General features: G+C 43.2%; 32 protein-coding genes, 3 tRNA genes and 8 pseudogenes. 23 read left to right on the top strand and 20 right to left on the bottom strand.

What is annotated here, in order from left to right; genetic code table 11:
• Positions 1-124: 124 nt before the first annotated feature.
• The 6 genes from DXA15_RS10825 (at position 125) to DXA15_RS10845 (ending at position 7,185) form a co-directional block, all read left to right on the top strand.
• The gene (locus tag DXA15_RS10825) at positions 125-532 is read left to right on the top strand and encodes a FimB/Mfa2 family fimbrial subunit (protein WP_233567166.1); all 408 of its coding nucleotides are present in this window, start codon (positions 125-127) and stop codon (positions 530-532) included.
• A 12-nt stretch (positions 533-544) separates the two neighbouring features.
• Positions 545-1,990: a DUF4906 domain-containing protein gene (locus DXA15_RS10830; RefSeq protein ID WP_128134024.1), complete on the top strand. Its 1,446-nt coding sequence runs from the start codon at positions 545-547 to the stop codon at positions 1,988-1,990.
• Between the two features lie 15 nt (positions 1,991-2,005).
• Positions 2,006-3,814: a fimbrial protein gene (locus tag DXA15_RS10835; RefSeq protein WP_233567167.1), complete on the top strand. Its 1,809-nt coding sequence runs from the start codon at positions 2,006-2,008 to the stop codon at positions 3,812-3,814.
• Positions 3,787-3,990, top strand: coding sequence for a hypothetical protein (locus DXA15_RS26330; protein WP_233567169.1), 204 nt, complete (start codon positions 3,787-3,789; stop codon positions 3,988-3,990). Before DXA15_RS10835 ends, DXA15_RS26330 begins: the two co-directional genes overlap by 28 nt.
• A 12-nt stretch (positions 3,991-4,002) precedes the next feature.
• Positions 4,003-6,153: a hypothetical protein gene (locus tag DXA15_RS10840; protein ID WP_128134025.1), complete on the top strand. Its 2,151-nt coding sequence runs from the start codon at positions 4,003-4,005 to the stop codon at positions 6,151-6,153.
• A 183-nt stretch (positions 6,154-6,336) separates the two neighbouring features.
• Positions 6,337-7,185 carry a Bro-N domain-containing protein gene (locus tag DXA15_RS10845; RefSeq protein ID WP_128134026.1) on the top strand — a complete coding sequence of 283 codons (849 nt, stop codon included), beginning with the start codon at positions 6,337-6,339 and terminating at the stop codon, positions 7,183-7,185.
• A 15-nt stretch (positions 7,186-7,200) separates the two neighbouring features.
• Here the strand turns inward: DXA15_RS10845 and DXA15_RS10850 are convergent.
• Both DXA15_RS10850 and recO read right to left on the bottom strand, forming a co-directional pair.
• Positions 7,201-7,271: transfer RNA gene (locus DXA15_RS10850), tRNA-Arg, on the bottom strand.
• A gap of 70 nt (positions 7,272-7,341) precedes the next feature.
• Positions 7,342-8,067, bottom strand: coding sequence for a DNA repair protein RecO (gene recO, locus DXA15_RS10855; protein WP_007655187.1), 726 nt, complete (start codon positions 8,065-8,067; stop codon positions 7,342-7,344).
• Between the two features lie 89 nt (positions 8,068-8,156).
• On the opposite strand from recO, the gene DXA15_RS10860 reads away from it, so the two are divergent.
• The 8 genes and pseudogenes from DXA15_RS10860 (at position 8,157) to DXA15_RS10895 (ending at position 14,642) form a co-directional block, all read left to right on the top strand.
• A complete protein-coding gene (locus tag DXA15_RS10860) occupies positions 8,157-8,546 on the top strand; it encodes a DUF2721 domain-containing protein (RefSeq protein WP_007655188.1) in 390 nt (129 codons plus the stop codon).
• 132 nt (positions 8,547-8,678) lie between these two features.
• A tRNA-Glu gene (locus DXA15_RS10865) sits at positions 8,679-8,750 on the top strand.
• Between the two features lie 42 nt (positions 8,751-8,792).
• Positions 8,793-9,047, top strand: coding sequence for a 30S ribosomal protein S20 (rpsT, locus tag DXA15_RS10870; RefSeq protein WP_007655189.1), 255 nt, complete (start codon positions 8,793-8,795; stop codon positions 9,045-9,047).
• A 62-nt stretch (positions 9,048-9,109) separates the two neighbouring features.
• Positions 9,110-9,181, top strand: a tRNA-Glu gene (locus tag DXA15_RS10875).
• Positions 9,182-9,368: 187 nt separating this feature from the next.
• A pseudogene (gene gyrB, locus DXA15_RS10880) lies at positions 9,369-11,323 on the top strand (DNA topoisomerase (ATP-hydrolyzing) subunit B).
• Positions 11,324-11,416: 93 nt separating this feature from the next.
• Positions 11,417-13,189: a gamma-glutamyl-gamma-aminobutyrate hydrolase family protein gene (locus DXA15_RS10885; protein ID WP_128134027.1), complete on the top strand. Its 1,773-nt coding sequence runs from the start codon at positions 11,417-11,419 to the stop codon at positions 13,187-13,189.
• A 22-nt stretch (positions 13,190-13,211) separates the two neighbouring features.
• Positions 13,212-14,209: pseudogene (locus DXA15_RS10890) on the top strand (M28 family peptidase).
• Positions 14,210-14,217: 8 nt separating this feature from the next.
• Positions 14,218-14,642 (top strand): annotated as a pseudogene (locus tag DXA15_RS10895) (SufE family protein).
• 63 nt (positions 14,643-14,705) lie between these two features.
• Here the strand turns inward: DXA15_RS10895 and DXA15_RS26335 are convergent.
• The 18 genes and pseudogenes from DXA15_RS26335 to DXA15_RS10975 all read right to left on the bottom strand — a co-directional run bounded on the left by DXA15_RS26335 (position 14,706) and on the right by DXA15_RS10975 (position 39,005).
• Positions 14,706-15,680, bottom strand: coding sequence for a RagB/SusD family nutrient uptake outer membrane protein (locus DXA15_RS26335; protein ID WP_233567173.1), 975 nt, complete (start codon positions 15,678-15,680; stop codon positions 14,706-14,708).
• Entirely contained in the window at positions 15,602-16,594 is a 993-nt protein-coding gene (locus tag DXA15_RS26340) for a RagB/SusD family nutrient uptake outer membrane protein (RefSeq protein ID WP_233567174.1), read from the bottom strand. The genes DXA15_RS26335 and DXA15_RS26340 overlap by 79 nt, the downstream gene beginning before the upstream one ends.
• A gap of 19 nt (positions 16,595-16,613) precedes the next feature.
• Entirely contained in the window at positions 16,614-17,942 is a 1,329-nt protein-coding gene (locus DXA15_RS26345; RefSeq protein ID WP_233567175.1) for a TonB-dependent receptor, read from the bottom strand.
• A gap of 1,075 nt (positions 17,943-19,017) precedes the next feature.
• A complete protein-coding gene (locus DXA15_RS26350) occupies positions 19,018-19,914 on the bottom strand; it encodes a TonB-dependent receptor plug domain-containing protein (protein ID WP_233567176.1) in 897 nt (298 codons plus the stop codon).
• A gap of 839 nt (positions 19,915-20,753) precedes the next feature.
• Positions 20,754-21,353, bottom strand: coding sequence for a ribonuclease HII (locus tag DXA15_RS10910; RefSeq protein WP_128134028.1), 600 nt, complete (start codon positions 21,351-21,353; stop codon positions 20,754-20,756).
• Between the two features lie 19 nt (positions 21,354-21,372).
• Positions 21,373-21,773, bottom strand: a pseudogene (locus tag DXA15_RS10915) (VanZ family protein).
• A 10-nt stretch (positions 21,774-21,783) separates the two neighbouring features.
• A complete protein-coding gene (locus DXA15_RS10920; protein ID WP_128134030.1) occupies positions 21,784-22,998 on the bottom strand; it encodes an aminotransferase class V-fold PLP-dependent enzyme in 1,215 nt (404 codons plus the stop codon).
• 146 nt (positions 22,999-23,144) lie between these two features.
• Positions 23,145-23,480, bottom strand: a complete 336-nt coding sequence (locus DXA15_RS10925; RefSeq protein WP_128134031.1) for a DUF5684 domain-containing protein — start codon at positions 23,478-23,480, stop codon at positions 23,145-23,147.
• A gap of 122 nt (positions 23,481-23,602) precedes the next feature.
• Positions 23,603-24,352 carry a glycoside hydrolase family 16 protein gene (locus tag DXA15_RS10930; RefSeq protein WP_233567178.1) on the bottom strand — a complete coding sequence of 250 codons (750 nt, stop codon included), beginning with the start codon at positions 24,350-24,352 and terminating at the stop codon, positions 23,603-23,605.
• A 63-nt stretch (positions 24,353-24,415) separates the two neighbouring features.
• Complete coding sequence (locus DXA15_RS10935; RefSeq protein ID WP_128134033.1) at positions 24,416-26,017, bottom strand: YfcC family protein; 1,602 nt, start codon at positions 26,015-26,017, stop codon at positions 24,416-24,418.
• Positions 26,018-26,285: 268 nt separating this feature from the next.
• Positions 26,286-26,396, bottom strand: a pseudogene (locus DXA15_RS10940) (helix-turn-helix domain-containing protein); the annotation flags it as partial.
• Between the two features lie 265 nt (positions 26,397-26,661).
• The gene (locus tag DXA15_RS10945) at positions 26,662-29,328 is read right to left on the bottom strand and encodes a glycoside hydrolase family 2 TIM barrel-domain containing protein (RefSeq protein ID WP_128134034.1); all 2,667 of its coding nucleotides are present in this window, start codon (positions 29,326-29,328) and stop codon (positions 26,662-26,664) included.
• 37 nt (positions 29,329-29,365) lie between these two features.
• On the bottom strand, positions 29,366-30,763 hold the full coding sequence (locus tag DXA15_RS10950) for an arylsulfatase (protein WP_128134035.1): 1,398 nt from the start codon (positions 30,761-30,763) through the stop codon (positions 29,366-29,368).
• A gap of 150 nt (positions 30,764-30,913) precedes the next feature.
• The gene (locus tag DXA15_RS10955; protein ID WP_199676285.1) at positions 30,914-31,066 is read right to left on the bottom strand and encodes a hypothetical protein; all 153 of its coding nucleotides are present in this window, start codon (positions 31,064-31,066) and stop codon (positions 30,914-30,916) included.
• A 50-nt stretch (positions 31,067-31,116) separates the two neighbouring features.
• Positions 31,117-32,934 (bottom strand): DUF4091 domain-containing protein, encoded by a 1,818-nt coding sequence (locus DXA15_RS10960; protein ID WP_128134037.1) that lies wholly within the window; start codon positions 32,932-32,934, stop codon positions 31,117-31,119.
• 86 nt (positions 32,935-33,020) lie between these two features.
• Complete coding sequence (locus DXA15_RS10965) at positions 33,021-34,529, bottom strand: RagB/SusD family nutrient uptake outer membrane protein (protein WP_128134038.1); 1,509 nt, start codon at positions 34,527-34,529, stop codon at positions 33,021-33,023.
• A gap of 14 nt (positions 34,530-34,543) precedes the next feature.
• Positions 34,544-37,902 (bottom strand): annotated as a pseudogene (locus DXA15_RS10970) (TonB-dependent receptor).
• A gap of 159 nt (positions 37,903-38,061) precedes the next feature.
• Positions 38,062-39,005: pseudogene (locus DXA15_RS10975) on the bottom strand (FecR family protein).
• Positions 39,006-39,374: 369 nt separating this feature from the next.
• Here DXA15_RS10975 and DXA15_RS10980 point away from each other — a divergent pair.
• From DXA15_RS10980 to DXA15_RS11020, 9 genes and pseudogenes are all read left to right on the top strand, one after another.
• Positions 39,375-39,704 (top strand): hypothetical protein, encoded by a 330-nt coding sequence (locus DXA15_RS10980; protein WP_128134039.1) that lies wholly within the window; start codon positions 39,375-39,377, stop codon positions 39,702-39,704.
• A gap of 180 nt (positions 39,705-39,884) precedes the next feature.
• Complete coding sequence (locus DXA15_RS10985; RefSeq protein WP_128134040.1) at positions 39,885-40,553, top strand: FecR family protein; 669 nt, start codon at positions 39,885-39,887, stop codon at positions 40,551-40,553.
• Positions 40,554-40,771: 218 nt separating this feature from the next.
• Positions 40,772-44,155: a TonB-dependent receptor gene (locus DXA15_RS10990; RefSeq protein ID WP_128134041.1), complete on the top strand. Its 3,384-nt coding sequence runs from the start codon at positions 40,772-40,774 to the stop codon at positions 44,153-44,155.
• 37 nt (positions 44,156-44,192) lie between these two features.
• Complete coding sequence (locus DXA15_RS10995) at positions 44,193-45,821, top strand: RagB/SusD family nutrient uptake outer membrane protein (RefSeq protein ID WP_128134042.1); 1,629 nt, start codon at positions 44,193-44,195, stop codon at positions 45,819-45,821.
• 83 nt (positions 45,822-45,904) lie between these two features.
• A complete protein-coding gene (locus DXA15_RS11000) occupies positions 45,905-47,269 on the top strand; it encodes an alpha-L-fucosidase (protein WP_128134043.1) in 1,365 nt (454 codons plus the stop codon).
• Positions 47,270-47,513: 244 nt separating this feature from the next.
• A complete protein-coding gene (locus tag DXA15_RS11005) occupies positions 47,514-48,098 on the top strand; it encodes an RNA polymerase sigma factor (RefSeq protein ID WP_128134044.1) in 585 nt (194 codons plus the stop codon).
• A gap of 93 nt (positions 48,099-48,191) precedes the next feature.
• The gene (locus tag DXA15_RS11010) at positions 48,192-49,406 is read left to right on the top strand and encodes a FecR family protein (RefSeq protein WP_128134045.1); all 1,215 of its coding nucleotides are present in this window, start codon (positions 48,192-48,194) and stop codon (positions 49,404-49,406) included.
• Positions 49,407-49,518: 112 nt separating this feature from the next.
• Positions 49,519-52,817: pseudogene (locus tag DXA15_RS11015) on the top strand (SusC/RagA family TonB-linked outer membrane protein).
• A gap of 22 nt (positions 52,818-52,839) precedes the next feature.
• Positions 52,840-54,426: a RagB/SusD family nutrient uptake outer membrane protein gene (locus tag DXA15_RS11020; RefSeq protein WP_128134046.1), complete on the top strand. Its 1,587-nt coding sequence runs from the start codon at positions 52,840-52,842 to the stop codon at positions 54,424-54,426.
• The last annotated feature ends 240 nt before the right edge of the window (positions 54,427-54,666 follow it).

Here is a 54,666-nt window from a genome sequence, read left to right on the forward strand (position 1 = left end):
TGACCTCAAAGGTATGATTTCAAATCGTCGCGCCTAAAAAGTAGTATCTAATAGACTATATTTCAATTATTTCAAAGAACTATTTATCCACTTTTACGGGACAGTAATGAGTTCACATATAAAAATGTATTTAGAACTGGACGGGCTGGAAGAAATGGCCATGGCTGACGGTACATCTCCGATCGAAATCGAGGTCAGTAACCTGAGTCCTACAGTCGACTTTGCGAAAACATTCTCATCGGAGAATGTTTCGTACAAGCCGGTTGTACAGAAAGAAGGAAACACCTCCGGTTTTAAATCTAGATTCAACGTATTGCGGTTCAACAACAATAACGGTATCTATATCAACTTAGTCAGTAAAGAGACAAATAAAACAATATACACATTGAATCTAAAGGATTTTATGCAGGACAACCGGATCACAGTAGACGGGATCAATGAAGTCACAGTCGGAATCCGTTTTCGTTTCAATGGAACCTCGGTCACAGTTCTACCCTGGGATGAAGAGGTGATAAAACCGGGCCTCGGATAGCCCACAAACAATATGAAAAGGTATAACAATTATATAGCGTCAATAGGATTCTTCATTGTCGCCCTGCTGGTTACATCCTGTAGCGACGAGCAAGAGGTCGAACAGACAAGCTTGGAAATGAATGCCCGGCTAAACCTGGCCATCTCTACCCGCGCTACAGCGGATGACCTGATAAAAGGCGGCGACGGCAAGTTTTCCAGCCTGGCACTTTACATATTCAACAAGGAAAACGGCGTATGCGAATACTCGGAATTAATTCCGGTTATCACTCCGCAATACGTGGACGAGTTAACCCGGTCAATTCAGGTCTCACCGCAGGATAAAATCATCTATGCCATCGGCAATTACAACGACGAAGAGAAAGTTTATTCGATAATACCCGACGGTTCCAAACTCTTGCCGGAGCTGGAAACGATGACTATATCGAATAAGAACGGGGTTAAAGATACAAACCTGTTGATGGTCGGAAAGCAGATGGTCCAAATCGATGGTCTTGTGACAAATGCCACTATTCCAATGGAAAGACTCGTTGCCCGCCTGGATGTATATATGTTCAAAAGCAGAAGGTTAGAGAACAACACGGTTATTTTAAAGTCCATCGAACTGGTCAACCAGATAACCAACACACGGGGTGAATATCAGAATACGATCATGGTATCGCCGGTCGAAACTCAAAATGACCTCAGGACGATCAGCAGCAACAATGTATTAGGAGTCATGCCGGATGATATGTCAGGAATTATTCCCAACAATGCGACGGAATCTTTTTACAGTTACCAGAATATTGCTGCATCGGCAGACCCTGATCCAAACGTTACTCCTTACCTGTTGATAACAGCAGACATAGACGGGGTGAGCCACCGGTATAAGGGGTACATCACCGACAACGGACAAACAACCGATAAGTACAGTCTGAAACGCAACACGGTCTACCGCATTATCGCGATGCTTGATAATCCGGATAATCTGCTGATACTTAAAACAACCACTTTGCCGTGGACGAAATCATCCTCACAGATCGGCCATGTGGTTAATGAAGGAGATTACAGCTTCAGTGCCAATAACACGGAAGCAGCAACAGGAATCGTACAGTATCCTTATGTGCTGAACGGTGAATCACAGAACAGTACATCGTATGCCAGTTATAACTTCAAACTGACGGCCCCGGCCGGAGCAGTCTGGACAGCGACACTGACAAACGGCCTGGAGTTTACTTTCGGAACAGAAGGTTCGACCAATGGCAAACTTGCCATATCGAAAGGGATTGCCGGCGACAATACATATGAAATCAAGGTAGGAGCTTCCAGACCCTGGAACAGCCAGGAAAGGAAAGTCTATCTCTATATCACCGCCGAAGGGCAAAAGTTAAAAATAAATCCGGTCCGCAGCAACGGACAGCGGGCGCTGCCGGGTAACAACGACACGGATATTCTGATCACACAAACAGAATATAAATAAAAGGAGAAAAGGGTTATGAAACGAAATAATATCTACATCATTCAACTGATATCGGCACTGGTCCTGCTGTTCTCTTCCTGTAGCCAGGAGGAACTGATGGACCAGCCGGAGGCTGTATCCGGTTCCGGCAAGATAGCCCTCCGGCTATCCCTGTCGCAACCGGCTGTCACCCGGGCCGATACAGAAGTTGGAGAAAATGATCTGAATGAAAACCTGATCAAGACACTGGACGTTTTCATTTACAGGGAAGATCAGGAAACTTGTTCTTTCTACGAGCATATCACCCCTTCTCCGGAGCAGACAGGAAGCGGGGAATATACCGCAACACTGCATGCTACGCAGGATCAGTTTGTCCAGAATGCAACTTATAATACTTATGTGGTATCCAACTATTCCGGGAGTATACCGGCTGGCGGACTTAGCCGCTCAGACCTGAAGGCATTGAATGTATCAGCATTGAATCCTGATAAAATACAGGACAGTTTTCTGATGGACGGTACTGCCGCCAATATCCTGAATGACGGACGTATCGTTAACAAAGAAATTGCTGTAGCACTGAAACGGGCTGCATCCAAAATCAGGGTATCGACAGCCTATACGAATGGCTTCTCGGCTTTCGTCGGCGGAACCATCAGCAAAAAGCTGTTCCAGTACGCAACTAATACCTCCGTACTGGAAAACGGCAATCCGGTTATTCCTCAGTTACAGAGCATGTCAGGTTTTACACCCGGTACGGGAACAGATAAAATTGTAGTCTATTCCTATCCGAACGACTGGAGCCAGAAGAAACAGAATGAAACCTATCTGATAGTTAACATCCCGGCAACAGGCCCTGATGGCAAGGAGTACGCACAGAACTATTATAAAGTGCCTGTCAACTTCCGTATTCCGGTCGATGATACGGCAAATCCGTCCGAAGAACAGGAGGCTGAACGTAATGCAATATACAGATTGGAACGCAACCACCTGTACGACATAACGGTTCTGGTAGACCAGCCAGGATCACCCACTCCTGAGACTGCAATCGAGATCAGTGCCAATTATGTGATAAAAGACTGGACAACCAAAGAGGTGATCGTTGCAGTGGAAGGTTTCAACTTTATCTATGTAGAAAACACCGATATCAAATTGCCTAACAGCACCAAGTATACGACAACATTCCAGTCATCCACACCTGATGTTGAAATCACCGATATCACAGTCAATGACAAAGCGATTACGAACGGAGATGAAGGCGTGCTTATCAGTTGCTCGCAAGGGGTAAAAACCGGTGACATCGTCATACTCAGCACACTGCCGGAAAACTTCGTTGCCAAAGAGATCACTTTCATCGTAAAAAACGGCGTAGGCCTGACACAGAAAGTAACGGTTTTACAATATCCGGCCTTATATATAGGCTCTGATATTTCCGCCGACGCACCGGGCAGCAGCCAGGGGCAGAACAATAATAAGATGTTCGTGATCGGTTCTTTCGTTGCCGACTTCTCTTCCCTGCCCGACCCGGATGAGTTTGACGAAGACTTCGGAAGCGGATACACCCACTATGCAGCCAACCCCGCATTAGGTAAATCATATACGGAATACATCAGAAACAATGCCGTATTAGGAAATCCGCTGACAGACAGCGAGGGCCAGACCATCGATACGGAAGAAAACAACCGCCGTATATCGCCACGTCTTATGCTGGCATCCCAGCACGGGGTGACAACGGCAGACAGCTATACGAACTCAAGGGATAAATGCGCAGCTATGTGGAAAACGATGCCACCACCAATGAGAGGTATTCAGACTGGCGTATGCCTACCCTGGCTGAGGTCTATCTGATCGATGTACTTCAGAATATCAAGGTGGCAGAAGTAAAAAAGATTCTGGAAGGTAGCTGGTACTGGAGTGCCAGGGCCAGTTCTGCCGTACAGTTCATGGACCCCAGAGTGGGTAATACAAATTCTTTCAATGCACTGCACTCGTCAGTTCGTTGTGTCAGGGATGTTAAATTCTAAAATAGAAATGTTATGAAAAATGTTATCATATATTTAATGGCTTCACTTGCATTGTTCGCCTGTCAGGATGAACTTGAAGTGGAGAAAGCAACGAAACCGGGCAAAGAGCTTTTGCGGGTATCGGTAAACATCCCGGAATACAAGATTGCCACACGTGCCGCCTCTTTCGAAAACAACCTCTCGGACGTCTGGCTGCTGGCGTTCGACCGGAACGGACTGTTCCTTGAACGTGTTCAAGCAACCGAACTGAACAGCGGGGAGGTGGACGGTGTAGGTAGCGGTTCTTTTAAAGCGGAAGTACCCGAAGAAACAGGGATCATCCATGTGGTAGCCAACTACGACAACTGGTCTTCCTTCAACGACAATGCTTCCCTGCAAAAAGATGAAAAGGAAGTAATGCCTTCTTTATATGGCAATAAAATGGTTTTCTGGGGAAGAAGCGAAGTTACTCCGTCTTCTTCACCTGTAACAGTGACGCTTTTCCGTAACCAGGCAAAAGTGACAGTGCAAAACGAAGCATCCAACTTTACGGTTACCGGTTATGCGCTCGGCAATATGGCAACCAGCGGTACTGTTGTGCCGTTTATGCCGGAGATGACTCCAAATCCGTTCATCATACAGGATAATGCCACCACATTACCTCCGGGTACACTCTCTAAAACAAGCCAGAGCGATGCGGACTGCAACCTGGAAGCCAAATATATGTTCGAGAATCCTAACTACTTCAACGACCAGTCTTATCTTATTATCAAAGGCCACCTGGAAGGAGGAGGTCCGGAACTGTATTACAAAATACAGTTCCTGGACACCGATAAAAAACCTTATACGATCGTCAGAAACTTTCAGTATAAAGTCATAATCAATTCATTCAGTAATCAGGCTAATGGTAGTACGACTTTTGCGGATGCCAAAAATTCGGAAGTATCCAATAACATCTATGCCGAAGTCTTCAAGGATTCTCCTTCTATCTCCGACAGCGACAATAACCGGCTGACGGTAAGCAGGCTGAATTTCCTGTTCACACAGGGTGGCACGCTGAATGTTACAGCACATTATACGGAAAACGAAGTGCCGAACGATAGCAAGATCAGTGTCTCGGTACAGGAAGACAAAGGTAGCATCATCAGCAGCCTGTCGTACGACGGTAACGGGAATATCACAGCCCGTGTCGCCAAAGTTTCAGCCGGCCAGAATGAAGCGACCCTATTGGTGAAGGCGGGGGAACTATCCCGTATAATCACTGTTACTTCCAGTACATTATACAGTTTCGACCCGGCCACCTTATCTCCTGAGTTATATACCGGCAAGGATCAGGATATGACTTTATCATTCCGCATACCGGATGTTATTCCAAACTATCTGTATCCTTTGAAATGTGAAGTGACGACAAAGTACCTGTATCCGGTAGAACCGAATAAGAACCTGGAAATAGCATTCGAGGACGGCGTCTATAAATATGTATACTGGGTATACAGCCCCGGCATTAAAGAACTGAGTTTTAAAACAAGCTTGGACAACAGCAACGAGACAATAACGATAGAGAACGACTATTTCAAAACGGCTGAAGTCAAACTGATATCGCGTCAGCTTGAAGGAGTATCTGTCAATGGAAATAACATGGTAACTTACGGAACTGGTAATTCCGCAACCGTGAAGTTTACCATTCCCGAATATCCGGACTATCCTCCCAGATATCCGCTGACAGTATTTATAGCGACAAAGAATCTGACTACATCACAGGCCGGCTGGAATGCTGTCGACGGTGGGTATAGCTATACTTACAACACGGCACCGGCCGGAGAGCAGACCGTTCTGTTCAAATCGGTCCAACCTGACAGCCGTGAACAAGTAGTCATCAGTGCTCCGGGATTCAGTAAGGCTACTATTGCGGTTGACAATTACTTGGCTGCCAATATCGGTGTTTCGGGAGAATTGCGTGCCGTCTATAACGGACTGACATACACACTCCAGAGTCGTTCCGCAACATCTTCCAACACTAGTATTATCAATAATTTCACAACCAACAGGAGTAGTATGTATAACATCACCGTAAAATCCGGCAACAAACTTTCGGATACGGTCACAATAACCTGTTACGGTTATACCGGTTCATTTACAGTAGGAGAACTGCTTACAGGAATGCGTTTAAATTTATATCAATAAAAGGGAGAAAATCCGGGATGGATTTTCATTACTGGTTAAGTGAGAGAAGGACTGTACAAGCATATTTGCAGAGTATGGTCCTTCTATATTTTAATTCACAATTTCTTTACTATATGAATTATTTAATCTATTTTTGTCCACATAAATAAATATTCCATTTAGCAACCACTTACAAAACAGACTATGACAAAAAAAGAAGCAATCAAAATTTTTGAGGAAAAGAAAGTCCGTACCCTCTGGGATGACGAAACTGAAGAATGGTACTTTTCAATAATCGATGTGATAGCAGTCCTAACGGAAAGTGATAATCCCCGCAAGTATTGGAGCGTATTAAAGACAAGGCTTAGAAAAGAAGGCAATGAAACGGCTACAAATTGTAGCCAGTTGAAAATGCCTTCACTTGATGGTAAAATGAGATTGACAGATGTAGCGACTACCGAACAACTTTTTCGCCTTATCCAATCTATACCTTCTCCCAAAGCCGAACCATTCAAACTTTGGATAGCCCAAATTGCCAAAGAACGATTAGATCAGATGCAGGACCCAGAACTGTCCATCGAACAAGCTATGATGGATTATAAACGTCTCGGATATTCCGATAGCTGGATAAACCAACGATTAAAATCCATCGAAATCCGCAAGGACCTAACCGATGAATGGAAGAAACACAATTTACAGGAAGGCATACAATTCGCAACACTTACTGATATTATCTATAAAACGTGGGCTGGAAAAACAGCCAAAGAGTACAAACAATTCAAAGGATTGAAAAAAGAGAATCTACGGGATAATATGACAAATACGGAACTTGTTCTCAATATGCTAGCAGAAGCGGCAACAACAGATTTGTCAAAAGAAAAGTACCCCAAAGAATTTCAGGAACATGCAAACATAGCACACCAGGGAGGAAAAGTTGCCCAAGTTGCCCGTGAACAACTAGAAAGTCAACTGGGACATTCCGTCGTTTCACCCCTCAATGCAAAAACGACACTCGGATTGAACAAAGAAAACAAAAAAGACCATACTTCCTAAAAGTATGGTCTTTTGTACCCCCGAGCAGAATCGAACTGCTATCTAATGTTTAGGAAACATCTATTCTATCCGTTGAACTACAGGGCAACTTTATATAAAGTGGGGCAAAAGTATAATCTTTTCTGCAAACTGGCAAGTATTCAGGCAGTAATCTGATCAATCAAAGAGACTTTGCATCACGGAGAGGGATTTTATCTCCGGGAAGTCGGGCAGATGCAGGCGATAATATTCAACGATACGGTTGATAACTCCGACCCTGTCCTGACGGGAAAAAGAATACAACGACATATTCTCAAAGCTGATTTTCAAGAGGCGAGCAAAGACCTGACTCTCTTCCCGGTTCAGATAATGCCGGTGCATAGGAATGCGATCCACAAAGACACCGTTCTGCATATCGAAATAACAACCCGTCGAATACGAATCGGCATTCGGATAAATCCCCATATAATGAAGCAGGCGGAGCAGGAACACCAGATGGAAATTTGCCACTCCCTTATCGGCATACTCCAACAAGTGAATGGATTCATATAAATAATCGAACAGCCGCTGGTCAGGCTCCGTATCCTTTACCACCCGGAACAATACTTCCGCCAGGAAAAGCGCCAGCACATTCTTGACCGGATTACAAAAAACTTCAGTTAACGGATAACACAACTTCGTCTCACGAATCCGGTGCAGGTCACGTTTATTCAGATGCTCCACCTCCATCTCTAAAACCGAAAGGGGCATAAACAGCGCTCTGGAAACAGGCGACTTCTTTCCACGGCTGCGCGCCACCAGATAAGAAGTACGACCGAACGCCTCCGTATACATATATATAATAGAGTACTTATCGTTATAGGGGATGGCATGCAGGACGATCCCGCGTGTTTTACATAACATATCTTCCGTTCTTTATCGGATACAAAGATACAAAACAACAAACTATTTACGATATTTGCAGGTTATAATACTATAAATACATTTGAGTTATGTTAGATCTTACTACCCCGTCGCTTTTGTTTTCAGCCATATCATTAATATTACTGGCCTACACCAACCGTTTCCTGTCGTACGCCAGCGTGGTCCGCACATTGAAAGAAAAACACCAGCAGACACACGACCCGAAAGATATTGCACAGATTGCAAACCTCCGCAAACGGCTTTACCTGACCCGTTCGATGCAGATACTCGGGATACTCAGTCTGCTCCTTTGCGTAATTTCCATGTTCTTTATCTATATTTCATGGCAAATCATTGCTGCCTGGATATTCGGTGTCGCACTGCTGCTGCTGGCCGCTTCCCTATGCGTATGTATCTGGGAAATAAACATTTCCGTCAAGGCTCTCGAAATACATTTACAGGATATAAGTTCTAAATAGAAGTTAAAACGAGAATATCTATCAAATTTTCCCTTGAAATGTTTTGGTAGTTCAGGGAGAACATCTATCTTTGCACTCGCAATCGGGAAATCAACAATCCCAGAGCGCTGAAAGTGAGAACTTTGACATGATGGCCCATTCGTCTATCGGTTAGGACGCAAGATTTTCATTCTTGAAAGAGGGGTTCGATTCCCCTATGGGCTACAATAAACAAGATTAAAAAATTCAATAAAGAATAGCTAAGAAATGGCAAATCACAAGTCATCAATCAAAAGGATCAGACAGACTAACGCAAGACGTTTGCAGAACAGATATCATGCAAAAACTGCTAGAAATGCAATGCGTGTTTTGCGTGCTACTGAAGACAAAAACGAAGCTCAGGCTCTGTTACCGAAGGTGTGCTCTATGTTGGATAAGCTTGCTAAGAAAAACGTTATTCACAAGAATAAAGCTGGCAACCTGAAATCCAAATTGACAAAGCACGTTAACAAACTTGCATAAGGAATAGGTTATACTTATATAGTATGAGCCGGACTTTAACGCCCGGCTTTTTTAACCCAGATGGCCCATTCGTCTATCGGTTAGGACGCAAGATTTTCATTCTTGAAAGAGGGGTTCGATTCCCCTATGGGCTACTTTACAGAAGCAGTCGGATCAATTGTGATCCGACTGCTTTGTTTTTATACCTCCCATCACACTTTCTCCACCCTGCTTTTTTTGCTATTTTCACTACATTTGTACCATCTAAGTCAATTATTTTCACTACATTTGTTAGCATTTTTAGATATATAGAAATTTAGTGATTTTAAAGGATAGAAACTCATGAGTGAAGAAATGAAGAATACTTCCGGAGAATACTCTGCGGACAGTATTCAGGTACTTGAAGGGTTAGAAGCAGTACGAAAAAGGCCGTCCATGTACATTGGCGACACTAGCGAAAAAGGTCTGCACCATCTGGTGTATGAAGTTGTTGACAACTCTATTGACGAAGCACTAGCCGGATTTTGTTCCCAGATCGACGTAGTTATAAACGAAGATAACTCTATCACAGTAACAGACGACGGCCGTGGCATACCGGTAGGTATTCATGAGAAAGAAGGCAAATCTGCCCTGGAAGTAGTATTAACCGTTCTACACGCCGGTGGTAAATTTGACAAAGGTACCTATAAGGTATCCGGAGGTCTGCACGGTGTGGGTGTTTCCTGCGTAAACGCACTTTCCACTTACCTGAAAGCAGAAGTCCGCCGTGAAGGTAAAATCCATATGCAGGAATTCTCTTGTGGTAAACCGTTGCACGGTGTAGAAGTTGTCGGTACAGCCGATACGACCGGAACGACTATCTCTTTCAAACCGGACGGCAGTATCTTTACTGTTACTGAATACAAATACGATATATTGGCTACCCGCTTACGCGAACTTGCTTTCCTGAATGCAGGTATCAGCCTGACATTGACGGACAAGCGTGTAACGAAAGAAGACGGTTCTTATAAGTCGGAAGTATTTCGCTCGGAAGAAGGATTGAAAGAGTTCGTCCGTTACGTAGACCGTTCCAAAGAATCCCTGATTCCTGACGTTATCCATATCGTTACAGAAAAGCAGGGTATTCCTGTTGAAGTAGCCATGACATACAACACATCTTTCAACGAAAGCGTGTTCTCCTATGTAAATGATATTAATACGATTGAAGGTGGTACGCACCTCGCCGGTTTCCGTCGTGGTCTGACACGTACACTGAAGAAATATGCTGAAGACTCCAAGTTGCTGGAAAAAGCAAAAGTAGAGATCCAGGGCGATGACTTCCGCGAAGGTCTGACAGCCGTTATCTCTATCAAAGTGGCCGAACCGCAGTTTGAAGGACAGACAAAAACAAAACTGGGTAACAGTGAAGTGACCGGTGCCGTAGACCAGGCCATCGGAGAAGCACTTACTTACTATCTGGAAGAGCATCCGAAAGAAGCCAAAATAATTGTAGAAAAGGTTGTTCTGGCAGCACAAGCACGTCAGGCTGCACGTAAAGCACGTGAACTGGTTCAGCGCAAATCGCCGATGACTGGTGGCGGTCTGCCCGGTAAACTGGCCGACTGTTCTTCGAAAGACGCTGCAATCTGCGAATTATTCCTGGTCGAAGGGGACTCGGCAGGCGGTACGGCTAAACAGGGCCGCGACCGTGTATTTCAGGCTATCCTGCCGCTTCGTGGTAAGATCCTGAACGTAGAAAAGGCAATGGACCACAAAGTATTCGAAAGTGAAGAAATCCAGAACATCTTCCGTGCAATGGGTGTTACTATTGGTACAGAGGAAGATCCGAAGGAATTGAATCTGAGCAAGCTCCGCTACCACAAGGTAATCATCATGACCGATGCGACGTGGACGGAAGCCACATTGCCACATTGATTCTTACTTTCTTCTTCCGCAGAATGCGTGCCCTGATCGAAAACGGATATGTTTATCTGGCGACTCCTCCCCTTTACCTCTGTAAGAAAGGCAAAGTCGAAGAATACTGCTGGACTGAACAACAACGCCAGGCATTCATCGATAAATATGGTGGAGGTAACGAGAACCAGATCCATACACAACGATACAAAGGTTTGGGAGAAATGAACGACCACCAGTTATGGGATACGACCATGAATCCTGAAAACCGTACGTTGAAGCAGATCACGATCGACAGCGCAGCAGAAGCAGACCAGATCTTTGCCATGTTAATGGGTGAAGAAGTAGGTCCGCGCCGCGAGTTTATCGAAGAGAATGCAACTTACGCAAATATTGACGCATAGTTAATTGAAAATTGAGAATTGAAAATTAAACAATCACTTCAACTCTCATTTTCAATATATTAATATTCAATTTTCAATTTATAATTTTCAATTATGCAAGTCCGTCGTCCGAGTTTAGAAGCCTTATTCAGGGAAGTTGACAATTTCAGTCCGAAAAAAGAAAAACTTCAGCCTCCCCGCATAGGAATATCTTCAAACCGGAAAGACGGACTTTCCTGTATAGCCGATACCTATGTGCAATCCGTAGTGAAAGCAGGAGGCGCACCGGTGCTGATCCCTGTCATTACGGATATGGAAGCACTTACGGCAATCGTATCCGGACTGGACGGACTGCTGATGAGCGGCGGCGGAGATATCAACCCGCTTTATGTCGGGGAGGAACCCGTTCCGCAATTACAGGACGTGGATACTTTCCGCGACGAGTTCGACCTGATCTTGCTCAGGCTGGCAACTAACCGCCAGTTACCTGTCATGGGTATTTGCCGCGGCCACCAGCTTATCAACGTAGTCTTCGGCGGTTCCGTGTACCAGGATATCCATTCGCAACACGAAGCCAGGTTGTTCAAGCACAGCCAGACGATGCCGCGCGAACAGGCTTCCCATTCCGTACGGATCACCGATACTTCTTCGCGCCTGTTCGATCTGTTAAAGAAAGAACCGGATATATTCGTCAACTCTTTCCATCATCAGGCAGTCAAAGATATCGCACCCGAATTTAAAGAAACGGCAGTTGCCCCGGATGGTATCAACGAGGCCATGGAGCATCCCGAAAAAGAGATCTTCAGCGTGCAATGGCATCCCGAAGCAATGGCAGCCAACGACGACGAACTTATGCTCGAACTGTTCAGACATCATATGGAAACGGCTCGCCTGTTTAAGGAAGCAAAACGCATCCATAGCCGGAACGTCATACTCGATTCTCATACGGACACACCGATGATCTTCCCCGGCCAGTTCAATATCGGATTGAAAGAGGGAGGCAAAGTAAACCTGCCACTGATGGAAGAAGGAATGGTCGACGCTGCGATCATGGTCGCTTATATCCCGCAAGGCAAACGGGATGACGAATCATTGCAGCAGGCAACCGATTTTGCCATGAACCGGCTGAACGAAATTCATCGCCAAATGGAAATTAACCGCGGCAGAATGAACATCGCCCGGACTTCACAGGAAGTATGGGTAACGAAAGATGCCGGCAAGAAAGCGATCATGCTGGGTTTGGAAAACGGTTATGCCATAGGTAAAGATATTCGAAACATAGCCCGTTTCAAAGAACTGGGCGTCAGCTATATCACGCTTTGCCACAACGGGAACAACGACATATGCGACTCTGCCCGCGGAGAAGCAGAATGGGGCGGACTAAGTCCTTTCGGAAAAGAAGTGGTTGCCGAAATGAACCGGCTGGGCATCCTGGTAGATGTGTCGCACGCTGCCGAAAGTACCTTCTACGACGCATTGGAAGTCAGTACACAACCGATCATCGCTTCACATTCTTCGGCACGCGCCCTGTGCAACCATCCGCGCAATCTGACAGATGAGCAACTGAAAGCACTGGCCGAAAAACAAGGCGTAGTACAAGTATGCCTTTATAAAGGCTTCATCAATGAAGATGCTGAAAAAGCATCGCTTACCGATGCCATACGCCACATTAATCATATAGTGGACCTGATCGGTATCAACCATGTGGGTATCGGCTCCGATTTCGACGGCGACGGCGAACTGATCGGATGCCGGGCAAGTAACGAACTTATCAATATCACCCTGCGCCTTCTGAAAGACGGCTACAAAGAGAATGATATTGCAAAGATATGGGGAGGCAACCTGCTGCGTGTCATGTCACGTGTGCAGTCGGCCTATAACGGATGATAATAAAGAAATACTAACAGATATGATGCACGTTTTGTATATAGCTCTATTTGCTTTTTCATTGCTCGCCTGTAGCCAGGCAAAGAACCAGCAACAGGAAGTAACGACAGTCAGCCAGACGCCAATGACAACAACAACGCCTTCTTTCAATGCCGACAGCGCTATGTTTATGTTGAAAACCAGGTTAAATTCGGCCCGCGCGTACCGAACACCGATGCCCATAAAGCATGCGGCAACTATCTCGCCTCCGAACTGAAACGTTTCGGGGCCAAAGTATACGAACAGGAAGCCATGCTTACCGCCTACGACAATACCGGACTGGAAGCCAAAAACATCATCGGCTCTTTCAACCCGGAAAACGATAAACGTATCCTGCTCTTCGCCCATTGGGATTCGCGTCCTTATTCCGACCACGATCCCGACCCGGCTAATCATCGCAAAGCGATCGACGGAGCCGACGACGGAGCCAGCGGTGTAGGAGCTTTGCTTGAAATAGCCCGGCAGATCGGGCAAAAAGATCCCGGAGTAGGTATTGACATCATCTTCTTTGATGCTGAAGATTACGGTACACCGGAGTTTGTAGACGATTATAAACCCGACACCTGGTGCCTGGGGACCCAGTTTTGGGCAAAGAATCCGCACGTACCCAATTACCGCGCCGACTTCGGTATCCTGCTGGATATGGTCGGAGCTAAAAACGCCACTTTCTTCAAGGAACAGACTTCATTGAACAAGGCTGGCAACATTGTGGAAATGGTATGGAGCACGGCACGCAACCTCGGATACGGCAGGTATTTCATCAATGCGACAGGCGGCGCCATCACCGATGATCACGAATATGTGATCAAAGGACGCAATATCCCTTGTATCGACATTATCAACTACGACCCTGACAGCAAAAGCGGTTTCGGTTGGTACTGGCATACACAAAAGGACAATATGGAAAATATCGACCGCGAAACCCTTAAAGCGGTAGGGCAAACGGTTCTGGAAGTAATATATAACCGACAAAAGAAATAATACAAACGATGACTATCAACGAACTTCAGGATAATGTTATTGAAGAGTTCTCAGCCTTCGACGACTGGATGGACAAGTATGCGTTGCTGATCGATTTAGGCAACTCACTTCCCCCGCTGGAAGAAAAGTATAAAACAGAAAGTAACCTGATCGAGGTTGCCAGAGCCGTGTATGGCTTCAGGCAGACTACGAAGACGGCAAAATTATATTCAAAGGCGAAAGCGATGCTGTGATTGTAAAAGGTATCGTATCCTTACTGATCAACGTCCTGTCCGGCCATACCCCGCAGGAGATCCTGGATACCGATCTTTATTTCATTGAGCAGATCGGATTGAAGGAGCACCTTTCCCCTACCCGCTCAAACGGCCTGGTGGCTATGGTCAAGCAAATGCGAATGTACGCACTGGCTTTCCGGACAAAAGAACAAGGATAATTCAAATAAAAAAGGTATGCCGACAACCACGGCATACCTTTCTACTATTTCAAATAACCCTTCTTATTCAGTGATTTCGGTACCATAATACGGCCTAAGCTCATCATTAGACTTAAATACATAATAAGTCGTCGGATTCGTATACGGATTATTATAATGGAAGATGGCAGGATTGGCATTCAATTCAGCCTGATTCCAGCCCGGAGTCCAACCTACATAGACTCCATCCATATCAATACAGTGCTGATAACGTTCACAGTTGGAACCTTTGTAAGCACGGTGGATACCAACTTCCAAACGTTTAGCATCAAAATAATTAATTCCCTCACCCCAGAACTCGATACCTTTCTGGAAAACATATTCATCCAGGAATGCATCGGCAGTAGTAGCTGTACAGGTATAAACGGAATTACGTGTTTTCACAATATCCTCCAATGCTTTTGCTGCCGCAGGTACTCCCGATGTATGAAGTGCCGCTTCAGCTTTCAAGAAATACATTTCCTCAATACGCATGATCGGATAATCAACTGCACCGCCGATGGTATGAGTACGATAGTCTCCGTTATGCGGACGGAATTTCATATTTACATACAACCACGGCCATGACTGGAAACCGTTGGACGAATTGATACGTGAACGAATCCATGAGGCAGAACTGTTGTACTTATATTGATATTTATCAGGACCGAATCCAGAATAATCATCACTCCAATCACTTTGAGTAGTACTTGTACTTACATCGTTCAATGCCCATTTGTTATTAATGAACTTACCATCAGCATCTCTCTCCACCAAATACGGCTCACCCTCTTTCTGATTTTTCGATTCATAGAAAAAGCTGGGATCCAACCATGATTTCTTACGGAAGTCGTTGTCCGAAAGGCGTTCGTACCATTTACGATCGAGTGAACGACCGACACGCCAACCATACACACTGAAAGTCGTTTCTGTTCCGAAGATCATAGCAAAAGAGAATGACTGATTGTTTCCCGTAGCAGCAGTGGTGTTACCTCGGAAATAGAAGTCGCCCACATCCATGAATTCTGAGAGTTACGATTGTTAAAACCATTAACCGGGTCAGTCCACTCTGCTTCTGTCAATGGAGTACAACCGGCTACAGAAATAGCCTTATCTGCATATTCACCGGATTTCTGCCAATAGGATGCTTCGTCTTTATAGGTAGCGGATGTTTTCACACGAGAAGCCAGATTTGCATATGTACGGGCATACAAACCATACACAACCGCCAGGTTCGGCTGGGTTTTATCAGTACGGGTATATCCGTTCAGATATGTTTCTGCCTGTTGCAGGTCACTCAATATCAAATCGTAGGCTGCATCCACTGTTGCACGCGGGTTGTTGGAAGCCTCTTCCGATGTTGTCTTCTCTGTTACGATAGGCACCCCCAGATTCGTCAAGTCATTTTCAGGACTTACATAGCTGTAACGGCTATCGGTTGGTTTCTTGTATTCCATAATCTGAACCAGGTCCAAATAATAAAGTGCACGGTAAGCATAGCTGACGCCCAAATATCCCTTTTTCGTATCATCCAAATCATTTACATCGATCATCCCGATAATGTCGTTTACATTCTTAATATAAGAATAGTAGAGATAAGAAGGATACAATCCTCGATTGGAACCAGTAGCACTGATCGCTCCATAGCAATAAGCTCCCATGGTGTTATACCCATTCGCACCGGAACAAACAAACTGGGTCGTACTATGTTCAAGCATGGCACGCATACTACCATACGAAATCATTTCTATGCCACCGTCATCATTTATATACCCGCCCATCGAAGTATAAATAGAGTTGACCATCCCCTGTAAAGCCGATTCCGATGCTTGAATTTGGTCATTCAGCACATATTCTGTCGGCAATGTTTCTTCGATACAGCTACTTAGCCCCAAAAGAGCCGCAGTAGCCAATAAAATCTTATATTTCTTCATGATGTTTTCTTTTTAGTGTTTAGAATGTCAATGAAATACCACCCGAGATAGTACGTATCGGAGAATAAAGTTCCGGATTACTATATCCTTTCAATGTATAACGAGGATCGAATCCCTGTCGTGCCGAGAAATAGAACAGGTTTTCACCCGAGAAATAAACACGTATATTCTGGATATTATACTTCTGTGTCAGACTGGAAGGCAATGTATATCCCAAGTTGATGTTCTGGATATTCAGATAGCTTGCATTGGTTATGAAGCGGTCTGAACGCGGATTCTGTGAATACTTTTCTGCAAACTGTAAACGCGGAACACTTGAACCTGTATTTTCCGGTGACCAGGCATTTAAGATGTCCTTATGCCAGGTTGTAGACGTAGTGGTACTTGTGTGCATCAATGTCTGATAAGTATAGTCGTAAGCCTTTCCCCCCAACTGATAGTTCAAGTTGATAGAGAAGTCAAAACCACGATAGGATAATGAAGTACCCAAACCACCATAGAAAGAAGGAAGAGCATCACCAATCAGATAATCGGTTGCCTGACTTGCATCCTTGGTTGTTTCTTGTCCTGTGACATTTCCTGCCTCATCAAGAATATCTTTATAGAATAAAGATTCTCCTGTTTCAGGATCCAGACCGGCAAATTTAGGCAAGTACCAAGTATACAGTGAAAGACCTTCTGCCACAAAATATTTGTATTTGGATACAAACGATTTATCCAGATTGACATAACCGTTATGTCCGTCTACTTTTGTTGTTTTGATTGCATCCGGTAAAGTCAATACTTTATTCTTTACATGAGAAATATTGAAGTTAACATCCCATTTGAAATCCTTATTACTGATCAGGGTACCCTGTAAAACCAGTTCAAGACCGGCATTACGCATATCACCCAAGTTAACGAAATAACTAGTGTAACCAATAGAGGGAGGTGTATTCAGAGAAAACAACATATCACTGGTTTTCCGATAGAAATAATCCAAGCTACCACTTAGGCGTCCGCCGAAAAGATCAAATTCTGTTCCTATATTCCAGTTTGTATTGGTTTCCCAAGTAATATCACCGGAACCTTTCTGACGCCACTGGTAAGCAGCCTGATCATCATTATTTACCACTTTGTAAGAATCGGCATACAAATAATCACCGATATTGTCATTACCCTGCGATCCGACAGACGCTTTCAGCTTCAGGGAGTTTACCCAGGGAGCATTGAAGAAAGCCTCTTTTGAAATAAGCCAAGCTCCGCCGACCGACCAGAAGTTACCCCAACGGTGTTCTTTCGCGAAACGTGAAGAAGCATCACGACGATAAGATACCGAACCGAAGTACTTCGCATCGTAGTTATACATGGCGCGGAAGAAGTAGCCTCATTATTATAGGAATTTGAATAAGAGTACGGATTATTATTCAAATTCAAAAGAGTAGCCAGTTCACGTGTTCCATCGATTCCGAAATTACGTCCGGAAGCACTCAATGATTCATATTTGTAATTATAATATTCATGACCGACCATTGCTCCGACATCATGTTTACCGAACTGCTTGTTATAATTCAATAACTGTTGCGTATTATAAGTGAAAGTACGGTAAGATGCTTTCGAGAGGTAACCATTATCAGAAGAACTGGTATAGTAATCGACAAAAGGACTGGTTGCATAGGTATAACGACGATCATAATCATATGCATTGGCATTAAACGTGAATGTCAGATCCTGAGTCAGATTAATATCTGCATAACCACTGGCAATAAAAGAATTACCTGTTGTTTCATCCGAACGGTATTTGTTAGAGAAGATACAGTTACCTCCTACACCGCCTGCACGAGTCAGATCATAAGCTTGTGCAAAGTCATACATTTTCTCTCCCCACTGGTCGATCATAATATTCTTGTTCGCATCCCGGAGATAAACAGGGTAAATAGGAGCCTGGCTCTTTATTGTACTCCAGATGGTTCCAGTACCGATCGTACCTTCGGACGTCTGGCTGTAATTATATTTTGTATAGTTGAAGTTTGCACCGACTTTCAACCATTTCTTTGCTTGGTAATCCAATTTTGCACGTGCAGTTAAACGTTTTTGCATGGACCCTTCCTGGATACCGTCCTGATCCAAATATCCTATAGAGGTATAATAGTTTATACGCTCGGAAGCACCGGATACCGATACGTTATACTCTTGACGGAAGCCGTTCTGCAACCCGATCTCTTCCCAGTCATCGGCCTGCAACCAGAATTTCTGACCATTATAATCATAAAGTGCTCCCATAGTCGCTCCCGGATTCATTACGCCACCCTGTTGAATAAAGTCTTGTCCTTCAGGAACCGTATATATCATATAACCCGGACCGACACCACTGGATGAATTTGTCAGATGTTGATTTGCCAAAGCATGAGCATCTGTTGCCGACATAGAACCGCCCGGTTCAGTTATATAATAGTTATACAACATCTTGTAATAAGTTTCGTAGAACTGCTGGGCGTTTGTCGTTTTATAATTCTGGAGACCATTCGAGTTAGCCCCCCATTTGGCATCAACTGATACTTTTGCATCACCATTCTTACCTTTCTTTGTAGTATCATGATAACACCATTGGCACCACGGGCACCATACAAAGCATTAGATGCTGCATCTTTCAATACGGTCATCGACTCGATATCGTTCGAGTTTATCAGGTTCAGGTCACCATCGAAAGGCATACCGTCAACAACGATCAAAGGTTCTGTATCTGAAGAGATTGAACCGAAACCACGAATTGTAATAGAAGGCGAACTACCCGGTTGTGAAGATGAATTGCTTAGCTGTACACCGGCTACACGCCCTGCCAAAGCCTGAGCCGGATTACTAACCTGTGCTTTCAAAAGGTCGTCCGATTTCATTATACCGGCAGAACCGGTGAAGGCCTCTTTCGTACTTTTACCGAAAGCGACAACCACCACTTCGTCCAATGCCTGGTTATCTTCCTGTAATATGATTTGAATATTGTTTTTATTTCCAGGTTTTATAGTCTGGGTTACAAAACCTACATAAGAGACTTGTAATGAACCGTTAGCTTTGACGGACAATTCAAACTTTCCGTCCATATCTGTCATAATACCATTCGTTGTGCCTACTTCAACAACACTGGCGCCAATTACCGGCTCCCCGTTTTCATCTTTAACGACACCTGTCACTTTGCGGGTATTCTGATTTACCGATGCAGCTTCCTCTATTGCTACGGCTTTCCGGATATCAAGGTCTGAAAGATTACTTTCAGCCGCCATGGTCAAATTAAGACAAAACAAAGGAATGGCCATGCAGGCAACTTTCTTTGTGTAATTATTCATAACTTAATTAATTAACGATTAGAACTTGAATAAAAAAACTATTCACGGATTAGGTTAAAAGGAACGACCCTTCTATCTCTTCTATTAGCTACTATTGTACCTCATAATCAACCAGGAATAAAAAGTTAGAAATTCTATATAGACTTTTTTAGATGTATAGTATCTCCCTCAATACAGATGACAGGAGTTTTTTAGCGTTTTTATACCATAACAGACAATTAGCGTTTTTTTTCTAAAAATCAACAATAACATTAATATCTTAGAAGTATCCAAAGAAGACAATCCAATAGCAAACTATCAGATCGATTTACCTGCATATTTTATCAAACTAAGTTTTTTAAAATATCAACACTAGAGGTATTATTAACATAGTTCACATAGGACTAGGTCTTTTAAGAAGATAAAGGGGCTTTTCTCTGCAAGAAAGAAGTAATTCATAGCCTTATTTTATTAATTTTTGCATTAAAGTATGTTGTTTTTGCAAAAAATACTATATTTGCAATCGGTTTCTTAACCTAGTCCTATGTGAACTATGTTAAAAAAAAGAGCCCAAAGAGAGCACTAAACACTTTTTGGTTATGGTCCCGAAGGGACTAACTGTGAATAGCTCCCGGTGAAGCCGGGGGATTCGGATATCCGCCAAACACCACGTCCCTGAAAGGGGCGAATAACGACAACAAGCTATGATTGAACACCTTCGGGGCTCACTGGAGGGAAACCACTATTCCTTCGGCTTCACCGGAGGCTATTCATAATCGAACCCTTCAGGTCCGCCGGTGTTACTAATAAATAGGGGTTACTCAGTGCAATGGCATTAGTTGAAAGATGAAGAATGAAAACTAAAAATTCAATGTCAATTGTTCCGGTAATAAAGTAAATGTTTTACGGTGATAAGGAGTAATTCCGATCGTACGGATTGCTTCACGGTGGGCTTTAGTGGGGTAACCTTTATTTTCAGTCCAGTGATAATCCGGATACTCTTTGGCTAGTTCGTCCATATAATCGTCACGATAAGTTTTGGCAAGGATGGAGGCAGCGGCGATACTCAGATATTTACTATCCCCCTTCACCACTGTCGTATGATTTATATCGGGATAAGGAGTAAAGCGATTTCCATCTATCAGTAAATGCTCCGGTCTTACCTGCAATTGGTCGATGGCACGGTGCATAGCCAGAAAAGAAGCCTTCAGTATGTTTATCTTATCAATTTCTTCAGGAGTAACGATACCGACAGCCCAGGCTATTGCCTCTTTCTCTATAACAGGACGCAAGGCATACCGTTTCTTTTCGCTCAACTGTTTGCTGTCATTCAAATCTTCGTTCTTGAAATCAGGCGGTAAAATAACAGCAGCGGCAAATACCGATCCGGCCAAACATCCGCGTCCGGCTTCATCACATCCGGCTTCTATCCGGTTTGCTTCCAAATAAGGTAACAACATAGCGTTTTATTTGTATGAATCAATTTACTATCTTCTTTTTTATCATCCAGGGGCGCAACACGAAATAAGAGAATAAGGTTGCCAATGCAACTCCTGTGATGTTTGCCAGGAAATCAAACCAGTCGCCTCCCCGGTATGACGTACAATATTCCTGCAATAATTCAATCGCCCCGCTCATCAGGATCGGACAAAGCACGGCTCCTATCCAGGCATGCCACAAGACCTCATCGTATTTCCGGTGATTACGCAAAAACTCGATCCAAAGCATACCGGACAATCCGGCATACATACAAATATGGGCTACCTTGTCTATTCCCGGGATCTTTCCAATCTCCATCGAGGCGGCCTGAAAAACGACAGATAAATAACAACCAGAATGATTGTCAAGGATATTGGATATTTCTTCAGGTAATATAACATAGACTACTTATTAAAACATTTTTCTTACACGTTCTACCCCGGCAGCAAAAATATCGATCTCTTCTTTCGTATTATAAAAAGAGAAAGAAGCACGCACGGTACCTTCAATGCCTAAAGCCTGCATCAGCGGTTGGGCACAATGGTGACCGGTACGCACGGCAATTCCCAAACGGTCGAGCAGCATCCCCATATCATAATGATGAATATTGCCTACCAGAAAAGAAAGAACTGCCCCCTTATGGTCGGCCTGCCCGAAAATACGCATTCCTTCGATTGCATTCAGCTTTTCGGTCGCATAACGTAACAGTTCGTCTTCGTAAACGGCGATATTATCCATCCCCAAACGGTTGACATAACGCAGGGCTTCTGCCAAAGCCGTACTACCGATATAATCAGGGGTACCGGCTTCAAATTTAAACGGTAATTCATTAAATGTCGTCTTCTCAAACGAGACAGTCGCGATCATTTCGCCACCACCCTGGTAAGGAGGCAGCTTGTCCAGCCATTCTTCTTTTCCATACAACACACCGATACCGGTAGGTCCGTATACTTTATGACCGGAGAATACATAGAACTCAGCATCTAGATCCTGCACATCGACTGCCAGGTGAGGCACAGCCTGCGCACCGTCTATCAATACCGGCACATCATGGTTATGCGCTTCCTCAATTATTTCTTTCACCGGATTTATTGTACCCAGCACATTCGAGACATGGGTTACGGAAACCAGCTTCGTCCGTTCCGAGAAGAGTTCACGGAACTGCTCCATATCCAGTTCCCCCTTTTCATTCATCGGGATCACTTTCAAGGCTATTCCTTTGCGGGCTGCCTGTATCTGCCAGGGGACGATATTGGAATGATGCTCCATAACAGAGACAATCACCTCATCGCCAGCCGACATACACTCGTCGGTGAAGCTGGAAGCTATCAGATTGATCGCTTCCGTCGTTCCGCGTGTAAAAATAATTTCATTGGAAGAACGCGCATTCAGGAATGATTGTACGGTCTTACGTGCTTCTTCATGCGCTTCGGTTGCAGCCTGGCTCAGAAAATGCACTCCGCGATGGATGTTGGCATTCACATTATAATAACCGCTTTCTATCTTTTCAACCACACACCGGGGCTTCTGCGTTGTAGCACCGTTATCGAAGTAAATGAGCGGTTTATCGTATATCTTATGTTCCAGTATTGGAAAATCTTTCCGGATAGACTGTATATCTAACATAGCTCGTGTATCTTTAGTCGTATAACAAACGCCAAAGATACGATGTTTATTTTAACAACGGCGATTTATTCATTTATACAGATATAAGAATATAAAAAAAGCCTTTCGTTTCTACGCGAAAGGCTTTCTTGTACCCTCAATACTAATTACTCTACAGTTTCCGCAACCGGAGTTTCTTTGAACGCCAACAGCGGGAAGAAAATAAACGGTAATAAAAGCAGGCCTACAGCATACGCATTGTCACCTTTACCATATTTTGCCGCTATATCCTTGTACAGCAGGAAAGATAGATAGATGTTGTAGATAGGGATCAGGAAAAACCAGAATTTAACCGGTTCCCACTTTACAATACGCAACATAACAATGATGTTGTAGAACGGAATAATACACGCCCAGCCTTTTTGGCCGAAAGTTTCAAAGATTTTCCACATGCTGACAATCATCAGTATAGATAAAGCCAGTTGAATAATAGAACCAATCATTACAGTTAGATTTTAGATATTTAAACATTATTTACGCCATAAAGATAAACTTTTTATATCAAAATGTTGTTGTCTTCCACCATAAACATGTATCATATTTTATTCACTTAACATAATATACGTTATTGCTTTTGATAGAAGCGAACCCAGTCGATCTCCATTTCTACCGGCAGATCTTCCGGATCAACGGTACCTACCCAGCTACCGCCCAACTGCATATCCAGCAACAGATAAAATTTACCGTCATTAAAGGGGAACTGCCCTTCCTTATCCGTTTCAATCCGGGGATAGGCAAACGTACGGGTTTCATTTATGAAAAACACCAGACTATCCGGATACATTTCTACCGTGTAGGTATTAAAATCATCCGGGTTGATAAGTCCGGTACTCCCCTGTTTCGGATTATCTTTAATGCCCAGATCAAAAGTATAATGGGAATGGACTGTCTGATAAGCGATACTATCATTGTTCAGACGCTCCATAATGTCGATCTCACCTCCACCGGGCCATTTGCCATCTTGGGGCAGCAGCCAGAAAGCAGGCCATGCGCCGATCGCTCCGTTCAGCTTTGCATGAATTTCCAGACGCCCGTTATTAAAGCCTACTTTATCCTTTGTATAAACACCACCGGTTATATAGGCCGCCGTATCGGTCGGCAGACTGTAATTAACCAGGCCGCGCAATACCAACTTCCCGTCACGCATGGCATAGCAAGAGTCAAAATCGGACATATAGTTATTCCAGTCAGATTTGCCACGGGGGATCTTACTCCATGAAGCAGGATCAAAACTACCGGTCTGGTCGAAGTTATCTTCCCAAACCAATTTCCACTCAGCAGGTGACGGTTTACAACACGGTAAGGCAATCATCATGCCCAAGCAGGCCAACAGCCCTAAAAAGTTCTTTTTCATATCGCAGTATTTAAGAATAAGTGATTAGAATCCATCCAAAGGTATTAAAACTGTGGGAATTAACAATAACATTCCCAGCAAAATAAACAGGATAAGAATGCGGAAAAACCACTTCACCCATATTTCATAAGGTATATGAGCCAAGCCGAGCGCCCCCATCAAAACACCGGAAGTTGGTGTGATCATATTGGTAAACCCGTCACCGAACTGGAACGCCAGCACTGTTGCCTGGCGGGAAATACCGATCACATCCGAGAATGGTGCCATAATCGGCATAGTCAATGCCGCCTTCGCCGAACCGGAAGGGATAATAATATTGATCGTAGTCTGGATCAGGTACATAACTCCGAGAGAAGCAATCTTTCCGGCCTCTCCCATTAAAGTAGCCATACTATGCAGGATCGGATCGATGATACGCCCGTCCTGTAGTATCTGGATAATCCCGCCCGCCAGTCCGACTACCAGTGCAGCCGAAAGCATATCTTTAGCTCCGGTCAGGAACTGGCTGATGATCCCGTCGGCTCCCTCGTTATTGGCAAACCCGGACAGCAGTCCCATAGCCAGGAAGATAGCCGATATTTCCATCAGATACCATCCATATCCCATCACGCCTACTACCAGAAAGACAATAGTATAGCCCAATAAGTTCAAAATAAAAAACTGATTCGACTTGTGCAGTCCCAACCAACCGGTCAAAGCAAAAAGGGTGGTAAACACCGGTACTGCCGGAAAACTCACAGCACTCTCTCCTACTTCAAATGTGGTAGAAGGGTAATAGATCGAAAAGCCGATCAATGAAAGCAATAACAATAGGTAGACAACCCAGGCGGAACGGGTCGTCTTTTCTTCCTGCACCTCTTCGGAAGCAATTTCTCCCTTTTCCCGCCAGTAGGCATCCGCCTCATACATAGAAGACAGCCTCGGATTCTTTTTCACCTTTGCCGCATAACGGAGAACGATAACGATCAGGATAGAAGTAAGTACCGCCCAGCAAAACAACCGGTAACCGAAACCGGAGAACAGCGGCAAGTCAGACAATCCCTGCGCGATTCCGATTGTAAACGGATTCAGGATAGCTCCTGAAAAACCGACATGTGCCGCCACATAAACCATACAGAGTCCTGTGATGGAATCATACCCCATCGATATGGCAAGCGGCACAATAATGATGACAAACGCAAGCGTCTCCTCACTCATGCCAAATACGGCTCCGAACAAACTGAACAGGGTTATAATCAAGGATATCACGACATTATTCACTCCAATCATCCGGAAAAGTCTATATTTCTCGACCTTACGCGAACTGCGCAGAAAAGATAGTATCCCGGTATCGATCGCCCGGCTACTGTTCATAATCTGGAAAGCTCCCCCGATAATCAGCAGGAAAGCTATGATGCCAGCCTGTTTCTCGAATCCTTCCAGCAACACACCGAAGACCTGCCAGCTCTGTGGAGCGGGATCGACTGCATGAAAGGAATTATCTACAATAACCGTACGTTCGGTACCATTGACTGCCCGTACCTCCCTGGAATATTCGCCGGCAGGAATGATCCAGGAAAGGACGGCACAGATCAGGATTACAACGGATATAATTGTGTAAGTATGCGGTATCTTATTCAGTTTCATTCGTTCTTTTGGATTAGAATTAACCGCAAAATTAAGGCAAACATTTGTTTTATTCAAAAAAAGAAAGAGAATGGAGGTGTTTATGGGTTCGATATTTATTCAGAAATGAAACATTCCGGGCAAATTGTTGCAAAAATCTCGTTTTAAACGAGATGAAATTCGTCTTAAACGGACTGTAACCCCGTTTTAAACGAGAAAAAACCCGTTTTAAACGAAGTTAGTGCTCGTTTAAAACGGGTTTTCAGGTAAATATAACTATATATCGGCCTTACGGCGGCCCATATTGCGAAGGTGTCGTTCCGTATTGTTCCATGAAACATTTGTGGAAGGTGGCCGTATCATTGAAACCGACCATTTCTGCGATTTCCTCTATCGAATAGTTCAAAATTTATCAGAATTGAATGTTTTAGTGTCGCTGCTTGTCCTGAAAGGACTAACTGTGAATAGCCCCCGGTGAAGCCGGGGGACCCAATATCTGCCGGATGGTACGTCCCCGCAGGGGGCGAACAACATGCTATGGCTGAACCCCTTCGGGGCTCACCGATTGGGACCAATATATTCCCCCGGTTTCACCGGGGGCTATTCACAATTGAACCCTTCGGGTCCACAACGTCATAAAACATTCAAATCTTTCTGTAATAACCCTATCTCTGTTCTCCGAACTCTGTCTGCTGTCTTTCCACCTCTTTCAGTTTCAAGGCATTCACTTCTTTTTGAAGACGTTCTACTTCGCGTTCGGCTGATGATTTGCTCATTTGCATATCTGTCTTGCCGGTTACAGTCAGAGGAATAAGAGCGGCCTCCGATTGATTATAGAGTAACGGATAAACGGCCGGGGTACTTTCCAGTTCAAATTCTGCGCTGATCGGCATCTGGGAGCCTTCCATCAGGACACTGGCCATGACTTTGATCTTCCCCGGTTTCAAGGTAGACTGTACCAGTACCGGAGCTGTTCCCCATTTCACCGGAGCCGGATTTGCCATCACATCGGAACCTCCCAGGATACGACCTTCACCTTCGATATGGAACTTGATGAAGTAATTGTTCAGCCGCTTGATGTTGCCTTGCTTATCAGCTACGGCGGCAACAACTGTTACAAAATCAGAGCCGTTTGCTTCCAGGTTCGTACCTTCGTTATCCACCCAAAGCAATAGTTTCTCAGGACGGCGAGCAGGGGTTACTTTATGGGTAGCAACTACTTTTCCGTCTATCAGTCCTTCTGCCAGCAGATAAACATCAGCTTGTTTCTGTTCTCTCGACAAGGCTTTATCTATCATAAAATCATAAACATCAAGGAAAGTGATAACAGGCGAAGGCATCCCCTTACGGTTCTTATCCTTCTTATGAGTATATGTTTTTCCTCCTTTGTTGTAAGTCAGCCGCACCTCATCGCAATTGGAATAAACAACTACGTCTTTTCCTGAGAACGGTGTCATTTCGTGAGCAATAAAAACCATCGGACCCGTTTCAGCTATCAGACCGGTCTTCACCGGCGGACGCTGTGCCATAAACATATAATAAGAGAACTTAGGCTGGCGGAATACATCCATGATTCCTCCGTAGAAAGGATCCGGATGATAACCACGCTGATGGTCGAACGAATGCCATAAACAACCACCCACATGCTGGGGGGAAGTCTGAAACAAAGCGTCATAGCTGGTATAAGGATAAGACGGAGAAGCATAATGTTGTGCCTGTATCAGCATGGCCTGTTCACCCCAATTGCGGGCAACACGACTGGGAGAATTATGAGAGTTCCAGTCGTCTACGTTATCTCCCCACTCACGGGTAAAATAAGTCTTTGAATCGTCCGCATGCTTCAGCGCCCACATTGGATCTGCATTCTGGGGATGAGCGAAGAGCACCGGAAATACTTCATGACCACGTGCTTCGCTGTCACTGCCGCAATAGCAGGAGGGGTAAGGATATTCGGCATGCACGATATCATTAGTGTTTTTGGCAAAGTCTGCCGGATACCAGGTCTCATTCAGGATCGGTTCCCAAAGCCATACCGAAGGATGGTTACGGTCACGACGCACCAGATTACGGATGTCGCTGTAAACACGTTGCGCAAACTCAGGCGCATCGTTCCAGAACTGCCAGCCGGGCGTATTCACAATAACGAATAACCCCAGTTCGTCGCAAGCATCCATAAAAGCCGGGTCTTGCGGGCAATGGGCGTTACGGATTACCTCCATACCGACATCTTTCAGTTTTTTGGCATCACGCCAATGGATACTATTTGCCACGGCATTGCCAACAACGGCAAAGTCCTGATGACGATTTGCCCCGATCAATGGCTTATCATAAGGTTTGCCGTTCAGCCAAAAGCCGTCTTTCCCATTAAACTCAATGCTACGGATACCGATACGGCGGCGATAACCATCAATCACATTCCCTTCTTCATCGCGGATACGAACCAACAGGTTATATAATGCAGGAGAAGAAGGACTCCATAACAGCGGTTCCTTCACCAACAGTTTATCCGAACTTGTCATGGCTTTACCTGCTTTTATCCTGATCTTATCATTCAAAAAAGCGACCTGCTTGCCATCCGGTTGTTGCAATTCATATTCTACCACACCGGTAAATGCTTTCTTCGTTTCGTTACGTACCTGTATTTTCAACAAAACTTCGGCCGAAGCATCCGAGACCTTATCGAAAGCGACGAACAAGCCGCCTCCGGCAATCTCATTCTCATAATTCGGGTCTGTGATAAAGATGTTGTTATGGGCTACCAGCCAGCAGTCGCGGTAAATTCCTCCGAAATAAGTATAATCCAATACATCCTGTGCCTTTCCGGGAGGATAGGAAGGATCGTCGCTGTTGTCGGTCCAGACTGCAATCACGTTATCACCGTTCCAGTCCAGTGCCTCTGTCACATCCACCACTACCGGCAGATAACCGCCAAAATGCTCCGTCAGCTGTTTTCCGTTCACAAATACTTTACTCTTACCCATGATGGCTTCGAAATGCAGGAACAGCTTTTTTCCTTTCAAAGCAACATCCGGTGTGAAATGCTTGCGGTACCAGGATTCTCCCTGATAGTTGATACAGCCGCTGGCTTCTGTCGGCAGGTATTCGATGCCATGCGGCAAGGAAACCACCGTCCAGTCTTTATCATTAAAATCTTTGGCTTCTGCACCAGCCAGACCTCCTTTATAAAAACGCCAGGCAGGATTCATCGAGAAAACCTCACGTCCGGAATTATCCATACGGAAGAATCCGGCAGTCGAGAACTCCGGTTGATGTGCCGCCCATAAAGGAAGGCAGCAAAAAAGCAATACAAGATACGTTACTAGCTTCTTCATTATTATTTATTTTATTTGTGACTAAGATGTATTGATATTACCTGCCGAAATTGAATAAAGGCGATTCGGTACGGGCACCATCCATTAACGCTTCCAGCTCTTTTACCTTTTCCGGATTTTGTTGAGCCAGATTGTTATCTTCATGCAGATCGCTGCTCAGATCATAAAGTTCCAGAATCGTTTCACCGACGATCGGTTGACGGATCAGTTTCCAGTCACCGCAACGCAAAGCCTCACGGCCATTCTGTTCATGAAATTCCCAATACAGATATTCATGTTGCTTCTGTCCTTCTTTAGAGAATAAAGTCGGCAGGAAAGAGATGCCATCGCCTGTCTGAGGCAAAGCGACACCTGTCAGTTCAGCCAAAGTCGGCATCACATCCCAGAAAGCACTGATATGTTCCGTTTTCACTCCGGCTTTGATCTTGGCAGGATTCCAGGCAATCATCGGAACACGGATACCGCCTTCGTAGACATCCCTCTTCACCCCTTTCAACGGACCGTAACTCAGGAAATAATCCGGATTGGCTCCCCCTTCCCTGTGCGGGCCATTATCGCTGGTAAAGATCACGATCGTATTCTTATCCAATCCCAGTTCTTTCAATTCCGCCATTACATCGCCTACATATTTATCCAACCGTGTTACCATAGCCGCAAAAGACGCATATGGCTTTTCTGACGGATAATATCCTCCTTTATCATAAGGAACTTCTTCAAAAGTATTTTCATACATCTGGTAGATAGAATCGTGCGGCAGATTTAATTCCGCATGCGGCAAGGTGTACGTCAGCATGGCATAGAACGGCTTATCCTTGTTGTCACGAATAAATTTCAAGGCCTGTTCGTGGATCAGATCCTGCGAATACACTTTACGTCCATTGTTATCATTCTCACTCAGGAATACCGTATCATTATTATGCCACAGATGATCCGGATAATAAGAATGAGCCTGACGCTGACAATTATAACCGAAAAATTCATCGAATCCCATCGTAGAAGGAACAGAAGAAGAACCCGGATACCCCAACCCCCATTTGCCGAAGATACCGGTTGCATATCCTGCCGACTTCATCAGTTTACCCAAAGTATAGGTATCAGCCTCCATCGGCTGTTGCCCTTCCGGAGCAATTTCTTTGTTTCCGCGTATCTGCGAATGTCCGGTATGCAAACCGGTCATCAATGAACAACGGGAAGGGGCACTGACCGTACAGCCGGCATAATGCTGGGTAAACAGCATTCCTTCCCGCGCCATCTTATCGAGATTCGGCGTCTTGATTTTCTGCTGACCATAACAACCGATATCCCCATATCCCAGATCGTCGGCCAAAATGTAAATAACATTCATCGGAACTTCTTTTTCCGGAGCTTTGTCTTTACAAGCGGACATCCCGGCCAACAAGGAACCGCCAATACATAATACAAGTTGAGTTTTCATTTTCTATAGTTATTTTATATCTAATATAATTTTCTTTCCTCTCGCATATTACTATCATAAGGTTGGGCATCCAAAGATACATTATAAAAAACTAATTCTACCGCATCATCACCAATATATACAAACAACAATCGCATTTTTTCGGCTTATTTAGCGGATAGAAACAAATACAATATCATCCATTCTTATTCCCTCCAGCCTTATCGACCGGGATATTCCGGCTTTCAGAGAAAGCGAATTACTCTTTATACATTCGCCATTCTTATAAATATCCACTTTATACTGCCCCTCTTTCTGTGTCATACAGTTCAATTTTAAAGTCCGGAGATTACAATTTATAAGGCAGATCGATATCAATAACTATTTATGATCTTATTTGCTTTAGATATAACAACTGAAGCGGGAACAGTTTCCAGCGTATTTTCATCAAACAGGCTCAATGCCTTATCTATTTTAGCTTTTGCCTGTTGATTCCCCGACAAATTGAACTCCTCTCTCAAAATCCTGATTTTCTCAAATGCCTGAATACCGGCAATCAGACGTTCAAAACGCATGGAGGTTCTTGCACCCGGATAGATAAAATAAGTATCTCCTCCCGGCCAGGTATAGAAGCGGCTGTCAAGCAACGGTTCGATCACCCAGCTGTTCAATGCCCAGCGGGAATAACCATCCAGATTTTCTTTCGCCGCATACCAACTGAACCATTCACATTCGGCAGGCGGATTAAAGGTAAATGTATTCGGACGAGGTTCTTCACAACTGGTATAAAAGGTAGTGACTTTACCCTCAGCTCTGCGTTTAGCCTTCATCTCTTCTGAATATTTCATCCGTAATGCCACACAGTAATCATCCAGCTCGTCAGACAGTTCTTCATGTAAAGCACCGGCTAAAGAAACCTTGAAGCCTGGATCGGCCTTATGTATCACTTTCAATGTTTCCTGCATAACCGCCATAGGACGTTCATCCATAGAAATATGGGTAATATCGAACCAGCCTTTTTCTTTCAAATGAGCAGCAAACGACCTCAGCATAGTTCCCCATATATCTTCATATTCCAGGTCACCGGGTTTCATCTCTATAAACTTCAGACTATTGGTTGCCTGATCGAAATACTGAAAAGATAACCTCCAGGGAACCATCGAATAACAGTTTATTTCCTGCGTTACACCGACACTCATCATAAACTCTATCCACCGATCGAAAACAGTGTAATCAAAAGACCAGCTACCGTCTGCTTTCTTCATCCAGGTAATCATCGTTTCAAAATAATCGTACGTTTGCCCATTCCAGGGTTTATGCATGATGGAGGCAGTTATGACCTTTCCTCCCGCCTGGCGATACATCTCCATATAGGGACGCATACAATCAAAATGAGCCTTACTCCAGGGTTCAACCTGATGATAACGTGCTATTGCGAACGGATTCTGCCATAAGTCAAGATGATAAATCCACTCGGACGGCATAGGCAAGATGCGATCTTTCACATTGATTTTCAAAACAAGTTCCCCGAGTGTTTTATCCCCGTCTTTCAAAACCACTTTGCCCTCATAAATACCAGCCGGGCTATCTTGAGGAACCCATACGCGTACCCATCCTCCCTGGGTAGTACGCTCCGGTAAAGAAAGCACTTTTGTCAGGTGATCTATCGGATCAGCAACCAATGACGAATCAAATGCAGCAGCATCCGGACGGGAGCCACATCCCCCCATTCCATCCTTATTCAGTTCGTCTGTCATTACATAACGAACAAAACCTGACAGCAACCGATCCTGACCAATCTTGCTTTTCTTATTTTTATGAACCAGTTCCGTTACAGAAAAGGATAGATTATGTAAAGGTTGATCACCCCATACAACCCACTGGGAAGCAACACGTTCTCCCTTCCATGCCGTCAGTTCGATCTCTTTACTTATCCGGCCGACTGGTGCCGGCTCTTCTTTTTTATACCGTATATCGGTAGAACCCCAACTTACACTTGTCCCTTTTACATTTTTCCATAATCCCGGATCCGTTGTTGCCGGATTACGCAATTCTGCATACGTATCTACGGGAAAAGGTGTTTGCCCGGTAGATTGGCCGGAATGAGTGACTCCTACCGTCGATTGCGCCTGTCCCTGTATACTAAAACTGATACTTAAAAATACAGCAACTATTATTTTATTCGATTTCATACAAATATGTTTTACTTTGTTATCAGAGACAAATAAGGCCGTTGCCAGACGGTAACGGCCTTATCCTGTCAACTTATTCTATTCAATTACCAGTCACCATTCTGAGTACACAACAAGTTGGTTTGTATCTCTTTAGCCGGTATGGGCAAATAATAATGACGTTTCTGGAAGCTGGCAAAACGGATTGGATCCTGCGCTTTCAACTCCTGTTCAAGTAACCCCCAACGGCGAAGGTCATAGAAACGTTCCCCTTCTTTAAAGAACTCAATAGCACGCTGATGGATCAGTTCTTCCTTAACCGATGCAGCATCTGTCTTGCCGGAATAAGGAAGCAAGTTACCTCCACGGGTACGTATCTGGTCTATGTAACCGATTGCCTGTACCGTATTATTCAGATTCAGTTCACACTCAGCCAATAACAGAATCACATCGGCAAAACGCATAGCACGTTCGTTGATATAGGAAGGAATTGTTTCCACTTCCTGTTCACGAGTTTTGGAATTCTGATATTTAAGGATCCAGTATGAACTCAGGTCTTCACCGGATAATACTTCCTGAATAGGCTTCATATAATACATACAACCGGGATAATCCCAGGCCACAGATGTCAATGTACGATAATCATACTCTCCGTTTGCCGCTCTTTCTTTCCTGAAAATATCCATCATCTTCTGGGTCGGTTTTGCCTCAAACCATCCGCCAACAGCACCAGCCGCATATTCAACGGCAATGGTGGTCGACTGGGCAGAATTGGCTGTTTCACCATTATCCCACTGGTCCGATCCGCCTACCGGCTCATAGAGGATTTCAAAAATACTTTCTGCATTGTTTTCATGCTCCTCATCGAAATTCCAGGTAAAATCATCTACCAGTTTATACGTATACGGAGCTTTAGTCAATGGTTCCAGGGTATTTTTAGCTTCCTGCCATTTTTCCATATACACATACAATTTACCTAAATAAGCATACGAAGTTCCCCGTGTCGGCTTCCCTTTATCATTTGCCAAAGGCAGCAGAGATGCTGACTCGATAAAGTCTTTTTCGGCTTGCCCGTACACTTCCGCCTGGCTCGATTTAGCCAACTGGAAAGTTGCCGGATCCTGAGAAGCTGTTAACCGCAGAGGAACATCACCAAACTCTTTTGCCAGCTGGAAATAATACATGCCGCGGATAAAAAGAGCTTCGCCACGAATCTGGTCAATGAACTCTTCTGTAAAATCTTTACCGTCTATTTCTTGCAAAATAGAATTAGCCCTGTAAATAGCATTGTAGAACTGATAAAAGATATTATTTGCCACTGCATTGTTCGGATCATTCGTGAAACGATGCATTGAATATATTTCCTGAATATCATTACGGAACTCAATATCATCCGCACGTGAAATACGGGCCATCAGTCCACGGGTTCCATAATATCCGCCATTCCAGTTTTTTAGCGGCGTATAACAAGAGGCCATAGCCTGTCTGAAGTCGGCTTCCGTCTTCCAGAAAGTTTCTCCGGTCGGCTTATTCGGATTAGTCAGATCCAGTTTGCCTTCACAACTATTGAGTGCAACGGCAATAAAAACGAATATGATTAATTTTAATGTTTTCATAATGACATGATTTTTTAGAATGTAAGATTAAGTCCCAACATGAATACTCTGTTTGTCGGATAAACAAAATTATCGAAACCACGGGACGTTGCATTGTCTGCATTATTGATGTCAGGAGTGTAACCACTATATCCTGTGATTGTAAACAAATTTTCCGCATTCACATATACACGCAGTTTTTGTATTTTATCCTGGAACCAACGATTCGGGAATGTATATCCTAACTGGACATTACGCAGACGGAAGAATGAACCGTTTTCAAGGAAACGATCACTCTGGGGCCGGGTGTTCTGGTTCGGATCATCCCAAACTAAACGGGGATGCGATGCACCGGGATTGTCCGGAGTCCAGTAATCGAGTGTAGAAGCCAGGAAGTTCGTTCCTTTGTTTACACCTTCCAACTCTAAACGGGTTCCATTATACACTTTATTGCCAAAAACACCCTGCATGCCCAATAAAAGGTCAAATCCCTTGTAGCTTGCATTCAGATTTAATCCCATAGTCAGTGTCGGGAACGGACTGCCGCAATAGACACGATCGTCATCCGTAATTTTTCCGTCACCATTAGAATCCTTGAAACGGATATCTCCGGGTTTTGCATTCGGCTGAATCAAATTACCATCCTTTACATATGCATCTATCTCCGCCTGGTTCTGGAACAGACCTTCTGTTGGGATCAACCAGAAACCACCGATCGGATAGCCGGCCAACGTACGGGTTGTAGCTACATTGGTACGGTTTTTACCACCTTCGATAACTTGATTGGCATCTCCCATTTCTACTACTTCATTTTTCATCGCATTACCGGTCCAGGTAATTCCATAAGAAAAATCTTTTGAAGGGGCATCATTCCAACCCACAGTCCATTCCACACCTGTATTTTTGATTTTACCGGCATTACGGACGGGATCGTTTGCACCACCTGTCGAGATAGGAATAGGCACTGTCAACAAAATATCTTTAGTATTCTTACGATACCAGTCAGCCGTGACCATCAACCGTGAGTTCATAAAAGCCATATCTACACCGATATTGGTCATTTCCGTTTCTTCCCATTTAATTGCCGGATTCGCAAAATCTTTGGGGAATGCACCACTGATCAAACCGCCGTTGCCATCCGGATAATTAATATTGGATGTAATAACACTGGTGTACATATAGTCGTCAATTTCCTGATTACCCAGGATACCATATCCCGCTCTCAACTTCAACTGGTCCATCCAATCCTTTGACTGTTCCATAAAATGTTCTTCTGCGATATTCCAACCGACCGAAACAGAGGGGAAATGTCCGTATCGATTCTCTTTGGCAAATTTGGAAGAACCGTCCCGGCGATAAGTTGCCGTAATCAAATAACGATTATCATATGAATAGAATACACGGGAAATGATTGAGGTCAACGCGCTCTCTTTCGACCATGTATCATTCATACGGTCCTGTGTAGCAGCACCTACTTCAGTTATTCCTTCAGGCAACCCCTTACCGGAAGCCAGTATATAACGGGTATGATAATTCTGATAAGAATATCCCAACAAAGCACTGATTTTATGTTTACCGAATGTCTGATCAAATGTCAACAGATTTTCAATCAGGAAATTATTCTTTTGATAACGATATTCGGTCATGTTGGACACTGCATTATTACGCAAACCGAAATCATAAATATTTTCATAAGACGTATTCCGCTCAAAGGAGAGATCAGGAGTTGCATTCAGACGGTATTTAAATCCTAAAGGCAATTTAACCTCTGCATACAGGTTGATATAAGCATTGTAAGCGTTCCATGTCCTGCGCGTCAGGTTTTCATCCAGGATACCCAGCGGATTAGGAATATCGGTTGCATCACCATACACTTTACCATAGCCTCCCTTTTCGTTGGTCGGATCATATTTTTGAAGAGTCGGGATAGACTGAAGGATAATACCCAGATAACCACCACGTGCAAAACCGTACAAAGGATTATTCTGTTGTGAACTGAACACGACATTGTTTCCAAAAGTAAACCAACCACGCTTATATTCCGATTTAAACTGGGCATTATAGCGTTGGTAATTCGTACCTTTTATTGTTCCGTCCTGATTGACATAACCAAGACCTGTATAATAAGTAAAATACTTTGTGCCGCCTCTGACCGTCAGGTTATAATTCTGCATCAGGCAGGTCCCATCATTTCATCCTGCCAGTCATTACTTTCTTTCATATCGGTTGCCATTTCAAGCGGACTGGCACCGATAGCCTGACGGGAAACGGTTGTCAGGCGCGCCCAATCTTCCGCACCCAGCATATCCAGATATTTGGACGGAGTTTGCACACCGACATTTACCGAAGCATCGATAATCGGTTTTCCTTCCGTATTGGAACCGGATTTTGTGGTAACAATAATAACGCCATTGGCAGCACGTGAACCGTAGATGGCAGCAGAAGAAGCATCTTTCAGCACATCTATACTTTCAATATCGTTCGGATTCAGATGGTCCATGCTACTCATATACATTCCATCCACAATATACAACGGACTGGCATTGTTCAAGGTACCGATACCACGAACCATGATACGGCTGCTCTGTCCCGGAGCGCCACCCTGGGACACAATATCGACCCCGGCAATTTTACCTTGAAGGGCCTGGCCGATATTCACATTACTCTGCGTACTCAGCTTCTCGGTACTGATATTTGCCACGGAACCGGTAAGGTCGGCTTTCTTCTGTGTACCGTATCCGATTACGACAATTTCATCCAGTGCTTTGGAATCTTCCACCAATACCACACGGATATTCGTTTCATTTCCTACCGGTATTTCTTTTGTCAAATAACCAATATAAGAAATATTCAATATAGAGCCAGCTTCCGCTTCAATTGAAAACTCGCCATTTATATCTGTAACCGTTCCGTTGGTAGTTCCTTTCACAACTACATTCGCCCCGATAACCGGTTCGCCGTTTGAATCGAGTATCGTTCCATCGATTTTTTTTGCCTGTTGCTGGATTTCAGCATCCGTTTTTCCTGTTACTTTGGTTAGTACGATATGCGTACCTTCCATATCAAAATCGATTTCCGAATTCTTCAGGATATTTTTAAGGACTGCCGATACCGGCTCATTTTTAACTTTGACAGAGACCTTACGGTTCACATCTACCTGATTATTATAGATAAACAGATAATCGGTCTGTTTTTCGATTTCGCCTAATACTTCGTCCAGTTGGGCATTACGTTTACTAATACTCACCCGGGCATTTTGTGAATGTGTATTTTCTGCGAAAGAGCAGAACACACATACTAAAAGTAAGAACGTGGTGATTCGCATAATTCTAAAGATTTGTTTAAGTTTCGGGCTTTTAGGATAATACCTACCCGACAAAGAGTTTTTTTTCATACCTTTGTTGATGATTTGAAGTTAATACAGTTTTTAATTGAATTGTGTTGATTGAATGCCGGTAATTGCCCCCCAGCGTTTGCCGGCATTTTTCAGCTAGTGATCATGTATATTATTCATAAGCATTCTTTTAAAGTTAATAATATCATTATTACAATCTTATTCTATATAAATTATCTGGTTCTCGTCATCCCGCTGATAAGTAAACTTTATATCCTTCTGCAATACCCTCAGCGCATAATCGATACCGTCTGTCTGTCGGAATTTACCTGTGTAAACGTATTTAAAGACATTCTTGTTTTTCACCTGAATTGTTAATCCATAGTATTTTTCAAAATCTTTCATAATGGATGTAAACGTTTCATTCTTAAAACAAATCAAACCTTCTTTCCATCGGTAAGGATTATAGTCATCCACAGCGGTTACATGCAATTTTCCATCTTGCAGATAAACCTTATTGTTCGGTTTCAGAGTTATTTTTTGTGTGGAGTCGCTTGCTGAAGCTACCTTTACGCTACCCGACATTAACGTTGTTTCAAACTCGCCTGTTTCTGAATAGGCATTTACATCAAATTTGGTACCCAATACCTCTACGTTATAATTATCCGTTTGCACGATGAACGGTTTGCTTTTATCTTTTGTCACATCGAAATAGCTTCGCCATCCAAGACCACCTGACGATTATTTTTACCGAATTTCACCGGATATGACAGTGAAGTCCTGGCATTTAGCCAGACATTTGTGCCATCGACCAATGTGATATTAATACGTTGGCCTGCCGGGACAGTGATTGTCTGCATCGCCATCAATTCTTTTTCCAACGAAGACTGATAATAAAAATAACTTCCTCCCAAAGTGATTGCGACAACTGCAGCTATTTTGATTAACTCAGTTCTAAGAGAACTAAGGTTTATAGAAAATCTTTTCTTTCCGTTCTTAATTATTTCTTCATTCCCCAAAAGCAACATGGCATCAAACAATTTCCGTTCTTTCAAAAAGGCCAGGCGGTTCTCAGCAGACTCTTCCATCCACTGTTTTACAGCCGCTTCCTCCTCGAATGATGCGTTGCCTTCAAAAAATTTATATAATATATCTTTGTTCATTTTATGTCGTTTAGGATTACCCTTCTATATTAATAGCAGTTCACACTTGCATATCCCTAGTAAAAATACAAAAAAAATATTACAAACTCAATTTTTCCTTTATATGATATTGTCTCCAGTGGTGTCAATAAAGACAGAAACAGCTCTGATTTTATCAAATTTGAGCTATCTATTTAAGTGACTGGTTGTAACTGGCTCCCCTCTCGAGAGGGGGAAGGGGGTGTGTCATATTCCCACCTATACAACCATCCTAATCAGAGTCACTTGACTATTGCAAGTTCATTTGCCGTCTGCTTCAGCTGACGGTTTACAAGTTGTTTCTCTCTTTTGGCTTCAGCCACATGTCTCTTAGATAGAAAACTGTAAGAGATGGGACTAAAGTCCAATGAGATAGATTCTTTACTTATCCGTCAGCTGAAGCAGACGGCAAATAAACCTGTAACAAGGCTTGTTTTATTGACTGGCTTTAACACACCCCCTGCCCCCTCTCAAGAAGGGAGCCAGTTACAACCAGTCACTAAACTGATAGCTCAAATCTTTCTAGATTTGTTTGCGAAGCCTAACTCTCACCCCATTGCAGTGGGGATTATTCCCCTTTGTAGCGGGGAAAATTCCCCACATAAACAAAAACAGTGGGGAATTTTAGCGAAAGAAACTTTCTGCGGTAGAAATCCGATCCGCCCAATAGAGCTGAAATAAAATGATACTTTACATTTTATTTCTTTTTTTATCCTGCCGGACTTGTTTTTGAATCCTTCCAAAGAAATATTAAAACTCTTTCTAGAGAAATAGATAAACCTTAGTTCTCTTAGAACTGAGTTAATCAAAATAGCTGCTGTCATCGCCCTTACGCTTGGCGGGAGTTTTATCTACCGGCAAATGCAAACGGAACAGACTCCGATAGCATTGCAAACAATCACTGTCCCGGCAGGACAACGCATCAATATTACATTAGCAGACGGAACAAATGTCTGGTTGAACGCACGGACTACCATTCAATACCCAATCACCTTTAACGAAAAGGAACGTCTGGTAAAACTGGACGGCGAAGCCTATTTCGATGTGACAAAAGATAAAAACAAACCGTTCATCGTGCAAACAAATAATTATAACGTAGAGGTATTGGGTACTAAATTCGATGTCGATTCTTATTCGGAAACAGAAATATTTGAAACAACCCTGATGGAAGGAAGTGTGAGGATTTCTTCCCTGACCGATGCAAACGAAAGCCTGATGCTCACCCCCAATAATAAAGCCTATCTATATGAAGGCAAACTGCGGGTGAAACCGGTAGACGATTATACGCCTTACCGCTGGCGGGAAGGCCTGATCTGTTTCAAGAACGAGACATTTGCATCGATCATGAAAGATTTTGAGAAATACTATGGGATAAACATCTATATCACAAATAAACAAGTACAAAAATACTTGTATACAGGAAAGTTCAGACAAACCGACGGCGTTGATTATGCATTGAGGGTTTTACAAAAAGATATAAAGTTTGCCTATGAACGGGATGACGACAATCACATTATTTATATCAAATGATTTTAACAATATGTTTCACCTAAATTAAAATGCTTATGGGATAAAAAATTTGTTAACCGTAATGCCGGTGAAAGCTGGGGGGCAATAGCCGGCAGACATCCAATTAACACAAACTAAATTATTAATTTATTAATTTCAAATCACAACAAAGTATGAAAGAAAACACTTTGTCGAGGTGTAATTATCGGGCACCGCGACCCTTAAAAATTTTCAGAATTATGAGAATCACGACATTCCTGCTCTTAGTATGTGTGTTCTGCACTTTTGCAGAAAATACACATTCACAAAATGCGAGGGTCAGTATTAACAAGAAAAATGTTCAACTGGAAACAGTACTGAACGAGATAGAGCACCAGACTGATTACCTGTTTATCTACAACAACCAGGTAAACGTAAACAAGAAGGTGTCGTTAAAGGCTAAAAACCAGCCTGTCTCCAAAGTACTGGAAGAATTGTTGGCTGATTCGGGTATCACATATTCTGTAGAAGGAAACCATATCGTACTTGGCAAACAGACTATGGCTGCCGCTCCGCAACAAAGTAGTACAATCAGAGGTAAAGTAATCGACACCAATGGAGACCCCGTTATCGGTGCCAACATTGTCGAAAAAGGGACAACCAACGGAACTACAACGGACGTAGAAGGGAATTTCTCTATTAACGCAAAATCAGGCTCTACGCTGGTAATCACTTTCATCGGCTATGTCAGAGAAGAAGTGAAAGCTAACGCCGGAAGAAGAATGGAAATCATCTTACAGGAAGACTCCGAGACATTGGAAGAAGTCGTTGTCGTAGGATACGGTACCATGAAAAAAGCAGACTTGACAGGTTCTGTGGCAACCGTCGGTTCGGAAGTGATCGAAGACCGCCCGTTGACCAACCTGGGAGCCGGTTTGCAGGGCGCAATCGCCAACTTGAATATCACTTCTTCCAGCGGTGCGCCGGGAACAGGTTCTTCCTTCAATATTCGTGGTACGACAAACTTATCCGGCGGAGGTCCGCTGGTACTGGTGGACGGTATCGAAATGGACCCGAACCTGATTAACCCGCAGGACGTAAAGGATGTAACCGTATTGAAAGATGCGGCTTCCGCGTCTATCTATGGCGCACGTGCCGCTTTCGGTGTAATCCTGATCACCACTAAGACAGGTTTCGTATCACAAAAACCGGTTGTTTCACTGAGTGCAAACTATTCCATCAACGTTCCGACCGTTCATGCCAATTATATGAACTCCATGGAATATACACAATGGATGAATGATGCCAACACAACAAGCAACGGTAGTAACTATTTCGATGACATTACTATGGAGCATGTCAGAAATTATTACAATGACCCGGTCAATAATCTTTCGGTATTCCATCATCCGGACGATGCAGCCAGTAAATACCGTTATTGTGGCAATACCGACTGGTATGAAGCCTTGAATAAGAAAAGTTATCCGATGCAACAGTACAACATCAGTGTACAAGGCGGTAGCGAAACAGCCAAATATATGACATCGGCCGGTATGTTCCAGCAGGACGGTATCTCTAAATGGACAGACGAAGATTACAAACGTTTCAATGTATTGCAACACGTAAACTACAAGGTGAACAACTGGTTGCAGGTTGGCTTGAGAGCAACTCTGTCAATGGTAAAAATGAATACCGGTCCACAAAATAAATATGGTAGCAACTCTTTGGGAGCTACGATTCCGGGCGACAGCCGTCCCCTGATGCCGGTTTATCATCCGGACGGACATTTTGCCGGTTACTGTGGCGACGGTTACTTTACGAATCAGGCAGCCTGGTTATCACAAGGTGGTTCTGCCGAAATGAGAAACAATAATATGTATGCAACGGCATTCGCTAAACTGAACCCGTTCGAAGGATTGGAAATCAACTTCGATTATACATATAACTACTATAACTATTCTTTCAAGAACCATGTACGCGAATACATCGACTATGACGCTGATGGAAATCAGGGTTCAATCTTCCCGCATACATCTCCGAATCAGGTCTCTTATAACAAAAGAGAATCGCAGTACGACGTATTCAATGCATATGCTACCTATAAGAAAAAAATCAACAAAGTACATGCTTTGGAAGGAATGATCGGTTTCAACCAGGAAAATGCGACTTATAAAGGTGTGAGTCTGAGCAGAAACAATCTGATCGCCAACGATATTCCATTCCTGAACCTGGCAACCGGCGACCGCTCAACCAGTGATTATATGAACCAGTGGGCCATCCGTGGTGCTTTCTTCCGTCTGTTCTATGCTTACGACGACAAATATCTGGTACAGGTAAATGGCCGTTACGACGGTTCTTCACGTTTCCCGAAAGATGACCGCTTTGCATTCTTCCCGACATTCTCATTGGGTTGGAGACTTTCACAGGAAAAATTCTGGAAACCGATCGCCCATATCGTAAATGACTTCAAGATCAGAGGTTCTTACGGAGCTTTAGGAAATCAGGTATTACTGCAAGGTGGTAATGACATGTATTATCCCTATATTTCTACCTATACCACAGGTGAAGTAGGCTACCTGTTTAGCGGTGAAAAACAGATGGGTGTATATGCTCCGGGATTGGTAAGCGACCAGCTAACCTGGGAAACAGTTAAACAATGGGACTTAGGTTTTAACTTCTCTATGTTTGACAGCAAGCTGACCGGAGAATTCGACTATTACGTTCGAACAACAGAAGACATGTTGACAAAATCAAAAACATTACCTTCCATTTTAGGTGTTTCTGAACCTCAGATGAATGCTGCCGATTTGAGAACCAGTGGATGGGAAGTAGCTTTAACCTGGAAATCGGCCTTACAGAATGGTTTGGCCTATAGCGCGACGCTATCTTTATCAGACTATCAGGCTGAAATCACCAAATATGATAATCCGACAAAAAACTTGTCTGACAATTATTATGAAGGTAAAAAGCTGGGTGAAATCTGGGGATTCGTAACAGATGGTTTATTCCAGTCTGACGAAGAAGCCTCTTCATGGAACCAGTCAAAAATAGTCGGTTATACGCAATATGCCGGTGATATCAAATTTGCCGACCTGAATGGTGACGGAGAGGTTACAAGAGGCGAAAACACGGTCAACAACTCAGGTGACCTGAAGATCATCGGTAATGAAACACCGCGTTATAACTTCGGTATCCGTGGTACAGCCGAGTATAAGGGCTTCGATTTCACGTTATTCTTCCAGGGCACTATGAAACGTGATATTATACCGTCAAAGACATTCTATCTGTCTCATTATACATCTGAGTGGTCTGTTCCCCAAAAGATGAATTATGACTATTGGAGAGAAGACAACCGCGATGCGTTCTTTCCACGTGCCCGTATGAACGGTTCTGCTGTAAATGAAAACCAGACCCGTTTCATGTTGAATGGTGCTTATATCCGTTGTAAACAGCTCGCTCTTGGTTATACTATTCCTAAATATATCACGGAAAAGGCTAAAATCTCCAAGCTGAGAGTTTACTTCAATGCAGACAACTTGTTTGAATTCTCCGGAATGCCTGACACTTTCGATCCTGAATTGGCTACAGTAAATGCTTATCCATTTATCCGGTCATTCTCTTTTGGTGCTAACCTGACATTCTAAGATGAAACATTGTAGAATAATTAAAATTAAGAACAGAATGAAAAAAGTATATTATATAGCAAGCATGTCTTTATTACTTGGATTTTCCGCATGTAATAACGACTTTATGGACTTGTATCCGGAAGATAAGATCAACGACGAGACTTATTGGAAGACAGAAAGCGACTTGAAAAACTTTGCCAACCAGTTCTATACAACACTGGATAATACCGGTATATATAACAGTGACAATGCCTCAGACAATCAGGCACCTCAATCTAAGGATAATTTTGTTTGGAGCGATTACACCATCCCTACAGCCGGAGGGGGTTGGGCTAAAGGCGACTGGGCTAATATCAGAAGTTGTAATTATTTTTTGAGCCGTTATCATACCGTTGAGGGGAATGCTGAAAAGATCAACCAGTATGTAGGGGAGATTTACTTCTTTAAAGCCAAGTTCTATTACGAAAAAGTTCTTCGATTCGGTGATGTACCCTGGTTGACAACAGACCTGACTACTTCTTCCGAAGAGCTATACAATCCACGTAATGATCGCGGAGCTGTTATCGACTCTATCTGTGCTTGCCTGGACAAAGCCAGCGAATGGTTGCCGGAAACAATGCAAGACTCACGTCTAAGTAAATATGCTGCATTGACTCTGAAATCCAGGGTATGTCTGTTTGAAGGAACCTGGAGAAAATACAGAAATCTTGAAAATGCAGATAAGTATCTACGTATTAGTGTAGATGCTGCCGAAAAAATTATCAATAGTGGTAATTTTACTGTTTACTCTACCGGTAATATTGAAGACGACTATCATGCACTGTTCAACCAACAAGATTATTCAAACAATAAGGAAGCAATCTTTTTTGCTGCCTATGTGACAGATAAACGCATGAATAACAGACCTCGTACAGTCCGCGAGTCATATACTGGTATGACCAAAGACTTTGTAGAATCATTCTTATGCGATGATGGTAAACCTATTGCTTTAAGCGACCGGTATAAAGGTGACGTAAAATTCACTGATGAGTTTGAAAATCGTGACCCGCGTTTGAAACAATGTATATACACACCAGAACGTCCTATAGCTATATTGGCAGATGGTTCTGAAGAATATGAAAATTCTCCGGTATTCAGTAATCTCTCAAATACAGGCTACCGCTTATACAAAATGTATTCTCCGTTAGCGGAAGATAACGAATATATTAAATGTACGCTGGATGACCTGATCTACCGATACGGTGAAGTTCTTCTGAATTATGCCGAAGCAAAAGCCGAATTGGGTGAATGCGACCAGGCGGTTCTGGACAAAACGATCAATAAACTGCGTGACCGTGTAGGCATGAAACATCTGACTACAGATGTAGGATTTACCGATCCGAACTGGCCGAAATGGGAAGTTCCCATCTCTCCGCTATTAAACGAAATTCGTCGCGAACGTCGTGTAGAACTGGCTTGCGAAGGCCTCCGTTGGAATGACTTGTGCAGATGGAAAGCAGGGAAGTTACTGGAAAACATAAAAACTTATTTAGGTCCGCGCGATCCGGCAACAGGTGAATACCGTGTTGTTTATCCGGGTATGACCCGCACATGGTACGATCGTTTATACCTGTATCCGATACCAACCGACGAATTTACTTACAATCCGAACTTATTACCTCAAAATCCGGGTTGGGCTAATTAAAATGACCTCATTTGTAGGAGCGAGAAAGATTTCGCTCCTACATCTTTTTTTATTATACTTGCATCGTAAAATATAAGTTCATCATGAAAAAAACATTTGCAGGATTACTAGCAGCCCTGTCGGTTCTTATATCCTGTTCTTCAAACGAAACAACAACAGTTGTTACCCCGAATGCCCGCCAGCAGGCTTGGGCTGAAGCAGAAATGGGTGTATTGATCCATTTTGACATGCCGGTTTACCAACCGGACTATAACTTTAGAAATTGGGGCACGCACCCGAATGCTTCCATCTTTAATCCGACAGAATTAAATACCGACCAATGGCTGGAAACCGCGCACAAACTAGGAGCCAAATATGCCGTACTTGTAGCCAAGCATTGCAGTGGGTTCAGCCTGTGGCCTACAGAGGCACACGACTACAGTATCAAACAATCTCCCTGGAAAAACGGCGAAGGTGATATTGTTGCCGATTTTATCGCTTCCTGTAAAAAGTATAATATCAAACCGGGAATCTATGCCAGCACAACGGCAAACGGTTATCTGTATGTAGACAATCCCGGCGTTGTCCAGGAAGGCAGTCCGGTCACTCAGGAAGAATACAACAAAATTGTGACTCAGCAATTGACTGAGTTATGGAGCAATTACGGGGAATTATTTGAAATATGGTTTGATGGCGGCGTGCTTTCCAAAGACCAGGGCGGTGCAGACGTACTATCCCTGGTACAGAAACTACAACCCAATGCCATCGCTTTCCAGGGTCCGTACGGTCATCCAAACCTGATCAGATGGGTAGGCAATGAGGAAGGCGTCGCCCCTTATCCGTGCTGGTCTACTGCCGATTCGACAACCAATGCCGACGGCACGCGTGTCATAAATGGCTTGAACGGCGATCCTTTCGCTCCGTTCTGGTGTCCGGGGGAATCAGATTTCACCCTGCGCTGGAACCGTTCCTTCCAGGGAGGCTGGTTCTGGACGGCCGGACAGGACAGCATGATGTTCACTCTCCCTGAACTGCTGACAAAATATGAAACCAGTGTAGGAAGAAACACAAATATGCTGTTGGGATTAGTTATCGACGACAGGGGACTTATTCCGGATGCCGATGTCCGCCAGGTGGAAGCGCTGGGCAAAGAGATTACACGCCAATATGGTAATCCGCTGCAACAAACATCGGGCACCGGATCGGAATTTGTCATTTCTTTCGACAAGCCGGTCAGCATCAACCGTGTCATCCTGCAGGAAGATATCTCAAAAGGAGAACGGGTTCTGAAATATACCCTGAAAGGTAAAAAGAATAATGAATGGATTGACCTTTCTTCGGGTACCTGCATCGGCCATAAACATATAAACAGGTTTGAAGCACAAACGCTCGATGCAATCAAATTAGTTGTAGACGAATCAAAAGCTGATCCCCTGATCATGAACTTTTCAGTTTTTGAAACCATCTGAACGACCTACCCGGAAAATAACGGACATTTCCTGACTTCATCAAAAAGTCTTTTCCAAAAGAGGTACGTCTAATTGAAATTAGAGGTAGGTGTAAATTGATTTAGAGGTACGTCTAAATTGATTTACACCTACCTCTATCTAAAATAAGGATAGGACGAATTTTTGGAAAGAAGTTGACTTATCCATAAATCAAACGTTTTGATTATATTTTATTTGTTTTATATTTGTATGTCAAAACAGCAATATGCAGGATAATGAGACTAAAATAAAATGGAGCCAGTTTATCGCAGGGGATAACGACTCGTATAGTTGGTTGTATAATGAGTATGTACAAACCTTATATCAGTACAGCCTTCGTTTTACCTCAAACCCTGAACTAATAAAAGATTGCATACAGGAAGTTTTTACTCAACTGTATAAAAACAGAGAGCGTCTCATCGTTCCCGATAATATTAAAGTATATTTGTTTGTTACCATAAAGAACTGTGTATTACGTGCTCTTTATAAAGAATCAATCTACGAAAGAAGTACGATGGAACAAGTTCCGTTCTTACTCGAACCCACAGTGGAAGACGAGTTCATCAATAATGAACAATACAAAAATCAGCAAAAGAAAGTCAAAGAGATTCTCTCCATACTGACTCCCCGCCAAAAAGAGATCATATACTATCGGTTTATTCAAGAAATGAGCATGGAAGAGATATGTATATTAATGGATATGAATTATCAGTCTGCACAAAACCTGATACAACGATCATTAAAAAAAATCAGACAAAATTATAGTTCTACCGGATTATTCCTTTTATTACTTTACCTATCAATGAAATAGTACAACAAAAAACGACTCTTTCAAAAAAAATTCTCTTTAGTGAGTATAAAATAGGTAACAACGTCTCCTTATATAAAATCCTTCTTGATATAAATGAGAAAAGATTATACAAAATATAAAGCAGACGAGTTACTGAACGACGATTATTTCCTGCTATCGGAATTATATCCGACAGAAAAAGACCGAAAGTTCTGGCATAAACTTCAGCAAGCTGACAACGCTCTTGCTGAAGAGATAGAATCTGCTCGTTTTTTCTTAAAAAGTATCAAAAGGATATCCTACAATTCAGCTCTATCGGTCGACGATGAAAAAGAATTATGGAAACGTATACAAACAGCCAATACGTTATACGATAAACACACAAAGAAGATTCATTTCCTGAAAATAGCGGTTTCTGTAGCAGCCTCCTTGCTGATAATCTCCGCTTATGGATGGCATACTTTATACAATCAGGAACAAGCGATCGATTATGAAGCTATGATAAGTACCATTCCGCAAACCGACAATCCGTCGGAGAACGTTCAGCTGATCCTTTCAAAAGAAAAAAAGATATCTATTGAAGGGAAAGACACCCGGTTGGAATATACAAAGGAAGGAAATATCAATGTAAACTCGGAAGAAGTAAACATTGAAAAAGAAGATATAAAAGAAGAAAAAGTTCAATCGTTCAATCAATTAATTGTCCCGATAGGAAAACGTTCTTCCATTACATTCACAGATGGAAGTAAAATGTGGGTGAACGCTGGTTCAAAAGTGATTTATCCCGCTCAATTTACCGCCGACAGCCGGGAAATATTCGTAGAGGGAGAAATTTATCTGGACATTGTACACGATGAAAAAAGACCTTTTATCGTAAAAACCAGAAAAATGGAGGTCAGAGACCTGGGAACCCAGTTTTGTGTCTCTGCCTACGATAATGAAACAAGCAGTCATGTTGTACTGGTAAAAGGAAAAGTTGAAATAGAAACAAAAGGAAAAAGGAAAAATACATTAAGTCCTAATCAGTTGTTCCTATATGACAACAAGAGTGATGAAGAATCCGTGTACCACGTAAACACACAAGATTATGTTGCCTGGAAAGACGGATATTATCAGTTCAATCACCAGAAGCTGGATGTTGTTCTTGAGAAGCTCTGCAAATACTATGGGATTAAAATCCATTGGGACGAAAAAGTCAGTGAACTCACTTGTAGCGGAAAACTGGATTTGAAGGAAACCCCCGAGAAAGTACTCAGTGCACTTCAGAATGCCGCCCCGATCAAAGTCGAGCAAACAGGCGAACAGATTTATATTATTGTCAAACATTAAAACTCACAAAATTATGGGACCTTAGATTTAGAGGGATAAAATTTTAGAAATTTCCCCTCACTAATAATTTACATGCATTAAACCGTATTATAAACTTAAATCGTTACACAACATGAATGAGAACACCAGGTTTACTCAAAGGAAAACCCAATCCAAAAGACTAATACGTGTCATGAAGTTTTTTTTACTTTTTGCGTTTTTAACAGCAGGATCATGTTTTGCCTCAGAGATATATTCTCAAGAGACATCATTCACCATGAACTACGAAAACAAAACGGTTAAAGAAGTTATTAATGAAATAGAAAACAACAGCGAGTTTATCTTCTTTTACCTAGACAAGTCAATTGATCTGAACCGTAAAGTATCTATAAATGTAAAAGATCAGAAAATAGATACTATCCTTAATCAATTATTTTCCGTACCGAAAAATAATTACTCCATATCTGACCGTCAGATAATCATTTCCCCAAAAGAGACACCTGTAAACACTGAAACAAAACAGAAAGACACTCGTACAATTTCAGGTATCGTAAGAGATAACATGGGACCGGTTACCGGCGCTAATATTGTTATCAAAGGAACTACAAACGGAACAATCAGTGATCTGGATGGGAAGTTACATTGGAAAATGTTCCGACAAATGCTATTTTGCAAATTTCCTATATCGGTTATCTTCCGCAAGAAATTACAGTCGGTAGCCAATCTTCCTATAACATCATGCTGAAGGAAGACAGCCAGTCACTCGACGAAGTTGTTGTCGTAGGTTACGGTACAGTTCGTAAAGCCGATTTAGCAGGTTCCGTAGCCGTTTTGGATAATAAAGCATTTAAAGATCAACCGATCACTCAGGTATCAGACGCTTTGCAGGGTCGTGTGTCGGGTGTTCAGGTACAAAACAGCGGTGTGCCGGGAGGAACCGTTAAGATTCGTGTTCGCGGCTCCGGCTCTATTAATCGCAGCAACGATCCGTTGTATGTAATCGACGGTATTGTGCGCGAAAGTGGTCTGACAGGATTGAATCCGGAAGACATTCAGTCTATGCAGATATTAAAGGATGCGTCTTCAACTGCCATCTACGGTTCCCGTGGTGCAAATGGTGTCGTTCTGATCACGACAAAAACCGGTAAAGCGAATGTCCGTCAGATTATGTTCGATGCACAGATCGGTATCGGTACCGTAGCCAAACGTTACGAAACACTCAACCCGTATGAGTTTGCTACATTATATAACACATATCGGAAAGATACCTTCTCTCCGGAACAGTTATCTGCATTCCAGAACGGAACAGCCGGTACGGATTGGCTGGACGAAATCTTTCAAAATGGTATCACACAGGATTACAAATTGACTCTTTCCGGAGGTAGCGATAAAATCCAGTACATTGTTTCCGGAAACTATGTCGGTCAGGAAGGTGTCGTAAAGGAAAATACAAACAAACGCTACCAAGCACGTGCTAATATCACTTCGCAGCTGACAGACTGGTTACATCTGACAGCCGACGTGAATGCCTCTCATAATGTGAAAAGAAGTGCAGATTTCAGTGCAGCAAAAGGTAACATTGTCAATATCGCAATGAATTATGCACCGGTACTTGGTATCATGAATGAAAACGGTACTTATACACGTGACCCGTACAGTGCTATTACACAGTTAAATCCGGTTGGTCTGCTTAATGAACAAATAGGAGAGTCGATGAGAGATATCGTCAATGCTCATATCGATTTAAAATTCAACATTCTTCCTGGTCTGACTTTTACTACCAGTAATGGTATTGATTACAACGACGTGAAAAATTACTCTTTCGCAACAACAAAGGTGTCCAGTTCAAGCAGTATGGGAAACAATGATGCGTATCGTATGACTTTACAAACGACAAACAACCTGACTTATAATGGGAAATGGGGTGACCATGCTTTGACTGCCACAGCCGTTTATGAAGCTACACAATCCGAATACCGCTATATGGATATCAGCGGAAATAATCTGATGACCGAAAGTGTCGGATGGTGGAACGCTGAAATGGCTGGTACCCGCAATGCGAAAAATGATTATTCAAAATGGGCTCTGATGTCCGGTGTAGGCCGTATAATGTATAACTACAAAGACCGCTATATGCTGACCGGAACGATTCGCGCGGACGGTTCATCAAAATTTTTTAACGACAAATGGGGTTGGTTTCCCTCTATTGCTGCCGCCTGGTCAATGGGTAATGAAGACTTTATGCAACATCAGAATATTATACAAGACCTCAAAATTCGAGCCAGCTACGGTTTAATCGGCAGTCAGGCCATTGACCCGTATGAAACATTGGGACTGATGTCTCAAGCCATGTATGCATTCGGAGGAAATGCCTATTACACAGGTTATTGGATTGGACAAACTGTCGCAACCCCGGATCTATCGTGGGAAACAACCCACCAATTCGACTTAGGTTTGGACTTTTCCATTTTGAATCGCAGATTGAACGTTTCTTTCGACTATTTTGACAAACGAACAAAAGACGGTCTGTTAAAACGGACAATTCCGAATTATGACGGTGGAGGTTCCTATTGGGTGAATGCGGCAGAGATCAGTAATCGAGGTATTGACTTTTCTATCAATGCAAATATTTTCGAAGGCTCGGATTTCAGTTGGAACACGACCTTCAACGGCACTTATCTAAAGAATGAAGTAAAAGATCTGGCGGGTCTGGACTTTATCCAGGGAGCAAATATTGCTAGCGGCATGTTTTCAACAGACGGCGTTACCCGTATAACAGTAGGGCAACCGATCGGTGCATTCTATGGCTATGAATGGACTGGATTGGATGCTGCAGGTAATGATTCATTTGTCGATCGGAACAAGGATGGTATAATCGACAGTAAAGATCGTACCTTTATCGGTAAAGCCACTCCTGACTTTACTTTGGGCTGGAATAATAGCTTGCATTGGAAAAACTGGGACTTGAACGTATTCTTTACCGGTTCATTCGGAGCAGAACGTTTTAATATGGTACGTTATACCGGAACATCCATGACTGGCGACTTTGCCTTCATCACATTAAAAGAGTATTTGAATGATAATTTCGATACAAAAGGACAATCGGCCCGCTATCCTTCTGTAAATGTTAAAGGGAATAATTATCAGGCAGCGGCAACCTCTACCAAGTATTTGGAATCAGCAAATTATTTTCGTCTGGATAATATCAGCCTATCATACAACCTACCGAAAGCTGTATCCAAATTTGCCGATCTACGCTTTACATTCAGTTGCCAGAATTTATTCACTATAACCAGTTATAAAGGAATGGATCCAGCCGGTATTTCATTTGTGGATACAGGAACAGGTAGTGTAGATGTAAACGACGGTATCGACTTGGGAGCTTATCCGTTGACTCGTTCATATACATTCGGAGTTCGTATGAATTTCTAATATTAAATAAAGAATAATTATTATGAAAGCGAAATATATATTATATACCTTAGGCATAGCCTTGTTATCAAGCTCATGTAGTGATTTTCTTGACGAAGATCCAAAAGGCAAACTGACACCGGGCACCTTCTTCTCTACACAGGAGGAATTAACAATGGCAACCTATGCATTGTATAAGAATGTCTGTCTGACACAGACCAACACAAACCCAACAATTCCTTCCTGGTTAGGTGACGACGTAACCGCTAATCCCGGCAGTAATAAACAAGCTTATGCTGAAGTAGATGCATTCCGCGGCTCAGATGCCAATAAGGGGGTAGAAGCTGCATGGTCTACCTCTTACGTCGTGATCAAGGCTGCCAATTATATCATCGAAAATGGGGCTAAAACCCCTACGACACAAGAAGAAATAAATATAGCATTAGGTCAGGCCAAATATTGGCGTGCAGTACATTATTTCTGGCTGGTTCGTCGTTGGGGGGCCATTCCTCTGATTCTGGACACCGAAGTTAACTACGAACGTCCTTTAGCCAATATTCAAGATGTATATAACCAGATTGTCAAAGATTTACAAGACTGCGTTGCTACACTTCCGACCGACTATTCCAAACCTCCCCAGAAATTCCAGGGAGCCAACATCTTCATTACCAAACAGGCAGCCCAGGCAACACTGGCTGCCGTCTATATGGCTATGGCAGGATGGCCTTTAAAACAGACACAATATTATGCTTCAGCAGCAGAACAGGCAAAAGCTGTTATTGATGGTGTAAATAGCGGAACATATGAATATATTCTGGAACCGGAATACAAATATGTATATGCTCCAAGCCATAATTATACAAATGAAACAGTTGTCGGCATCAATTTCTCCAGTGCAGTAGGAACATGGTCTGAAGATTCACAAATGACAAATAGCCACTTGTTCGAATCGCTTACCGGGTGGGGCGATGCACTGGGCGAAATCAAATTCTGGAAAGAATTCCCTACCGGTCCGAGAAAAGATGCAACTTATAACCCGAAGATTCTAGAAGGGAATAAAGAGGGTGGAAAGTTACTGGATTGGTGGGACGAAAGTATTCCCGAGCAGCAGCCTATGTTCTGTGCCTTTACCATCAGTGAAGACGGAGGTGATTACGATTATACGAAGCCTGCCAATACTTCTTTAATGACCAACGATCATCGCCATCGCCTGATCCGCTATTCGGAAGTATTGTTATGGTATGCCGAAGCACAAGCACGTGCTGAGGGTACACCGAACGCAATGGCTTACGAATGTATAAACCTGGTACGTGAACGCGCTGGCCTGGAACCACTACAATCAGGTATGAATGGAGAAACATTTGCCAATGCTGCCTTGAAAGAACACGGTTGGGAAGTAGCCGGTTACTTTGTCGCTTTGGTAACCCGCCGCGATGATCAGATGCGTATGGAATTGCTGGAACAAACATTCAATGAACGTAAAGCCAATGCGGCTATCGAAGTAGCTCCGGGTATTGTGCGAAAAGAAAAAGTGGAATTACCGGCTTCTCTAACCTGGCAGGGTGAAAAATCTATATATCTGCCGTATCCAGCATCCGATGCCCAGCTGAATTCGAACCTGACTCGATGAATTGCTCCTTCAAATAAAGTATTAGTCAAAAGTCTGTTTTTAAGGCTTATACCTTGTTGGGAACTGTCCCGGGAGTGATCCCGGACAGTTCTTTACTCTCTCAAATTCACTCTATTTTTAGTATACTTAATCATTACTGTCCCGTAAAAGTGGATAAATAGTTCTTTGAAATAATTGAAATATAGTCTATTAGATACTACTTTTTAGGCGCGACGATTTGAAATCATACCTTTGAGGTCA

Origin of the sequence: Parabacteroides sp. AM58-2XD (assembly GCF_003463685.1) — a bacterium.
In the GTDB taxonomy this organism is placed as follows: domain Bacteria; phylum Bacteroidota; class Bacteroidia; order Bacteroidales; family Tannerellaceae; genus Parabacteroides; species Parabacteroides segnis.

Bases quoted from the DNA above. Each gene is read 5' to 3' on its own strand.
- DXA15_RS10825 (WP_233567166.1), top strand. From the start codon at position 125: ATGTATTTAGAACTGGACGGGCTGGAAGAAATGGCCATGGCTGACGGT.
- DXA15_RS10830 (WP_128134024.1), top strand. From the start codon at position 545: ATGAAAAGGTATAACAATTATATAGCGTCAATAGGATTCTTCATTGTC.
- DXA15_RS10835 (WP_233567167.1), top strand. From the start codon at position 2,006: ATGAAACGAAATAATATCTACATCATTCAACTGATATCGGCACTGGTC.
- DXA15_RS26330 (WP_233567169.1), top strand. From the start codon at position 3,787: ATGCCTACCCTGGCTGAGGTCTATCTGATCGATGTACTTCAGAATATC.
- DXA15_RS10840 (WP_128134025.1), top strand. From the start codon at position 4,003: ATGAAAAATGTTATCATATATTTAATGGCTTCACTTGCATTGTTCGCC.
- DXA15_RS10845 (WP_128134026.1), top strand. From the start codon at position 6,337: ATGACAAAAAAAGAAGCAATCAAAATTTTTGAGGAAAAGAAAGTCCGT.
- recO (WP_007655187.1), bottom strand. From the start codon at position 8,067: ATGTTATGTAAAACACGCGGGATCGTCCTGCATGCCATCCCCTATAAC.
- DXA15_RS10860 (WP_007655188.1), top strand. From the start codon at position 8,157: ATGTTAGATCTTACTACCCCGTCGCTTTTGTTTTCAGCCATATCATTA.
- rpsT (WP_007655189.1), top strand. From the start codon at position 8,793: ATGGCAAATCACAAGTCATCAATCAAAAGGATCAGACAGACTAACGCA.
- DXA15_RS10885 (WP_128134027.1), top strand. From the start codon at position 11,417: ATGCAAGTCCGTCGTCCGAGTTTAGAAGCCTTATTCAGGGAAGTTGAC.
- DXA15_RS26335 (WP_233567173.1), bottom strand. From the start codon at position 15,680: ATGGATGTGGGCGACTTCTATTTCCGAGGTAACACCACTGCTGCTACG.
- DXA15_RS26340 (WP_233567174.1), bottom strand. From the start codon at position 16,594: ATGAAGAAATATAAGATTTTATTGGCTACTGCGGCTCTTTTGGGGCTA.
- DXA15_RS26345 (WP_233567175.1), bottom strand. From the start codon at position 17,942: ATGTATAACTACGATGCGAAGTACTTCGGTTCGGTATCTTATCGTCGT.
- DXA15_RS26350 (WP_233567176.1), bottom strand. From the start codon at position 19,914: ATGAATAATTACACAAAGAAAGTTGCCTGCATGGCCATTCCTTTGTTT.
- DXA15_RS10910 (WP_128134028.1), bottom strand. From the start codon at position 21,353: ATGTTGTTACCTTATTTGGAAGCAAACCGGATAGAAGCCGGATGTGAT.
- DXA15_RS10920 (WP_128134030.1), bottom strand. From the start codon at position 22,998: ATGTTAGATATACAGTCTATCCGGAAAGATTTTCCAATACTGGAACAT.
- DXA15_RS10925 (WP_128134031.1), bottom strand. From the start codon at position 23,480: ATGATTGGTTCTATTATTCAACTGGCTTTATCTATACTGATGATTGTC.
- DXA15_RS10930 (WP_233567178.1), bottom strand. From the start codon at position 24,352: ATGATGATTGCCTTACCGTGTTGTAAACCGTCACCTGCTGAGTGGAAA.
- DXA15_RS10935 (WP_128134033.1), bottom strand. From the start codon at position 26,017: ATGAAACTGAATAAGATACCGCATACTTACACAATTATATCCGTTGTA.
- DXA15_RS10945 (WP_128134034.1), bottom strand. From the start codon at position 29,328: ATGAAGAAGCTAGTAACGTATCTTGTATTGCTTTTTTGCTGCCTTCCT.
- DXA15_RS10950 (WP_128134035.1), bottom strand. From the start codon at position 30,763: ATGAAAACTCAACTTGTATTATGTATTGGCGGTTCCTTGTTGGCCGGG.
- DXA15_RS10955 (WP_199676285.1), bottom strand. From the start codon at position 31,066: ATGACACAGAAAGAGGGGCAGTATAAAGTGGATATTTATAAGAATGGC.
- DXA15_RS10960 (WP_128134037.1), bottom strand. From the start codon at position 32,934: ATGAAATCGAATAAAATAATAGTTGCTGTATTTTTAAGTATCAGTTTT.
- DXA15_RS10965 (WP_128134038.1), bottom strand. From the start codon at position 34,529: ATGAAAACATTAAAATTAATCATATTCGTTTTTATTGCCGTTGCACTC.
- DXA15_RS10980 (WP_128134039.1), top strand. From the start codon at position 39,375: ATGGGACTAAAGTCCAATGAGATAGATTCTTTACTTATCCGTCAGCTG.
- DXA15_RS10985 (WP_128134040.1), top strand. From the start codon at position 39,885: ATGCAAACGGAACAGACTCCGATAGCATTGCAAACAATCACTGTCCCG.
- DXA15_RS10990 (WP_128134041.1), top strand. From the start codon at position 40,772: ATGAGAATCACGACATTCCTGCTCTTAGTATGTGTGTTCTGCACTTTT.
- DXA15_RS10995 (WP_128134042.1), top strand. From the start codon at position 44,193: ATGAAAAAAGTATATTATATAGCAAGCATGTCTTTATTACTTGGATTT.
- DXA15_RS11000 (WP_128134043.1), top strand. From the start codon at position 45,905: ATGAAAAAAACATTTGCAGGATTACTAGCAGCCCTGTCGGTTCTTATA.
- DXA15_RS11005 (WP_128134044.1), top strand. From the start codon at position 47,514: ATGCAGGATAATGAGACTAAAATAAAATGGAGCCAGTTTATCGCAGGG.
- DXA15_RS11010 (WP_128134045.1), top strand. From the start codon at position 48,192: ATGAGAAAAGATTATACAAAATATAAAGCAGACGAGTTACTGAACGAC.
- DXA15_RS11020 (WP_128134046.1), top strand. From the start codon at position 52,840: ATGAAAGCGAAATATATATTATATACCTTAGGCATAGCCTTGTTATCA.